This is a genomic window from Phocaeicola dorei, from assembly GCF_013009555.1.
GTDB lineage: Bacteria > Bacteroidota > Bacteroidia > Bacteroidales > Bacteroidaceae > Phocaeicola > Phocaeicola dorei.
The window spans coordinates 403,699-461,369 of record NZ_CP046176.1 but is presented as its reverse complement, the minus strand read 5'-3'; the positions used below and the strand labels follow the sequence as shown (position 1 = coordinate 461,369).

Sequence of the window (57,671 nt, the reverse complement as noted above, 5' to 3'; positions counted from 1 at the left end):
GTGGCAAAACCGTGACATTAATCAACGGGTTCATCGGAACAGAAAATGACCTGAAAGAGTTGGGTAGATTATTGAAAAGCAAATGTGGGGTAGGCGGTTCAGCAAAAGACGGGGAGATCCTTATTCAAGGAGAGTTCAAGCAACGGGTCATCGAGTTGTTGAAAGCTGAAGGATATACCCAGACCAAATAGCCGGAAAAAAGAAAGGGACTGTTGTCACACAGTCCCCCTTCTATAATTGCGGAAATCTTATTCAGCACGTAAAGTGAAACGTTTGAAAGCAACGATCTGCAATTCAGGATCAGCTTCCTTCAACACTTCTCTTACAGTCTTCTTACCATCCATGATATCCTCTTGGTTCAGCAAGCAAACTTCCTTCAAGAACTTGCCCAGACGACCTTTAGCAATGTTTTCAATCATCTGTTGTGGCAAGTTAGCAGCTTTTTCAGCAGAAACAGTAGCAATGATTTCTTTAGCTTTGGCAATATCTTCGTCAGTGATCCAGCCCTTAGCCTTGTTACTTTCCATATGTTCTTCGCTGTCTACGTGTGCAGGGTTGATACCAGCCTTCTTCAAGGCAACTTCAACAGCCTTGTCTACTTGTTCTTTCTTAGTCTTGTCAATAGCTACCTGTATTTCAGCTTCTTTTACAGATTCAGGAACACCGGCTTCATCAATTGCAATAGGATTCATAGCAGCAATCTGCATAGCAACTCCGTGAGCGGCAGCTTCAGCTTCTTTATTCATTGCAACAATAGTACAAAGCTGGTTATTTCCCTGGTGGTTATAAATAGAAGTATAAGCACCTTCAACCACATTGTAACCATCCAATTCCATTTTTTCACCAGTGATACCACTACGGTCTGTTACTGCATCTTGTACAGTACCGTTACCCATAGGCAAAGCCTTTACTTCTTCCAAAGTCTTACACCTGTTGGCAACAGCAGCATCCAGAATAGCTTGAGTCAAAGCTATGAAATCAGCGTTTTTAGCAACGAAGTCGGTTTCGCATTTCAAAGCGATGATAGCAGCAAATTCGCCATCCTTTTTTGCCAGCACACAACCTTCAGATGCTTCACGGTCAGAACGTTTTGCAGCAACAGCCTGTCCTTTTTTACGAATAATTTCCATCGCTTTATCGATATCGCCGTTTGCTTCAGTCAAGGCGTTCTTGCAATCCATCATACCAGCTCCACTAATCTTACGAAGCTTGGTTATTTCAGCCATAGTTACAGCCATAATATTCCTTTATTTTTTAATTGTTAGTAATATCTTTAAAACAGAATTGAGAATTGAAAATTGAGAATTGAGAATTAACAGCATAATCTGCCCCTTTCCCAATTTTCAATTCTCAACTCTCAATTTATACTATTAAGCTTCTTCGTCTTCTTTCAAGAAAGCGGCAGCCTTAGCAGCATTGATAGCTTCTTCTTCGGCTTTATCCATACGAGCCTTGGTATTTTTCTTCTTACCAGCACCCTTAGGAGCATTTTCACCGGCAGCTTCCATATCTACTTTTTCAGCTTTTCTTTCTTCCAAACCTTCAGCGATAGCGCCACAACAAGCATCCAAGATCACTTCTACAGACTTAGTAGCATCATCGTTTGCAGGAATCACGAAGTCTACGTTTGAAGGATCTGAATTTGTATCAACGATAGCAAATACAGGGATACCCAAGCGGTTAGCTTCACGAACTGCAATGTTTTCTTTCAACACATCGACAACGAACAGTGCTGACGGCAAACGAGTCAAATCAGCAATAGAACCTAAGTTCTTTTCCAATTTAGCACGCTGACGAGAAATTTGCAGGACTTCTCTCTTAGAAAGGTTTGAATAAGTACCATCGTTGGTCAACTTATCGATAGTAGCCATTTTCTTCACAGCCTTACGGATAGTCGGGAAGTTAGTCAACATACCACCCGGCCAACGCTCTATTACATAAGGCATATTTACAGAAGCAGCTTTCTCAGCTACTACTTGTTTAGCTTGTTTCTTAGTAGCAACAAACAGGACTTTCTTACCTGATTTTGCGATTTGTTTCAGTGCATCAGCAGCTTCATCTACTTTAGCAACTGTTTTATGGAGGTCAATGATATGGATACCATTGCGTTCCATGAAAATATAAGGAGCCATTGAGGGATTCCACTTTCTCTTAAGGTGTCCGAAGTGGCAACCGGCTTCCAATAATGTATCGAAATTAGTTCTAGACATTTTATTATTCTTTAAATCGTTTACTTTCTTTTTTGTTTATCTCAACCAACCATCGGGTAGTCCGCTACCAAGTAGAGTCCCGCTGGTTTAGATACTAAACGCTTCTTAACCAGTTCCAAGTAAAACCGGATATTAACGTTTACTGAACTGGAATCTACGACGTGCTTTGGGCTGACCCGGTTTCTTACGTTCTACAGAACGAGAGTCACGTGTCATGAAGCCTTCTGAACGAAGAGCCGTTTTATCTTCAGGGTTGATTTTAACCAGCGCACGAGCGATAGCCAGACGCAAAGCCTGTGACTGTCCTGTAAAACCACCACCGTAAAGATTTACTTTGATATCATATTTTTCAGCAGCCTCTAGCTTGTTCAAAGGCTGTTTTACTACATACTGAAGAATAGTTGATGGAAAGTACTGTGCAAGGTCTCTCTTGTTAATAGTAATCTTTCCTGTACCTTCGCTTACGAACACGCGTGCGACGGCGCGTTTACGTCTGCCTAATGCATTTACTACTTCCATTCTTTATTATTTAAGTGAGTTTATATCAATTGATTTCGGAGTCTGAGCCTCATGTTTGTGTTCACTACCAGCGTAAACATACAAATTGCCCAGCAACTGTGCTCCCAGACGATTTTTAGGAAGCATACCCTTTACTACTCTCTTCAACAGTTTTTCTTCACCGTTAGGTTTCTTCATCAACTGAGCAGGAGTCATTTCTCTCTGACCACCGGGATAACCTGTATAGCGCAAGTAAACCTTGTCGTTCCACTTGTTTCCGGTAAATTTCACTTTGTCTGCATTAATGATAATAACATTATCACCGCAGTCAGCATGAGGGGTAAAGTCTGGTTTGTACTTTCCTCTCAACAGTTTCGCAACTTTCGAACCGAGACGGCCTACGACCTGATCGGTTGCGTCGACAACAACCCATTCTTTATGAGCTGTTTCTTTGTTTGCAGAAATGGTCTTGTAACTTAAAGTATCCACTCTTAAATTCTTTTTTAAATGTTAACTACTAAAAAACAATTCTTCTCAGCGTTTCTAACCGTTCCCGGACAAAGAACTATTAACACGCTAAGAATTAATCCTTTATAAACTTTTGATAATAATCGGCTTGCAAAGGTACGGCTTTTCTTTGAACTGACAAATAAATTAAGATATTTTTTCCTCTTGCTATTCGCATACAAAAGGCTGATATAACCACATCTAGGCTTTGAATAACGGACTAAAAAACATAGGGAAGAGATTTTGATTCTTCCCTATACATATACAGTTATTCATTCTATTTTCAACGATTCCAGCCACTCTCCATCTCAGAGCAAGTACACACAGCCACAGATGCCGCATTGTTTCCACTGGACTGACGAAGCTTTAAAAGTTCAGTTGCTGAGATCCGGACTACTTTTCCATCGGGACGACCATAACACAATGTCCCTTCGCGCCGTGCAGTTTCCTCTATCAACCGCTGTTCCGCTAGTTCTAAACCATAACGCAACTTCGCACTTAATTCCTTATATTCTTCTTCAGTTGACATAACTTCTGATTTTAGTAAAAAGTTCTTGATTATAGATATGGGCCTCATCTCCCAAACGGAAGGCGTCCGCCACAATAACACGCGGTGTGCAGCTATTGTCCGCAAGCATCCAATAATCCACGCAAGGCATATAAATACGGAAAAAGTTTTCCAACCCCGAACGATAACGACGACGGATAATGGGAGCAGGCACATCATGCCCTCCATTGGCAACACGCTGTTTCACTCGCTCTATAGCCAATTCAGGCGAATTCAGCCAAAAATAAATAAGGCTGACACTATATCCTTGATTTTGTGCCTGCTGGATAAGATTGATATAAGAACGGGTGGACAATGTGGTTTCAACAGAAAAGCTGACTCCGTCCGACAGTAACTCTCCGATACGTTTCAGCATCAGTCGCCCGGCTTCGATAGCCACACTTGAGGGGTTAAAAGGAGAAAGTCCCTTAGCGATTTCATCGGCATTGACAAATTCGCGGCACTCTAAAATTTCGGGTAATACCGTGTACGAAGCGGTCGTTTTACCGGCTCCGTTACACCCCGCTATTATATAAAGTTTAGACATTAATCTCCTTTTCTATTTCTGTTATTGGCGACAAAGTTAACGATTATTTCCAATCTTTGTTCTTGAAAAGGCATAAAAGTGATGAAGAATAGCACATTTTTTGAAATTCTGTGCAAATTAAGAAGAGATTACAGGAGTTTTACCTTATATTTAAGCAACCTGCAAACAGGTAGCAGTTACTCATTACATCATTTTATTGAAGAAAATTAGTACATAAGCATCTTTCATTTAAGTATCCAAACAAGTAATCATATAAATAGGACACATATCCCACCATAATAGCAAGTACACTTGTTTCGTCAGACAAATATCATGTATAAAATAAATAGGGCCACACTTTCAAAAAATGAAAGCGTAGCCCGAAAAATGACTATTCTTTGTTTATAAACAAAGATTCAAACTTATCTGACCAAATCCTTTGGATAAACAGGAGGCATTTTCACTCGTTTCCAAGTTTCATAATACCAGGAATTGATTTCATTTCCATCCTTATCCGTTTTCACAAAAAACTTCAGCACCATGACATCTCCCCCCTTCATCTCAAATTCCAAAATATTATCCACACCTACCAATTGTGGAAGATGCAAGTTTTTCTCCACATGCTCTGTATAAGCATTAGGAGCAGTCTGCCGATAGGTACCGGAACCAATAATAATAGCTCCATGATTAGGAATCATGGTCATATTGGTAAACTTGCCGTCATCAGACAAAATTTTAAAAGAATTACTTGGTTTCAACTCACCCGGTACCTGAGGAGTCCCTGATACATAAAAGCACATCTGCCAAATTCCTTTCAAGTTGACAGGGGTTACATCCGATTTTTCCTGTCCCACTACACGCGAAGTACCGATAAGCAAGAATGCTATCATCAGTAGGAATAATTTTTTCCGTTTCATAGTTGTATATATTTAGTTAACAAATTGCGTAATGTGGATATACAAAATTAGAATTTTTTTTCAAACTTCCTGCTTTTTAAATAACTTTTTTACAGTTAAATACAAAAAAAATCCTGCCCTATGTTATAGGGCAGGATTTTTTGAATTATTATTTCCAACAATTAGAATTCAGCATTACGCGGAGTACGTGGGAAAGGTATCACATCACGAATATTGGTCATACCGGTAACAAACAGCAACAGCCGCTCAAAACCAAGTCCAAAACCAGAATGAGGACATGAACCAAACTTACGGGTATCCAGATACCACCACATATCCTTCATCGGAATTTCCAATTCCTGGATACGGGTCATCAGTTTGTCATAATCAGCCTCACGTTCAGAACCACCTATTATCTCGCCAATCTTCGGAAATAAGACATCCATTGCACGGACAGTCTTGCCATCCTCATTCTGCTTCATATAGAATGCCTTGATTTCTTTCGGATAATCTGTCAGGATTACAGGACGTTTAAAGTGCTCTTCCACCAAATAACGTTCGTGTTCAGAGGCTAAGTCTACTCCCCAATATACCGGGAATTCAAATTTATGACCTTTTGCTACAGCTTCCTCCAGTATCTTGATACCTTCCGTATAAGGCAGACGGACAAATTCCTCCTTCAGCACGCCCTGCAAACGTTCTATCAATCCCTTATCGAACATGTCGTTCAAAAACTTCACATCATCATAGCAGTTGTCAAGCGCCCACTGTACACAATATTTAATAAAGTCTTCGGCCAAATCCATATTATCAGTAATATCATTGAACGCAACCTCAGGTTCAATCATCCAAAACTCAGCCAAGTGACGCGGCGTATTAGAATTCTCCGCACGGAATGTAGGACCAAATGTATAAATAGCCCCCAAAGCAGTAGCAGCCAATTCACCTTCCAACTGTCCAGATACCGTCAAACTGGCTTGTTTGCCAAAGAAATCATCATCATAAATAATCGCTCCGTTTTCATCCTTCTTCAAATCATAAAGGTTCTTGGTAGTAACTTGGAACATCTGTCCCGCACCTTCACAATCAGACGCTGTGATAATAGGTGTATGAAAATAGAAAAAACCACGTTCATGGAAAAACTTATGGATAGCGATAGCCATGTTGTGGCGGATGCGGAATACAGCTCCAAATGTATTGGTACGGGGACGCAAGTGAGCGATCTCACGAAGAAACTCCATCGTATGACCTTTCTTCTGTAACGGATAAGTGTTATCACAAGTACCTAATACTTCGATTCCACGCGCTTGAACTTCGGCTGCCTGACCAGAGCCAATGGATTCGGTCAACTCACCGTTCACACTGATACATGCACCGGTGGTGATCTGCTTCAACATTTCTTCGTCAAAGTTTGCCAAATCAACAACAATCTGCACATTATTTATTGTAGAACCGTCATTCAGGGCGATAAAATTTACCTGTTTGCTACCGCGGCGGGTACGAACCCAACCTTTTACATTGACCATCGCACCAAAATCACGGCACTTCAGCAGGTCAACAATCTTTGTTCTACTAATTTTTTCCATTGTTTTGTCTCTTTATTGTTTATTATTCAAATGAGCCCATGCGGAGCATGTTCACTTCTTGTTCAGTCAGGTAACGCCAATCACCGCGGCGCAAACCTTTTTTAGTCAGACCAGCAAAATAAACGCGGTCCAGCTTGATCACCTTATATCCCAAGGATTCAAAAATACGACGCACAATACGGTTCTTTCCGGAATGGATTTCAATACCGACTTGTGATTTATCTGTTTCCGATGCATAGCTGATGGCATCTGCATGAATCTCTCCATCATCCAATGTCACACCTGCTGCAATTTGGTCAAGATCTGCCTTGGTTACATTCTTATCACAATATACATGATAAATCTTCTTCTTCAAATACTTAGGATGAGTCAGCTTGGAAGCCAAATCACCATCGTTAGTTAACAATAACACACCGGTAGTATTACGATCTAAACGCCCAACAGGATAAATACGCTCCTTACAAGCACCTTTCACAAAATCCATTACAGTCTTACGTTCCTGAGGATCATCAGAAGTAGTCACACAATCCTTCGGTTTATTCAACAAAATATAAGTTTTGCGTTCAATACTTACCGGTTCGTCATGGAACTTCACTTCGTCAGTACGCTTGATTTTAGTACCTAATTCGGTTACCACTTCACCATTTACACTGACTACACCTGCTGTAATAAACTCATCAGCCTCACGACGGGAACATATACCTGCATTAGCCAAGAATTTGTTCAGACGAATCGGCTCATTTGGATCGGTCAATATATCTTTATATTCAATCTGTTTCTTCAGACTATACTTTGCATTCGGGTTATAATCAGCCGTACGGGGACGATAGGGACGATTGTATCCACCACCTTGATTATAACCACCGGTACGAGGACGATAAGGACGGTCGCCGCCTTGATTATAACCGCCGGTACGAGGACGATAAGGACGGTCACCGCCTTGATTATAACCGCCGGTACGAGGACGCGGAGTGTAAGAACGCTGTTCACCCCCTTCACCGCTGTTAAAACGGGGACGCGGAGTATAAGGACGCTGCTCACCCCCTTCGCGATTATAGTTTGTGCGGGGACGATATTGACGCTCACCACCTTCCTCACTATTATTAAAACGAGGGCGCGGAGTATACGGACGCTGCTCGCCACCTTCACGATTATAATTTGTACGAGGACGGTATGAACGTTGGTCTCCTCCATCCTCACTGTTAGGATTAAAGCGGGGACGTTGCGGACGGTCTCCGTTATTGTTATAGCGATTATAGGAAGGACGGTCACCGTTGTTATAAGAAGAACGGTAGGGACGGTCTCCACCTTCGCGATTATAGCTGTTCGTACGAGGACGATAAGGACGCTGTTCGCCGTCGTTGTTGTATCTGTTGTAATTACTGTCTCTGTTATAAGACTTATAACCACCATCACGGCTTACATTCTGGTTTTCTTCATTTGCAGCACCTTCTTGTCTGCTTTCATTTTCTGTACTCATGGTTTTCCTTTTATTTTTTAATTAATGTATAACGCCCTCTCGGGCTTTTTGGATTAAAATCTAACTAACTATTTTTTAAATACCTGTATAATTATGCGGTGTAATTACCCGCAGTTCCTTTTTAATGTCTTCGCTTACATTTAGTGTTTCTATAAATTCTTTAATAGACTCTTCTGTGATAGCCTGGTTTGTACGGGTCAAAGCTTTCAATGCCTCATACGGATGAGGATAGGCTTCGCGGCGCAGAATTGTCTGGATAGCTTCCGCCACCACACTCCAACAATTATCCAAGTCGGCATAGATTGCTTTCTCATTCAGCAACAGTTTGCGCAGACCTTTCAACGAACTTTGGATAGCAATCACAATGTGACCGAAAGGTACACCGACGTTACGCAACACAGTAGAGTCTGTCAAGTCACGTTGCAAGCGGGAAACAGGCAACTTAGAAGAAAGGTGTTCCAAAATAGCATTTGCCATACCTAGATTACCTTCAGCATTTTCGAAATCAATAGGATTCACCTTATGCGGCATGGCACTGGAACCTACTTCACCCGCTTTAATCTTCTGCTTGAAATATTCCATAGAGATGTACTGCCAGAAGTCGCGGTTCATGTCAATCATAATGGTATTGATGCGTTTCATCGCATCAAAAATGGCTCCCAGATTATCATAATTAGAGATCTGAGTAGTATATTCCTCACGTTCCAATCCCAGCTTTCCTGCTACAAACTTATTACCGAATTCTTTCCAGTCATATTCGGGATAAGCTACATGATGCGCATTGTAGTTACCCGTCGCACCACCGAATTTAGCCGTGACAGGACAAGCTTTCAATACAGCCAGCTGACGATTCAGACGATAAACGAAAACCATGATTTCTTTACCCAAGCGAGTCGGAGAAGCAGGCTGTCCATGTGTTTTTGCCAACATAGGGATATTTGCCCATTCTTCAGCGTATGTAGTCAACTGGGCAATCAGCTCTTCAATTTGCGGATAGTATACTTGTTCCAATGCCTCCTTTATAGACAAAGGTACAGAGGTATTGTTTATGTCCTGTGATGTCAATCCGAAATGAATAAATTCTTTGCATTCCTCCATTCCGCCCAACTTATCGAATTCTTCTTTGATGAAATATTCTACAGCCTTTACATCGTGGTTTGTTACACTTTCTATCTCTTTAATACGCTGTGCGTCAGCCTCTGAAAAGTTCTTATAAATAGCGCGCAATGCATCAAAACGTGCATGATCAAAGTCTTTCAGCTGTGGCAACGGTAGTTCACACAGAGTGATAAAGTATTCAATTTCTACCTGCACACGGTACTTGATGAGTGCAAATTCAGAAAAATAAGAGGCCAAAGCTCCCGCTTTTCCTCTGTATCGACCGTCAATAGGTGATATTGCCGTGAGTAAATCGAGCTCCATATTATATTCTTTGATAATTATCAGACTGCAAAATTAATTCTTTTTCTTGAGTTTAACGGTCTGAAGATGCATAAAGTTTGCGAAAATGAAGATTTATTTCACAAATCCCTTTTTAGTCCATTTCAGACTATTCCAACGCTGTACAAAGATAATACCACGAAGATTTTCATCCAGCACAAATGCACACCACATACCTACCAGTCCCCATCCCCAATGAATACCGAACAAGAAACCACAACCTACGGCAACGCTCCACTGAACAACAAATCCTACATAAAACGGATAATTCACATCACCCGTTGCACGTAAAGCATTCGTCGCATAAATATTAATAGCCCGGCCCACTTCCAAAATCACATCAATAAACAGGATAATAGTACCCAAACGGATAATTTCCGGATTATCCGTCAGCCAGCTAAACAAAGTATGCCCCATCAAAGCCCAGATACAGGATAAAACTAAAGAAACCAAAATAGAAATACGCATCACATATTTGCCCAACAGATAAGCTGCATGAAGTTTCCTCTCACCTACCAAATGACCAATACAGATGGCTCCGCCTTGTGCCATGGCAATAGCAAACAAATAAACGAACATCACTATATTCACCACATAGGTACGAGTAGCCAGCGCTTCATTCCCCAACATATTAATAAAATAGGTCAATACTACCTGAGAGAAACTGTAGGACATATTTTCTCCGGCCGAAGGGACTCCGATTTTCAACAGGTTTTTCAGCTCGACAAACGGGAAGGGGCGAAAATAGGATAACGGAAATCTGGGAATATGTTTACGGAAAAGAATCACAAAAAGTATCACCATAGATACCCCTCGGGCAAATGCAGTAGAAATAGCAGCACCTTCCACTCCCAAAGCCGGCATACCGAACTTACCAAAAATCAGCGAATAGTTACCAATGATATTCAGAATATTTACAACTACCGTTACCATCATGGGATAAACTGCTTTATTGGCACTGCGCAAAGAGGCAGAAATAGTCAGAGATATGGCTTGAAAAAAAGCGAATGCCCCTACTATCTCCATGTAACTCACTCCATATTCCATCAGTTCGGAACGAAGCCCCATCATGGACAACAGGAAAGTGGCTCCATAGTGTAAAATGGCACTAACGAATAAACCGAACGCCAGATTGAGTATCAATGATACTCCCACCACCTGCACCATATTCTTGTGCATTCTTGCTCCCAAATATTGCGAACAGAGTACGGAAGTTCCTATATTGATCACCTCAAATATCAGGAAAGCAAACATAATGAGCTGGTTGACCACCCCTACAGCAGCCACACTATTGTCTGAATACTGACTCAGCATCACGGTATCCACTGCACCCAGCATCATAATCAGTAATGTTTCAATGAAAATAGGAACCGCCAGTCTGGCTAGGTTCTTTCGTATGCTCCTCGGTTCTTGAATTACGTCCACTTATCATCTTTGATTTTCGGGGTGCAAAGGTACGGACTTTTCACGATGCAACGGTTTGATTTATATCAAGAAATATGAACTTAAGATTTTTACCAGAAGATAAACAGGAATCTGATCTTTTCTTTTTATCTTTAGAACCAAATCTTAAATCAATAGAACAACATGAAAAAAGGAATCCTTCTGTTATCTGCAATTCTAGCATTGGGCTCTCTGTCCTCATCCGCCCAAAAAAGAACAGCCACCATGACTGATGAAGAAATGTACCTTGATGCCATGCATCATAACATCACTACCGAAAAGATTTTCGGTTATGTAAAGCAACTTTCAGACCCAGCCTTGGAGGGACGACTCGCAGGTTCGCCCGGAATGGCTAAAGCTGTAGATATCGTAAAAGGATATTTTAAAGAGTGGGAACTGATACCCGGTGGTGAGAATGGTTCCTACATACAGCTATTCCCCCACCCTTGTGTGGAAATACAACCGGGAAGCACTATGGATATCCTATTTCCTGTCACCCAAGGCAAGAAAAAAACTGTATGGATCTCTAAGACATATCCTTGGGCAGATGGTTGGTTTGCCGGAGGAATGACCAGTGACGGGGAAGTGACAGCCGATGTGGTATACGCCGGATTTGGCGTTACAGCACCCGAATTAGCATATGATGATTACAAAGATATAGATGTAAAAGGCAAGATTGTGCTGGTGGAGGGAGAAACACCCAATATAAGCCGTAACCCCGATTCACTGACCATGTGGTACAAACATACTTTGCACCAAACCAAGCTGAACAATGCCGTAACCCATGGTGCGGCAGGCTTGTTATACAAATGGGTTCCCGGTCCAAATGCCCCCTATAATCCAGGATTTGTCTATTGTCATGTTACAGACACTGTGGTTAATGATATTTTCAGGGGAACAGGCAAGACTTATAAAGAGACTATCCGGCAGATTTATAAGACTCAGAAGCCTGCCTCTTTCCATACCGGAAAGAGAGCCCACATCAAAATGAATGCTACCTATAATCCCAATGCTACTGGAAAAAATATTTTGGGTATGATCAAAGGCAGTGACCCTATACTGTGCAATGAATATGTAATCATTTCCGCCCATCTGGACCACTTGGGAATGATTCCTTTCCTTATTGAAGGAGCGAATGACAACAATTCTTCCTCCGCCGCCATGCTGGGAGTAGCCGAAGCACTGGCAAAATCAAAGATAAAACCCAAACGCAGCATCATTTTCATGAGTGTGGACGGCGAGGAAGCCGGACTCACCGGTAGCACTTATTATACTAATCATCCTCTTGTACCAAAGGATAAAGTAATAGCAATCCTGAATCTGGAGCAGGTGGGTGTAGGCCAGATGTTAGGGGCGAACTACCACTATAAATACCCCGAATTGGCCAAACTGTCCCAAAAAGCCAATGCTATGTATGTGCATCGACGTCTGTTCACTAATGAAACTCATTTCCTGACTCGTCCTCGTACAGATGGTGCTGTTTTTATGAAAGCCGGTTATCCATGCATTGATTTATGGGCATTAGGAGGTGGCTATTACCATCATCCTAAAGATAATATCCGATCCATCAACCCCGATATCCTTCGAGCTGCAACCGAATGGTTATACTGGACTACTATTTTTATAGCAAACAAGTGAACAAATACAAGAAATCCCGACGAGCGCCACTCTGCCGGGATTTCTTTATTCAACCGATGCCATGTCTGCATTGTTCCATATATGTGTTGTGTTATTGTTGGGTCAGATATTCCTTGTACATCTTCTCTATTTCCTTTATGGGAATATCCAATGCACTCACTTGTCTGAAAAACTCCGGCAATTCTTCATGCAGAAATATATCTTTACGCAAAGTGATAATCCGGTCTTTAGCCCCTGCCGATACAAAATAACCGATACCGCGTTTATTATAAATAATCTCTTGTCCTTGAAGGTAATCATACGTACGGACCACTGTATTTGCATTCACCTCCACCGTGGCGGCGTATTCTCTGACAGACGGAATACGCCCTTCCTCGGCATATTGTCCTTGCAGGATTTCATCATTTATCCGGTCGGCTATCTGCAAGTAAATGGATTTACTTTCTTTAAATTTCATAGCAAACGGAATTTAGGTTTAACAACTTGCGAACGGGTAAAAAGCTGGTAACTCAGCCACCAGTTAAACATAGTGAATGCACTGAAAAACGCTACTCCTAACGAAAGTAACTTGTTTAATGTCATCCACTGGAAATTAGTTTCCAGCCACTCAGAAAAACTGCGCATATTGTCATCTCCTATCCATGAAAGAATGTGCACCGATAAAACAGAAAACAGAATAGAAATAAGCATCAAAGCACCCAATGTCTTGAAAAAAGGTTTCTTATACCAATAATTTCCCCCTAGAATATACAATGAATGTGACCATAACAGGAAAGCCCATCCGCACAATTCACCCAACCAATTCTGGTACGGCATATTCATAGCATAGCCTGATCCCCTATATATCTGCTCACCATCTACCGAAGCCATAGAAAGAAGGTTATACAAAACAGATTGATGGAATGTTTCAGGCACATTAAATAAAGGAAGTAACAGATAACGGGTAATTTCCGCCAATGACGCCGCAACAAAGACAGCCGCAGCCAATCCTACCGTAACAATCAAGAATCGTGCTACAAATTTCTCTATCATAGTTGCCGGAAGCATCAAAAAAGCGATACGTTTTTCTTTTGTAATCATATTTTCCATAATGTTAGCAGCATAGACAATGCCAAAAATACCGATGATAAAAGCAAAGGTTCCCATTATATTAGAACAATAATGCTGAAAAGCCATTTGAGAATCACTATACGTCACCTGTTTCGACATTGTGAGCACCATTACCAATGCAAATGCAGCATAAATTCCGATCAGACGATAAAGATTTGTTTTCCAATTTTCCATAATCTCGCGTTTCATTACCATTGCAATACGCGAAAAGCTAAAGAATTTATTCGTATCCATAGTGTGTTTGTATTACTTGTTAAACAGAAATTGCATTTTTTCTCTCTCTGTCAGCATAGCGTTAAATAATACTTCCAGGTTCAGATTCGTTTCCTCATTATACGTATTCGGAAAAATTACGCTGTTTCCCTGGACGGACGGCTGAACATACAATGCTGTATCCGTCGATTCATTCATTCCTTGCTCTACAAAATAAAGTTTCTCACAGATCGTCTTTACCGATTCATTCAATAATACGCGGGTTCCATCAATAATAACCACATGATCCAGCAGGCTGTCAATATCTCTCACCTGGTGCGTAGAGATGATGACTGCTTTTTCATCGGTCATGCCCGAAGCGATTACTTTACGAAACTGACTTTTAGAAGGAATATCCAATCCATTGCTAGGTTCGTCCATAACCAATAAAGAGGTATTGGTAGCTAATGCAAAGCACATAAATACTTTCTTCTTCTGCCCCATCGAAAGTTCACCCAAATGAATATCTTCATTCATATCAAAATCATGAAGGCAGGCATTCAAAAGCTCATTGCTAAAATTCGGATAGAACGGTGTGTTCAGTTTTAAGTATCGTTTCAAACTGACTGATGGCAAAGCAAACTCTTCAGGCACTAGAAACATATCCTGCAAAGTCAGGGGATAGCGCATGGAAACATCTACCCCTTTGTAAAGTACCTGTCCGGCCTGAGGACGAAGCAGACCTGTCATTAAATAGAGCAAAGTAGATTTACCTGTACCGTTCTTTCCTAAAAGACCGTAAACTGAACCTTTATCCAGCGTCAACGAGAAGTCATTAAAGACACTCTGTTTTTTCTTTCCATAACTGAAAGATAAGTTCTTTATTTCAATCATCATTGTGTTTATGTTTTTATTAGTTATTTAGTGTACTAGTTCATTAGTATACTACAAATATATATAGTTTATTTGAATAAACAAGAAGTATAGCCAATGTTTAACTTTCGTTAATCTCTAAACAAATTAAGCGGGCAGCAACTAAGTACTGTCCGCTCAACCCAAATGATAAATGAAAAAAAGAAGGACTATTTAATTCCTCCTAGTGCCTTAGTAGCAGTTTCGTTCTCAGGATCAATTTCCAATATTTTATTCCAATACTGTTTTGACTGGTTATAATCCTCTTTTACAAAATAATAATACCCCAAATAGCTGTTACATTCTACCAATACTGATTTAGTAGCATCAGGCTTCTGTTCCAGAATACTCAGTGCAGCCTCATAATACGGCTTTGCCAGTCCCTGAGTGGTTTCAGGATCACGCAAAGAATTAACACGGGCACGCCAAAAATTTCCCAAATAGTTATCAGGAACTTTAACAGCCACCTGTGCAAAAATAGTATCGGCTTCAGCCAAATATGTCGGTTGTTTATCCTGATAAGCCGAATCGGTAGCAGCATAATAGTTCAAACGACCATATAAAAAGAGATCACTAATATCCGGGGAGCTTTTCATTTCATCCAGATAATTCTTATAAGCTTCTATCGCTTTCGGAAAATCACGTTTCTTCTCGTACACATCAGAGATATCTTTATAAATTTCCGTATGGGACTTATCCATAGACAATGCTTTGTTAAATTGTACCACTGCTTCTTCGTATTGCTTGTCCGCTTCCAGTAAACGAGCGAAATAAACATAGTCCAAGTATACATAATCCGGATTACCGGGATTAGCGAAGAATGTAGCAGCAGCTTCCAATCCTGTCTTATAGTCTTTTAATTCTAAATAATCATACATTGCCAGACGTTTCAGCACATGATTTTCTGGTGCAAGTTCCAAACCTTTCTTCACCATATCCAAAGACTGTGCATAATCTTTATTCAGATATAACAGCATGGCATAGCGGGTATAGTCCTGCTCAGTGGGAGTACCTACTTTCAGATAATTTTCGTATGCTTCTTTTGCCTTACCATATTGCCCCATAGTATAATATACATCCGCCAGTTCCTTACTGATGCGATTATCCTCCGGAGTTTTGGACTGTAAGCGCATCAACATATCCAATGACAGTTGAGGGTCTACGCCTTTATATACCTGTGCATATTTAAAATAAGCTTCACTACAGTCCTCATCCAAATAAATAGCCTGATTGTAATCGCTGCTAGCTTTATTCACATCATTCAAATTCAATGCTATATCACCACTCAGTAGATAAGCCACAGCACATTTACTGTTTATATCTTTAGCGCGTTGCGCATATTCGGCAGCTTCTGCCGTTTTCCCTTGATCTAGATAAGCCCGGCCTATCTCTACCAACAAAAAGGCATTCTTCTTATTCTTACCTTTCAATAATTCATCAAAAGCCTCAGAAGCTTTTGCTGGATCCTCCTTTATCATCGTGGCAGCCTGCTTCACCTGTAGCGACCATTCACTACCCGGCGATTTCTGTCCCCACATGGTTACAGCCAGGCACAAGCTCATCACGATTAATACTAATTTCTTCATGGTTCTTCTTTTTTGTTCATTTATATTCCTCTTTTACATCTACAATCCGCACAGGAGCTGTTGCAGGCACCAATCCTGACTTCAGAATGATACGTTGCCCCCGGAAGTCTGTCAGAAATGAAGTCAGACCACTAGGCAAGCCACTTTTAGGATCATTAAGTAAAATGTACACACTGCGGGTTAATGGATACTGATTTAAAGCCAGATAAGCTTGATAAGGCCTGAAACTATTTTCCACTGTAGCCGAATCCGCACGACTGACAGCCATTATCCGAATGGCGTCATTAAAAGAGAGTCGCGTACTATCCGCAGGATTACCTATCCAGTTGACACCGATAACCCCTAAAGCTGCGGGGGTTTTAGCCACATACGAAATCACCTCCGGATTTGTTTTTTGTGCCTTCAAATCTTCCGATAGAGGCTTACCACCGCAGATCGAGTCGAGTACATAATGTACAGTACTCGAATTGGGATTATCAAATACCAGTTGAAGCGCACCTAGACGGGAATCAGGATTCAACTGTTTCCAGTCAGTAATTTTCCCCGTCAGTATCTCCTTAAATTGTTCAACTGTAATTAATGAATCTGCATTTTGCTTGTTTACTATCAAAGCTAAACCATCCGTTGCCATCTTTACAGATACAGGAAAGAATTTCTTGTCATTGAAAAATGCCATTTCCTGTCGAGTCAGTTGCCTCGTGGTTATAGCCAAACGTACACTGTCCGCCAACAAAAGTTTCATGGCTTTCACTTCACTGCAATAAACTGGATGCACGGTAGCATCCGGCGTTAATGCATGGAATACCTGCAATTCTTCTTCCGCAATGGGACGGAATGTCTCGTCCACAGCTATCGTAATTGTGCCCGAAGTCAACGTATCGTCTTCCCCTGGTTTGGGTTTGTTGCCACAGCCCGAAAACAACAGCAGCAAAACAACCGACAATGCAATATACAGCTTCATCATATATAGATATTATTGTAGCTTAAAAGTTATAGGAACGGTATAGTACACGGGAACATTACGTCCGTTCTGTTTTCCCGGAATCCACTTCGGCAATGACTGGATTACACGGATTGCTTCCTTGTCACAGTACGGGTCCAATGAACGCATCACCTTTACATCCTTCACATCTCCTGTAGCCGAAACTACAAAACGGACAAACACTTTACCCTGTATTCCATTTTCTTGCGCAATGGTAGGATAACGCAGATTCTTTGCTATAAAAGACAGCAATTCTCTATCACCACCTGGAAACTGAGGCATCTGTTCTACCATAGTATATGGTTTTTCTTCTGCTTCGGGAGCTTTAGTTATCACTTCTTTCAGTTCAGCAATATCCTTACCGTTCAATTCGTCATTACCTTTCACATCGGCAATGGAGATAGCTACCTTAGTCTGAGTCAATTCTTCCTGACTCTTTATCTCTTCATCATCACGCACTTCCTCATCTTTTTTGATAACAGGAGCCGTAAATTTGATAGAGCTTTTCAGAGCGGGAGGGGGAGCCACCGGTTCCACTTTCTTGAACTCTTCCTGTTTTACTTCAGGTTCTTCCAGTTGTGACAATGTAGTCACTTCCGTCATTACCTCTTTCTGCTTCGGAGTAGCCAGTTTTACCAATGTCGGTATGCTGAATCCTACGGCAGCAATTATCACTACAATCACCATCGCCCACGTGTGACGTTTCGGTGAATTGGCCCGCATCTTATAGGCACCGTATGCCTTATTCTTACCTTGGAATACCAGTTCACACCATTCGGGTGAGGTCAAATCTATTTTTGCCATTTTCTTTTCCTCCTTTTAAAAGTGTGTTACTATTCCACGATATCTCTACTCAGATCACCTTTCGTATCATAATTCTTGATCAAGAACTGATCCGCATCAACGATATCTGTTATCACATACTTACCTATATTGCATATTTGCATTTCATCCAGAGCATCAATCAGATTTTTATATGAAGAATCATCCGTCGCCTTTATGATGACAGTCGGCGTATCCTTTCCGCTTTTTATTTCAGAAAGTTTCTTCGTGTAATCTTCCTCTGATATCTTTAAATCAGCTTTCTGTTTTTTCAGTTCGTTTACCTCACGAACTGCCACCGAGTTCTTTTTAAGAAGAATGGAACGCAGACCATCCGCATTATACGAAGTTTCCTTCAGCGAAGTATAGTCTTTATAGTTAGGTTCTCCTTCATAGTAATACAATTTATCTCCTCCTGCCAGCAGCAAAGTTATTGCCTGTGAAGCCTTCACCTTACTCTGTTGTTCTTCAGTGATATTCTTGTCATTGCTCGGCATACTTATTTCCATCGTCTGAGGTTTGCTCAACGTGGTACACAGCATAAAAAAAGTAATCAGCAACATATTCATATCCACCATAGGTGTAAAATCTACGCGGACAGTCATTTTCTTTTGCTTGGATCCTTTTCCTTTTTTGCCGCTTTCTTGTACTTCAGCACTCATAATTATTCAGTTTTATTTATCAGAAGTAGTCTTCAGAGAAGTAATCAGATTGTACCGATTCTCTCTGAGATCCTGAAGTGAGCTCATTACATTTTTAATCACAGCGTAGGGAGTTGACGCATCAGCTTTGATAGCAATGCGTAAATCAGGATTCACCTGACGAGCATTACGTACCCACGATTTAAACTGATTATCTGTGCTGTCACAGGGAATACCTTCATTTTTCAACAGTTTATCCTGCTGTTCAGTAGGTAAATCCAAAAATTTCTGCATGCTTCTCATCGGAACACCAAACGTAGAAGCTGTCACAAATTTCTTTTCCTGCTCAGGAGTAAAGTCAACTCCGTACTCCTCACCCATCTTCTCCAATACAGCCTTCATATCGGGCTGTTTGTCGAGGCTCATAAATATTTTCCCTTGCGGATCCACCAAAATCTGAAGGATATTCGTTTCCGGAATCTTGATTTCTGAAACGGAGGCCGGAGTAAACACCTGCACCGGTTCCTTCTTCACAAATGTTGAAGTCAACATAAAGAAGGTAAGCAACAATACAGTAACGTCACTCATAGCTGTCATATCTATGAACGTACTTTTCTTTTTAATCTTTGCTCTACCCATAGTAGTTCATTTTAAAGGGGTGGCACGATTATTTATGAGAAGCCGCAAAGGTCTGTACAATAGAGAAACCTACTTCATCGAGGCTGTAAGTCAATTTATCAATCTTATTAGTGTAGTAGTTATAAGCAATAACCGCCAATGCACCTGTCAAGATACCAAATGCTGTATTGATCAACGCTTCGGAAATACCTTGCGATAATGCCATTGAGTCTGTACCACCACCAGCAGACAAAGCTGCAAATGAACGAATCATACCGATTACCGTACCAAGCAATCCCATCAGGGTACCCAGTGTAGTAATAGTACCGATAATTGGTAAATTCTGCTCCATCATAGGAAGTTCCAGTGCAGTAGCTTCTTCCAATTCTTTTTGAATGGCCAAGACTTTCTGGTCTTTGGATAGAGTCTCATCGTTTTCAACTTCAGCATACTTTTTCAAAGTAGAGGTAACAACATTAGCGACAGAGCCACCTTGTTTATCGCAAAGTTCCTGTGCTTTCTTCATATCTCCGGTAGCCAAAGCCGATTTGATATTAGCGACAAATTTCACCAGCGAGCCTTTACCAAAAGCCGAACGGATAGCAAAATAACGTTCAATACTCAATGCTATGACAGTGAGCAACAAGGTTTGAATAATAGGAACCACAATACCCCCTTTATAAATAGTTCCCAGGAAATTACCCGGCAACGGATGATTATTAGGGTCATTGTTCATAAAATTAGCTGGATTTCCCAGTAAAAAGTTATATATACAAATTGCAATGATAAAGCAGCATATAATTACCCAACCTGCATTTTTAATACCTACAATCTTATTAGTAGTTTTATTTTGAATAGCTTCCATGATATGTTTTAATTAATCGTTATAGTTTAAAAAAAGATAATTCGAGACCAACCCCGACACTCTGCAGGGCGTCGGAGGAGGTTAAACAACTAAATTTATAACGATTAATTAAATCAAGATGCGTCTCAGCGTGAACACAAAATAATGACATGCCGGAGACACACAATGAATGGGATTAGACGGAAAGATTTTGGCGCGGTCAATAGCCAATAATTCCTCCCGTAGTGAAAAACGTCCTATGAGAATTTTTAAGAAGTTCTGTTGAAGTTCCTCTGCTCTACGGATACGAAGATCGTCAGGCACTAATTTAGTTAATACCTGCTGTTGTCCTGTCAGCAAAGAAGTAGTGAAAGACATGGTTTCCAATGTACCATGGTCAGACGGCGTATTCTCTTGAGATTCCGTAGTAGTAGCATACCTGTCAATGGCGGAAGATACAACATCCGCATCGACTCCCTGATAGTTCAGCATTACAAGCAGGGCGATTAATCCTATTTTGACAATAAGCTTCATTGACTACTGATTTCGCAAGATTCTCGGTTTATATTATTGAAACAATTCTATTGTTTTATTTGTTCACACAGACCTAAAAATTACTCAAGTGTTTTTATACTGAAGTTTTATTTTATAAGTTTTCTCTCATGAATTATTCAAAATTCACGTAGCAAATATAGTAAATATATTCGATAATCATAAAAAGATTACGAAATAAATTTCCTTTTTTAACTCCTTTTCTAATTCCAAATTATAATGCTCATTCTTTAGTTAAATATGCTCAATGATAGAATCATTGCAAAGCCTATTAATAGGGTATTTATGCTCCAAAATTTCACCTGTTTTATTATCATAAGTATATATTATATATACACGTATAATCCTCTTTCGATACAGAAGAAGAAGATGTAGACAAACTGATAGCTTGCATAAAGGCGCTATAATCATCTTCCGTTTCTCTGTTAGGCAGGCCTTCAGACCTGCCTGTTCTATTTCCCGCCTTTTTCCAAGGCATGAGTGTCCGGAGCCACACGTGGATGCAAAAAAAAGCCTCCGGAACTTCTTCAAGTCCGGAGGCTTCAATCAAAAACGGCAGCTACCTACTCTCCCACTGTGACGCAGTACCATCGGCGTGACAAGGCTTAACTTCTCTGTTCGGAATGGGAAGAGGTGGAACCCTTGTGCTATAGCCACCTGAATAAGGGCGACATATCGACAAGCCATCAGCGTTATCTTATCCTGTAGTAATAACCGAACGTATACACCATCCTAAATATAAGGAAAGTGGACGGGCAATTAGTAATGCTCGGCTTTGGTATCTCTACCTTTACACCTGCATCCTATCAACGTCGTAGTCTACAACGACCCTCAGAAATCTAATCTTGTGGCCGGCTTCGTACTTAGATGCTTTCAGCACTTATCCGATCCAGACTTAGATACCCGGCAATGCACCTGGCGGCACAACCGGTAAACCAGAGGTCTGTCCAACACGGTCCTCTCGTACTAGTGTCAGAGCCACGCAAATTTCATACGCCCACGATAGATAGAGACCGAACTGTCTCACGACGTTCTGAACCCAGCTCGCGTGCCACTTTAATGGGCGAACAGCCCAACCCTTGGGACCTTCTCCAGCCCCAGGATGTGACGAGCCGACATCGAGGTGCCAAACCACTCCGTCGATATGAGCTCTTGGGAGGGATCAGCCTGTTATCCCCGGAGTACCTTTTATCCTTTGAGCGATGTCCCTTCCATACGGAAACACCGGATCACTATGCTCTAGTTTCCTACCTGATCGACTTGTCAGTCTCCCAGTCAAGCGCCCTTATGCCATTACACTCTAACGGCGGTTACCAATCGCCGTGAGGGCACCTTTAGAAGCCTCCGTTACGCTTTTGGAGGCGACCACCCCAGTCAAACTACCCACCAATCAGTGTCCCCATATACACGGGTTAGAATCCAAACAAATGAAGGGTCGTATTTCAACAGCGGCTCCAAGGATACTGGCGTACCCCCTTCAAAGCCTCCGACCTATCCTACACATCACGTGCCCAGATTCAATGATAAGCTATAGTAAAGGTTCACGGGGTCTTTTCGTCCCATCGCGGGTAATCGGCATCTTCACCGATACTACAATTTCACTGAGCTCACGGTTGAGACAGCGTCCAGATCATTACACCATTCGTGCAGGTCGGAACTTACCCGACAAGGAATTTCGCTACCTTAGGACCGTTATAGTTACGGCCGCCGTTTACTGGGGCTTCAATTCAACGCTTCTCTCAACGATGACGTCTCCTCTTAACCTTCCAGCACCGGGCAGGTGTCAGGCTGTATACAGGATCTTTCGATTTAGCACAGCCCTGTGTTTTTGTTAAACAGTTGCCTGGACCTATTCTCTGCGCCCTCCCGTCACCGGGTAGGGACCCTTTATCCCGAAGTTACAGGGTCAGTTTGCCTAGTTCCTTAACCGTGAATCACTCAAGCGCCTTAGAATATTCATCCCGACTACGTGTGTCCGTTTACGGTACGGGTACCTACAGGATTTAGTTTAGCGGATTTTCTTGGCAGCATGATTACATGCACTATTGCCTTGTCCCGAGGGACGCGGCATACTATCAGGTTCGATTCTCATGGTGGATTTGCCTGCCAAGATCAACATCTACACCCTTCAACCATCTATTCCGTCAGATGGCGGCATTGTCACTACTGCGTCTCCACATCACTCCTGGAGGTAGTAACGGAATATTAACCGTTTCTGCCATCGGCATCGCCCTTCGGCTGAGCCTTAGGACCCGACTTACCCTGATCCGATTAGCGTTGATCAGGAAACCTTAGTCTTTCGGCGAGGGGGTTTCCCGCCCCCTTTATCGTTACTTATACCTACATTTGCTTTTCCAGACGCTCCAGAATACCTCGCGGTACGCCTTCGACGCTGACTGGAATGCTCCCCTACCGATCATTTCAATGATCCCACTGCTTCGGTAGACAACTTAATACCCGATTATTATCCACGCCAGACTCCTCGACTAGTGAGCTGTTACGCACTCTTTAAATGAATGGCTGCTTCCAAGCCAACATCCTAGCTGTCTTAGCAGTCAGACTTCGTTAGTTTAACTTAGCTGTCATTTCGGGACCTTAGCAGGTGGTCCGGATTCTTCTCCTCTCGGGCACGGACCTTAGCACCCATGCCCTCACTCCTGAGGTAAAACTGATGCGCATTCGGAGTTTGTCAAGACTTGATAGGCGGTGAAGCCCTCGCATCTTATCAGTCGCTCTACCTCACATCAGTAACCCACAAGGCTGCACCTAAATGCATTTCGGGGAGTACGAGCTATCTCCAAGTTTGATTAGCCTTTCACCCCTACCCTCAGCTCATCCAGAAGCTTTTCAACGCTTATTGGTGCGGTCCTCCAGCTGGTGTTACCCAGCCTTCAACCTGGCCAAGGGTAGATCACTTGGTTTCGCGTCTGCCACTGCCGACTATACGCCCTCTTCAGACTCGCTTTCGCTTCGGATACGTGTGTCGTCACACTTAACCTTGCCGGCAAAGGCAACTCGTAGGTTCATTATGCAAAAGGCACGCCGTCACTGCTTTAAGCAGCTCCGACCGCTTGTAGGCGCACGGTTTCAGGAACTATTTCACTCTTCTGTTCGAAGTGCTTTTCACCTTTCCCTCACGGTACTGGTTCGCTATCGGTCTCTCGGGAGTATTTAGCCTTACCGGATGGTCCCGGCAGATTCACGCAGAATTCCTCGTGCTCCGCGCTACTCAGGATACTACTATGCTTCGACAACATACGAATACGCAACTGTCATGCTCTATGGTCTTTCTTTCCAGAAAGTTCTTCTCCGATGTCTTCATGCAACGACGTAGTCCTACAACCCCGATCATGCCGTAACATGAACGGTTTGGGCTATTCCCCGTTCGCTCGCCACTACTGGGGGAATCATTGTTATTTTCTTTTCCTGCAGGTACTAAGATGTTTCAGTTCCCTGCGTTAGCTCCTGAAATGATCAGGTGGCGTGTCTTCAACACGCCGGGTTGTCCCATTCGGAAATCCCCGGATCAAAGGTTATTTGCACCTCCCCGGAGCTTATCGCAGCTTATCACGTCCTTCATCGCCTCCGAGAGCCAAGGCATCCGCCATGCGCCCTTCTTTACTTTCCTTATTCATTCGCCCACACTTGCGTGCCAGCGGGATGATATATACTTTCAGCTCTTTACTACTAAAATTACTGTTTGCTTGTACAATATGTCATAGATCGGTCATCTTCGTATCTTACGTCTCTGATGGAGTGGAGAATAACGGATTCGAACCGTTGACCCTCTGCGTGCAAGGCAGATGCTCTAGCCAGCTGAGCTAATCCCCCGAATCTCAAGATTCGTAGTCCCAGGCAGAGTTGAACTGCCGACCTCTACATTATCAGTGTAGCGCTCTAACCAACTGAGCTATAGGACTAAGTTCAACCTAGTCTGTTTCATTAGACCCGGCTTCTTACTTTCTCTCTTCCGTCTTAATACGGAATCATATCTTGAATAAACAACAACAGCAGTACAAAAACAAAAACCTTTACTTTGGATCCTCTCCAGAAAGGAGGTGTTCCAGCCGCACCTTCCGGTACGGCTACCTTGTTACGACTTAGCCCCAGTCACCAGTTTTACCCTAGGGCGATCCTCGCGGTTACGCACTTCAGGTACCCCCGGCTCCCATGGCTTGACGGGCGGTGTGTACAAGGCCCGGGAACGTATTCACCGCGCCGTGGCTGATGCGCGATTACTAGCGAATCCAGCTTCGTGGAGTCGGGTTGCAGACTCCAGTCCGAACTGAGAGGGGTTTTAGGGATTGGCATCCACTCGCGTGGTAGCGGCCCTCTGTACCCCCCATTGTAACACGTGTGTAGCCCCGGACGTAAGGGCCGTGCTGATTTGACGTCATCCCCACCTTCCTCACATCTTACGATGGCAGTCTTGTCAGAGTCCTCAGCATCACCTGTTAGTAACTGACAACAAGGGTTGCGCTCGTTATGGCACTTAAGCCGACACCTCACGGCACGAGCTGACGACAACCATGCAGCACCTTCACACTCGCTATTGCTAGCTGAACCGTTTCCGGATCATTCGAGTGCAATTTAAGCCCGGGTAAGGTTCCTCGCGTATCATCGAATTAAACCACATGTTCCTCCGCTTGTGCGGGCCCCCGTCAATTCCTTTGAGTTTCACCGTTGCCGGCGTACTCCCCAGGTGGAATACTTAACGCTTTCGCTTGGCCGCTTGCCGTATATCGCAAACAGCGAGTATTCATCGTTTACCGTGTGGACTACCAGGGTATCTAATCCTGTTTGATACCCACACTTTCGAGCCTCAATGTCAGTTGCAGCTTAGCAGGCTGCCTTCGCAATCGGAGTTCTTCGTGATATCTAAGCATTTCACCGCTACACCACGAATTCCGCCTGCCTCAACTGCACTCAAGACATCCAGTATCAACTGCAATTTTACGGTTGAGCCGCAAACTTTCACAACTGACTTAAACATCCATCTACGCTCCCTTTAAACCCAATAAATCCGGATAACGCTCGGATCCTCCGTATTACCGCGGCTGCTGGCACGGAGTTAGCCGATCCTTATTCATAAAGTACATGCAAACGGGTATGCATACCCGACTTTATTCCTTTATAAAAGAAGTTTACAACCCATAGGGCAGTCATCCTTCACGCTACTTGGCTGGTTCAGGCCATCGCCCATTGACCAATATTCCTCACTGCTGCCTCCCGTAGGAGTTTGGACCGTGTCTCAGTTCCAATGTGGGGGACCTTCCTCTCAGAACCCCTATCCATCGTTGACTAGGTGGGCCGTTACCCCGCCTACTATCTAATGGAACGCATCCCCATCGTCTACCGGAAAATACCTTTAATCATGCGGACATGTGAACTCATGATCCCATCCTGGATTAATCTTCCTTTCAGAAGGCTGGCCAAGAGTAGACGGCAGGTTGGATACGTGTTACTCACCCGTGCGCCGGTCGCCATCAGCCTTAGCAAGCTAAGACCATGCTGCCCCTCGACTTGCATGTGTTAAGCCTGTAGCTAGCGTTCATCCTGAGCCAGGATCAAACTCTTCATTGTAAAAATATTCTTTCAACACTTAAGTTGACTTTACGCTCAAGGACTCCAAATCTATCAATACAATAAAAATATTGACGGTTCTTGTTTTTCCGTACACCATATTATATATATGGTGCACCGGCTTGTACTACTTGTTTGTTTATCTTAAATCTTTCAAAGAACTCTTATTCCTGTTTGCCATCGTTTCCGAAAGCGGATGCAAAGGTAAGAGATTTTATCGTAACCACCAAATGTTTTCGAAAGTTTTTTTTGAAAAAGTTTTTTTTCGAAACTTCCATAAAAGGCGGACCATCCATCCTCCCGAGGTCTTATCCGTTCTCGCTCCCTTAGCCCCGCTAAGGTAAGATACCAGGTGCAGATCACTATCAAGGAAATCTCCCACGTTTGTTTCACCAAGTCAGTAACACTGTCTGAAGTGCCGCATCTCTCTCGATTGCGGGTGCAAAAGTAGACCTTTTAACGCTAACAGGCAAACTTTCACAAGACAAATTATCCGGATTCCCTGAAACTTTTTTGTAATACGCTGAATCACAGATGTGTTACAAAGAAGGTTTTTATAACGGAGGACACGAGAGGAAAAAGACAGACACATTATAATATTCGCACGCGCGTAAACAAAAACGGAAGAGCTGGAACTAAAGAAGGGGAAGGCGCGAGTCCGGAGGGGCAACCAAACACCGTAAGCCAGGACAGGGAAGGGAAGACAGCTACGGAAAACACAGGACGAGGTACGCAGCACACACAACTGAGTTAGCAAAAACAGATGCCAATGCTACCACTCTTGAAAAACTTTAGGAAGGAAAAAGCAGCATAGACACATCCGGTATTCACCCCGCACTAAAAGAAACACACTTCGTGGTAGCATGTGATGTAACCAACCCTTTTTACGGTCCTGACGGAGCGGCATATATCTTTCACAACAAAAAGGAACCGATCCTAAAATGGTGCAAAGGCTGGATGAAGGCATGCAATCATTAGCCGAAGTTATAAAGAAAACGACAGGAAAAGATATCACGAACTACCCCGGTGCAGGTGCAGCCAGAGGCATGGGTGGCGGACTGCTGGCTTTTTTTAACGCAGAGCTAAAACCGGGAACAGAATTATTATTGAAAGCCATCGACTTCTCCGAGAAAATAAAAGGAGCAGACCTCATTATTACGGGCGAGGGAAAAGCAGACCGACAGACAGCTATGGGAAAAGTTCCATACAGGATACTAAAGGAAGCACAAAAAGAACATATCCCCGTTATTGTACTGGCAGGCAGTATAGAAAACCTGCCGGAATTAAACAAAGCGGGATTCAAAGGTATATTCTCTATAGCCCCCGGCCCCATCACCCTGGAGAAGGCAATGGAACCGGAGTTTGCTAAAGAAAATATCACCCGGCTGGTTTCCCAACTCTATTCAGTTATAACTAGCTTCGGCTAATTTGCAAGCCTTTGTCGGACAAAGCCATATCAACGAAACGGGCACAACTGTTGGGTGGGTTCTGAGCAAGAATACTTCGAATACGTATAGCAGCCTCAGGATCTTTAGCCACCATATAAAGATAGCCTCCTCCCCCCGCACCTGGCAATTTATATCCCAGGCAATAATCATCAATCCGGCGAATGATAGCCTCAACTGCCTCGGGATTAGTGCCGGGATCCAACGCTTGGTTCAGCTTCCAGCTTTTACCAACCAAACGCCCCATTTCATCGAAATTCCCACGCTGAATGGCTTCGTACAAGTCAAGAGCATGCCCCTTCATACCGCCAAGTATAGACAAATGCTCTGTGGAGTTGAGGAACATGCTACGCACGATTTCAGCTAAAATTCCTTTGGCTGTACGGGTAATTCCCGTGTAATAAAGCAAATGGCACTTCTGATATTCGCCACCTGTAAACAAATAATCGGGCAACCAGCGCACTAATGGACTCTGATCCATACCTGCATGGGTCTGCAATAATTTCACACCACGAAGCACACCTCCGTATTGATCTTGCCACCCCCCGCCGGTAGTCAGCAACTGTTCCAGAATAAGCGTACGGTTACATATCTCGTTCTTATCCCAGTTCAGCCCGCAAAAATCAGAGATTGCCCCCAGCACAGTCGATGCAAGAATAGAACTTGTACCCAGACCGGAGCCCGCAGGAATCGCAGAAAGCAGAGTAATTTCCATTCCGGAACCAAACGCCTTCAACTGCTCTTCCAGTGAAACATACGATTCGGTGGAAAAGCCCGGCTGGAAACCTGCCAGCACCAATGCCGCTTTAGGTATAGAGAATGGGGAGCCCACTTGCATGAAACCTCTTACCTCCCCATAAGTTGTAACCACTTCCATAGCGCCTAAGTCTATAGAACGAAGGATTATTTTATATTCCCGACAAGGTTTCACGTAAACTTGTAAAGGAGGCTGCCCGTTCAACTCAATAGCAATATTCACCACATTCCCCCCTTCATTCAAGCAATAAGGTGGAGTATCCGTCCACCCGCCGGCCAGATCAATACGGACCGGACTGCGCCCCCAGACAATCTGATCAGAGTACACTGACAAATGCGGTTGCTGCCTCTTGGCTAAAGCCGAAGCAGTAAGTCCGTCGCGCATCAAACGAAAAGCCTCATTTTCATATTCCCGATAAGCCAGCCCCTTAAGCTGCTGCACCCGGGCACGGAACATATTGTCACTGATACGTGTCATCAACGGAGCCGATTCTGATAAAGGCTCAGGCAACGACAGGTCATACCGGGCAAATTCTCCGGCAGCATTCTCCAAATTGAGCTGATAAAAGACACTTCGTTCATAATTATGCGCCAATGCCGGCCAATTCTTTATCCGGAAAGCTTCACGCTGTTCTGCCAGACGGTAAAGATTAGAATAAGCGGATATATCATCAGCAGACAATTTACGACAGCGTTGCCATATTTCTTTTCCTTGCTGTAATACCGGTTCAGAAACCATCCAGCGCATAACTGCTCCCAATTCCTCTACAGATGAGCAAACCGGAAACAAACGCGCGGCCTGCAAGTCGTGACCGTTTTCTATTTCTTCCACCGAAATGCCGCGCACAGCACACCACTCACCTACAGACATTCCTTGATAATATGTTTCTTCCTTGGCCAAAGATCCCTTGAAAGTATCATTGAAGCCGTATGGACGCGCTACATAGCCCGATTCTCCAAAAGGAACCACATCAATACACACACCAGACGGAACCTCCAAGTTCCAATTATTAACGGGAACACCTGTTATGATAGTCTGGTGATGGATATTCCATCCTGCTCCTACACAACTGTTCTCTATCCATATTTCCGAATTTTGTGAGGTAAGTTGATAACCTACCTCAGCATTCTGAACAAACATGGCCGGATGCGGTTTTACCTTCTTGTGCATAATCTCCCGCTGGTCGTTTACCAGATTTTGTACAGCCAATGTAGAAGAAATAAGTTCACGACTGGTTCCGTAATGATAAAACTCCCCTCCAGGCAACGGCAGAATAGCCACACTCAGCTTGTTAAGCTCATCGTCCATCATACGCGGATGCTCTCCCAATGTAAGTCCGAAATCAGAATACATGTCATAATAAGAGAGTTTTCCTTCCTTATAAGATCGTTTTACCAACAGACTAACCGCACGGTCACTTAACAGCCAAATTCCGATATCCATCAGAAAAAGATGGGTTTGCATTAATTTCCCCAATTCCTCCACCGAAGGTTTTTGAAGCATGAAATCAAGCTTATCGGGAGTGACTCGTGAAGAAACAAAAACACCATGGTTCTTTGCCAGATTAGGATCTACCCATAAACCGTAACACACCACATCCGCATCAGGAATAGTCTGAAGCGGTTGGCCCGCACGGATATAAACATCCCCACTTGCAATCAATGTATGAAGAGAAGACGGAGCTTTCTCCATGATTTGTTCATATAAAGGGAGCTGGAGGGAAAGCAGATTTTGTGACAGCCGTTGTCCTCTGGCCCACCGGAATACAGGAATGGGGGTAAGAATTTTGCCGGATGGCGCATATCCGGGCAAACGACGACTCTGCCCGCCTGCATGAAGTAAAATACGTTTTTCTTTTCCCAACCAAGTAAGAAAATCGCTGTCAGGAGTCACTTTCTGATGACAAGCCTCCAACAGCCATGCAGTCCCCCCACCTGATCCCAGCTTACTGCCTATAGGATCGGAAGTACAAAACCACTCTGTCCGGTCTGCTTTCTCTATATCATGAAAACATTCCACCAGATTAGGGGGAAGGGATAATAATTTTTTCATAGCACATCTTTATTTTATTGCACACAAAGATGATTATTTTCCCCTAATAAGCCAAAAGATGAGACATGAATTTTAATCAGTAAATTCAAAAACACGCTCATCCAATGACATCACTTCCTTAGAGCCCGGTTGTGCAACAGGCACACCGAATGGCATCTGCGCTACCAATTTCCAATCACCAGGCAAATTCCAAGCTTTACGTACTTCATCATCAATCAGCGGATTATAATGTTGCAAAGACGCCCCCATTCCTGCATCTTCCAGCATGGTCCAGACTGCCAACTGATGCATAGCATCGGTCTGCTCTGCCCAGATAGGGAAATTATCTTTATAAGTGGGGAAACTTTCCTGCAAAGAGCGAACGATAGCCATATCTTCAAAATATAGAATAGTACCATATCCACAAGCAAAACAGCCATCAATCTTTTCTTCGGTCTTGCCAAATACCTCAGCCGGAACCCGCTCACGCAAGACATTTTTTACAATGTTCCACAACTTTTCATGCGCCTTACCTGTTAATAACGCAACACGGGTGGTTTGAGAATTGAAAGCTGAGGGGACAAATTCTACAGCAAAACGAATTAAATCTCTTATTTCTTTATCAGACAATGTCGATTTGTTTTCGATCTGATAAAATGTACGACGGGCTTTCAGAGCCTCTTTAAAACTTTTTGTCATATAATACAACGTATTTATAGGTTATTATAAATGAAGAACAAACAGGCAGCAAAAGATGTTCACTTTTTTTGCTTTTTTCAATGCAATAACCTATTTTTGTTAGCTAATTATTAACATTAAAAACAACACATTCAATGAAAGATTTTCTAAAATTTACGTTTGCCAGCGTTATCGGCGTCATTCTGGCAGGCGTAGTGTTCACTATACTAGGGATTATCACTCTGGTTGGCATAGTCGCATCATCGGATACTGAAACGGTGGTGAAAGACAACTCTATCTTCGTACTCGACTTTAAAGGCAGTCTATCCGAACGCGTACAGGAAAACCCACTCCAACAACTTTTGGGGGAAGAATTTGAGGCATACGGTTTGGATGACATTCTAGCTTCTATCAAGAAAGCAAAAGACAATGACAAAATCAAGGGTATTTATATCCAACCTTCTTATCTGGAAGCATCATACGCTTCCTTAGAGGAAATACGCAATGCATTACTGGATTTCAAAGAAAGCGGTAAATTCATCGTTGCTTATGCAGACCAATATGCACAGAAGATGTATTATCTTTCCAGCGTGGCCGATAAAATAATTATCAATCCGCAAGGAAGTATCGGATGGCACGGAGCAGGCATGCAACCTGTTTTCTTCAAAAATCTGGTTTCCAAACTAGGACTGGAAATACAAGTATTCAGAGTGGGTACTTACAAATCAGCCGTGGAACCGTTTATCGCTACAGAAATGAGTCCGGCCAACCGCGAACAGATGACCGAATGTCTGGAATCTGTCTGGAATCGTATTCAGGCAGATGTATCCGATTCACGACACATCCCGACAGATACTCTGAATGCTTATGCAGACCGATATATGGATTTTTGTCAGGCAGAAGAATATGTTCAATGCGGACTAGCAGACACCTTGATGTATAAAGATGAAGTTATTTCCTATCTGAAACAATTAAGCGGTCGTGACGAAGACGACAAGCTGAACAGTCTTTTCATAGAAGATATGATAAACGTCAAGAAAAATGTGCCCAAAGACAAAAGTGGAAATGTAATAGCCGTATATTATGCATACGGTGAGATTCTGGATGCTCCCGGCAGTTCCACAGAAGATTGTATTGATGTACAAAAGATGTGTAAAGGCCTGCGCAAATTACGTGATAACGATGATGTAAAAGCTGTTGTATTACGCGTCAACTCACCGGGTGGCAGCGCATACGGTTCAGATCAAATATGGCGTGAAGTAGTAAGACTGAAAGAGAAAAAACCGGTAATCGTTTCTATGGGAGATTATGCTGCATCAGGAGGCTATTACATTTCCTGCGCTGCAGACCGCATTTTCGCTGACCCGACTACGCTGACTGGTTCTATCGGCATATTCGGCATGATGTATTCAGGTGAGAAACTGTTTACTGAAACTTTAGGATTGAATTTTGATGTAGTGAAAACTAATAAAATGGCAGATCTGGGTGCCAGCCTAGGTCCTATTCTTACCCGTCCATTAAACGCATCAGAACAAGAATTGATGCAGAATTATGTCAACCGAGGATACAAGCTATTCGTAAGCCGTTGCGCCGAAGGTAGAAAAATGTCTACAGAGGCTATTGAAAAAGTAGCTGAAGGCCGTGTATGGACCGGTGCTATGGCCAAAGATCTCGGTTTGGTAGATGAACTGGGAGGTATAGACAAGGCATTAAATGCCGCCGCCACCCAAGCCGGCATAGAAAATTACAGTATTATCGGCTATCCCGAAAAAGAAAATATTTTCGCAAGTTTGCTGGGCAATCAGAAAAAACATTATGTAAACAGCGAAATCAAAGAATATTTGGGAAGCTATTATAACAGCTTCAAGGCGCTGGAGAACATAAAAAACGCCAACTGCATACAGGCACGTATGCCGTTTGACCCTAATATCCAATAATTTGCGCATGGAAGGTAATCTTATCAAGATAAACAAGTGGCTATATCCGGTTTCATGGCTTTATGGGACCGGCGTATGGCTGCGTAATAAATTGTTTGACTGGGGAATATACAAAGAACGTAAGTTTGATGTCCCAATCATCTCGGTAGGCAACATCACCGTGGGCGGAACCGGAAAGACCCCCCATACAGAATACTTGATAAGATTATTGCAGAAAGATTACAAAGTGGCCGTACTGAGCCACGGCTACAAACGCAAATCCAAAGGTTTTGTACTTGCTGGGCCGGATACGTCCATACAGATGATAGGTGACGAACCTTTCCAAATGAAACAGAAGTTTCCGGACATCTATATGGCAGTAGACCGAAACCGTTGTCATGGCATAGAGCAGTTATGCAATAGTCACATTGCCCCCGGAACAGAAGTGATTATTTTGGATGATGCTTTCCAGCACCGATATGTAAAACCCGGAATGAACATCTTATTAGTAGATTACCATCGACTGATTTGCGAAGACGCCTTGCTGCCTGCCGGACGAATGCGCGAACCTGAAAATGGAAAAAGCCGGGCACATATTGTCATTGTCACTAAATGCCCTAAGGACATCACCCCGATGGATTTGAGAGTCTTGAGCAAGCAAATGGAACTTTACCCCTATCAGCAGCTCTACTTCACGACATTAGCATACGGCAAGCTGCATCCGTTGTTTACAGTAGGGAATGCAGTTCCATTAAAAGAGATAGAAAAAGATAAGCATATCCTATTGGTGACAGGCATAGCCTCACCAGCAAAACTCATTCAAGATTTATCACCATACAATGAGCACATTGAGTCACTGGCTTTCAGTGACCACCATAACTTTACAGCAAGAGATATGGAACTGATAAAGAAACGTTTCATGAAACTTCCGGAAGGTAAACGCATGATTATCACCACTGAAAAAGACTCAGTACGATTAGCAGCCCATCCACTGATGGACAAGACACTAAAACCTTATATATATATGCTGCCCATTGAGGTAATCTTCTTACAAGACCAACAAGAACTGTTTAATTCAAATATAACCAACTATGTTAGAAAAAATTCAAGAAACAGCAGATTTTCTTAGAGAAAAGATGCATACCAGTCCCGAAACTGCTATCATATTAGGTACCGGCTTAGGAAGCCTAGTACACGAAATTACCGATAAATACGAGATCAATTACAAAGATATCCCTAATTTCCCTGTTTCAACCGTAGAGGGACATAGCGGTAAATTGATTTTCGGCAAATTGGGTAATAAAGACATCATGGCCATGCAAGGACGTTTCCACTTCTATGAAGGATACTCCATGAAAGAAGTTACCTTCCCTGTACGAGTGATGCGTGAATTAGGTATCAAAACATTGTTCGTATCCAATGCAGCTGGAGGTACGAATGCAGACTTTGAAATTGGTGACCTGATGATTATCAGAGATCATATCAACTTTTTTCCCGAACATCCGTTGCACGGCAAGAACATTGAATACGGCCCCCGTTTCCCGGATATGAGTGAAGCCTACTCCAAAGAACTGATAGACAAAGCACTGGAGATCGCTAAAGAAAAAGGTATCAAAGTACAACAAGGAGTATATATCGGTACACAGGGACCTACCTTCGAAACTCCGGCAGAATACAAGATGTTCCACATTCTTGGAGCTGACGCCGTAGGTATGTCTACCGTTCCTGAAGTTATTGTAGCAAACCATTGTGGCATCAAAGTGTTTGGAGTATCGGTTATCACCGACCTAGGCGTGGAGGGAAAAATTGTGGAAGTTTCACACGAAGAGGTTCAGAAAGCGGCAGATGAAGCGCAACCGCGCATGACTACCATTATGCGTGAAATGATTAATCGAATTTAAGGATATGCAGGAAATAAACAGAACAGAAATAGCGACCTTAGGTGAGTTCGGCCTCATTAAACATCTGACGAAGGATATTGAGTTAAAAAATCCGGAAACCCAATATGGTGTGGGAGACGATGCAGCCGTATTGGAGTTTAAAGATAAAGAGGTATTGGTGACCACAGACTTACTGATGGAAGGGGTACATTTTGATTTGGTTTATACCCCATTGAAACATTTGGGATATAAATCGGCCATCGTAAACTTCTCGGACATTTATGCTATGAATGGTGCTCCAAAACAAATCACAGTTTCTATCGCACTGTCCAAACGCTTTTGTATTGAAGATTTAGAACAATTCTATGATGGGCTAAAACTGGCTTGTGAACTACACCATGTAGATATTGTGGGTGGAGATACAACTTCATCCGTAACCGGGCTCGCCATCAGTATTACTTGCATAGGTGAAGCGGACAAGGACAAAGTGGTTTATCGCAACGGCGCACAAGATACAGACTTGATTTGTGTCAGCGGTGACTTGGGAGGAGCTTATATGGGACTTCAACTTCTAGAGCGTGAAAAGGCTGTTTTCCAAGGAGAAAAAGAAGCAAATCCGGATTTTTCCGGAAAAGAATATATTTTGGAACGTCAGTTAAAGCCTGAAGCACGTAAGGATATCATTGAGAAACTGGCAAAAGCGGGAATCAAGCCCACCGCTATGATGGATATTTCCGACGGCCTTTCTTCGGAACTGCTGCATATATGCTCACAAAGCGATACCGGCTGTCGCGTTTACGAGGAAAGAATTCCCATTGATTACCAAACGGCTGTAATGGCGGAAGAGCTGAATATGAATGTGACAACATGTGCTTTAAATGGTGGTGAGGACTATGAGCTATTATTTACTGTACCTTTAACAGAGCATGAACGAGTTTCGGCTATAGAGGGTATAAAAGTGATTGGTCACATCACCAAACCGGAGCTGGGATGTGCCCTGATTACCCGTGACGGACAAGAATTTGAGCTGAAAGCGCAAGGTTGGAATCCACTAAAAGAAAAATAATTTTAATTAAACAACACTGATAATAAACACCTTATGTTTTTATCAGTGTTTTTTTTTAGAAATAGTTTGCAGTTTAAAAAAGTTTCACTACCTTTGCAACCGCAAACAAGAAATAATGGTGCCATAGCTCAGTTGGTAGAGCAAAGGACTGAAAATCCTTGTGTCCCCGGTTCGATTCCTGGTGGCACCACCTTGAAGAAAAAAAGACAGTAAAATCCTGATTTCGGAAATCAGGATTTTTTATTTTCTCACAAAACACAAAATACGGCAATATAGACTGGATGACGAGGTATACGAGCTTTCAGCTCGATTATAACTTTCTCCACTTCTGACCTGCCTCCATATTTGATTAAGTCTTGGAGCAAAACTACTCCTTCCCGATATAAATCCCAATTTGATGCATATTAAAAAAACACCTTATACTTGAAGCATAAAGCTGGATGAATTCATCTTTGTAGAGTTCCCGAACATCTTCGGGAGCATCATCAAGAGTATAAGCAGAAAGATTCTTACGCAAAGATTCCATATACCTGCCCCACATCTTTTCCTGCGTATAGCTGGCAGGATTTAGTTTGAATACAGTTTCTCCGCCAAATGCAAGAAAACGGTTCTGAGATTGTTTATCATTCACACATTCTTTTTTTATAAACTCGTCAAATCACCTCTGAGCTTCTACTACAACAAGTCTATTTTAGACTGCGATATCTCAAACTTATATAATATGCATATAAATCTTAATCATCGACGAACTGCAAAAAGTTCAGCTTCAGTTTCCCAAGTATCATCCGGACACTTTACCATACGTTGCCAACGGAATGAGGTCGCTGTAATTTCCGAAAACACCCACTGTATATTCTTCTCATTAATTTCCGTCTGAACAATCCTGTTTCCTTCTCTTTTTCCTTCCAGTTGTGTAGCCCCTCCTAATTCCGTATATAAAATATCCCATGCTTCTGTATTAGGATTATACATACGTACCGTAGTCGCATAAGCTGCATCCGGTTGATAATCTTTAATCCGCGCCTTACGCGAAGGACAAATAAACACATCTTGAATTGCAGTCCCTTCCAGTACCCAAGCGAATATCCACTCTCCCTGAACATGTCTTTCGCCTGTTGTACCTTGGTTATCAACCCATTCAAAATCCCATTCACCGACAAACTGTCCATACAGGTTGTCTTTTTCCGGTATCAAATTGCTTTTCCCTTTTGACACTAATACGTTTATAAATTCTCCCATACTTTACCTTACTGACTCTAGATTAGACAAATATAAGATTTATAATTAATAATCACTAATATTAAAGCAATTATCTGTATGCAATATTCATGTCGAAAGCAAACAGATACATAGTACAAAAAACGGATTTCCCTACTCCCAAACAGATTTTTTATATTACACCTCAAGAACATTTCATTTACAAACTTATTGCAAAAAAAGTATTTGGTCATTAAATCTCAATTATTCAAAAAAGAAATACCGATAAAAAGTCTTTTTTCCCTATATTTGCTAGACTAAAAAAAGAAAAATGTCATTAACTCAATTAATATGAAAAAACTATCATTTATTACCGTATTTGTATTCCTGTCCATTCTTTTTGTACAGGCACAGCAAGCAAAGTATGTATTTTATTTCATCGGAGATGGAATGGGTGTTAACCAAGTTTTAGGAACAGAGATGTATCGTGGAGAGTTGGAAGGCAAAATTGGTGTGACTCCGTTATTATTCACCCAATTTCCTTATGCAACCATAGCCACTACTTTCTCGGCAACCAACGGAGTGACAGATTCAGCCGCTGCAGGAACAGCACTTGCTACGGGAAACAAAACAAAAAATGGCGCATTAGGTGTGAAAAAGGATCTGGAAACCAAAGTTAACAGTATTGCTTCTTGGGCAAAAAATAAAGGTTGCCGTGTAGGTATCAGTACCAGTGTCAGCGTAGACCATGCCACACCGGCTGCTTTTTACGCACACCAAGGACAAAGAAGCAGCTATTACAACGTGGGTCTGGATTTGATTGATGCCAACTTCGATTTCTATGCAGGATCAGACTTTTTAGATCCCACCAACAAAAAAGCCGCCGGTTCAAATTCAGAAAGTTTGTATACACTAGTGGACAAAGCCGGATATACCATAGCCCGTGGCTACAAAGACTATCAGAAAAAAGCAAAAAAATCGGATAAACTGATTCTCTTACAACCTGCGACAGCAACAGACAATAGTGCTATCCCCTATGCTATCGATCGAAAAAAAGGCGATATGACTTTAACTGAAATCACCCGTGCCGGAATCAATTTCCTATCTAAAGATCTATCAAAAGGGTTTTTCCTTATGGTTGAAGGAGGTAAAATAGACTGGGCTTGCCACAGCAACGACGCCGCTACTGCATTCCACGAAGTGATGGATATGGATAATGCCATAAAAGTTGCTTACGAATTCTACGAACAACATCCTGATGAAACCCTGATTGTAGTAACAGCCGACCACGAAACCGGAGGAATCGTTTTAGGAAAAGGTCCGTATACTTTGAACCTGCAAGCTTTAAAATCACAAAAAGTAAGTGAAAGCGGATATACTAAAATTGTAAACGAATTAAGAAAAAAATACAAGAATCAAGTACCTTGGGAAGTTATCAAGCAATCATTGAAGGATAATTTCGGATTTTGGGATAGTATTCAACTGAATGAAAAGCAAGAAGCATCCCTGAAGAAAGTATATGATGAATCATTTAGCGGTAAAGAGATAGATTTAACCAAAAGTGAATATCAACAAGACGAACCTTTGGCAGCTGAGGCCAAGAGAATTCTGGATGACATCGCTCTGGTAGGTTGGACCAGTGGTGGGCACTCTGGAGGTTATGTACCCGTATTCGCTATCGGAGCCGGCGCCCAACTATTCCAAGGTCGCATTGACAATACCGAAATTCCGGTAAAAATAGCAGAAGCTGCTGGTTATCCCAACAATTAATCGAAAGCAAGATAGTGCGACAAACGTTCCAAGTCTTTCTCAGTGAATTCCTCATACAAGGATAACTGGGAAAGACTTTTTAATTTTCCCTTTTTCCTCCTATATTCTATAATCACCTTTGCCTGATAAAAATTCATATAAGGATGAGAGCGAAGTTTGTCAAGCCCAGCCTTATTGGCATTTATCCGATGAATTGGTGTATTTCCGAGTTTAAACCACTTCAACATATCCTCATCTACATAGTTCACTTCCTTTAACTGAACCGTGTCATAAAAACCTCCCAAACGTTTCCGGTAAGCCACAATCATGCGTGCAATGCCACTGCCTATTCCCGGAATCTTTTTCAACTCGGTAGTGTCCGCTTCACTCAAATCGACTAAAGTTCCTTCCGGATATTTATAAGCTGCCAACGTATCTTTCTCCACCTTTTTGATAAAGTGCAATGTATCCTGTTTCCGCCGAAAAGCCTCTGAAATCTGGATATAGGGTTTTAAGATATTAAATTTCTCGGACGACAAGCCATAAACACGAGAGAAATCATCCGCTGTCCTGAATTTACCGCCGGCTCTCCGGTATTGCAAAATAGTATGTGCAATAAAAGGAGGCAATCCACATTGCAAAAATTCGATGGAATCAGCTGAATTTGGATCAAAGGCAGCCAATACCACCTCTATTCTCTTAGGCTTATCATAGGAATATTGCAGAGATTCCTTCTCCTCCATTTCATGTACTCCGGCCAGAAAGTTTTTTATTTCTTCTATTCCCTCTTGATCCTGTTCCAAAGACTCTTCCTTTACTGGAAAAAGAACCCATATACACATAAATATGAAAAGCAAAGTCAACAAAAAAAGTATAGCTCTGCGTTCGCTTTTCGAGAAATAGAAAAAGTCTTTCCACATTACAATTCTAAATTAGCCCTAATTCATTGATAAAAATCAAAATGATAGCCACAGGTGCCACGTATCTCAACAAAAAGATATACAGATTGAAAAGACCTGCTTTCAGCTTTCCTCCATTGGTCAATTCCTCATAAGAAACGGAACGTTTCAAATACCATCCTACAAAAATACATACCAGCAAACCACCCAAAGGAAGCATTATTTTTGCAGTGACAAAATCAAGCAAGTCAAAGAATCCCTTATCAAACAGCGTATATTTCTGCATAACCCCCAATGACAAGGAAGAAATGACCCCAATTATAATACACCCGAAGGTGACCAATCTAGCAGCACGGCCACGAGTTAAATTGAATTCCTCGTGCAGAAAAGCCGTCACCACTTCATGTAAAGAAATAGTAGAAGTCAATGCAGCCAAAGCCAGCAAGACATAGAACATCACCGAGAAAATATAAGCTAATATCGGCACACCGCTAAAAGCTTGTTGAAAAACATTAGGCAATGTAATAAAAATTAATGATGGTCCCGCATCCGGCTGGATACCTACAGAAAAGGCTGCCGGAAAAATAATCAATCCGGCTAAGACAGCCACAAAAGTATCAATCACACCGACACTCAGAGCCGTATTTCCCAGTTTGGTTTCTTTCCCAAAATAAGAAGCATAGGTTGAAAGACATCCCATTCCCAAACTTAAGGAAAAGAACGCCTGCCCCATAGCCCCTAAGAAAACATCTCCGTTCACTTTACTAAAATCAGGCTTCAGCAGAAACTCCAAACCTTTTTCCGCATTGGGAAGCGACAATGAACACCCTACCAAAACTACTATCAGTATAAACAAAACAGGCATCAGCACCTTCGAAGATTTTTCTATTCCATCTTTCACTCCCTTTACTATAACAAAATGGGTAACCAATAAAAAGATGACCAGCCAAATAAGTGGACGAACAGGATCCTTCGAAAAACTCTGGAAAGCAACCACAAAATCTTCCGGCTTCTTATCTGCAAAACCATTAACTCCCGCTTCCAATATATACTCCAAAGTCCATCCTGCCACTACCGAATAATATCCTAGAATAAGAAAACCGGCCAAAACTCCCAAATATCCCAACCACTTCCAATGAGTTCCGGGAGCCAAAACCTTATAAGCACGTCCCGTACTTGCTTTTGAATGACGACCTACTGTGAATTCGGCAATCATAATAGGCATTCCCAACATAAGAACACACGCCAAGTATACCAAAATAAATGCCGCACCTCCATGATTTCCCGTCTCATAGGGAAACCTCCATATATTACCAAGTCCTACAGCCGAACCTGCCGCCGCCAGAACAGCCCCAATCTTACTTCCGAAATTTACTCTTTCGCTTTTTTGCATAAAAAACTATCAAATTATTATAAATCAACACTAATTAGCCTGCAAAAGTATAAAATTAATCGTACTTTTGCGATGAATCACAAAAAAATTAAAGTATGCTATATTATTTTAGAAAATATCCGGTATCCTTGATCATTGTAGCTATCATCTTTTATCTTTCCTTTTTCACTCCTCCCAAAACAGATATGGAAGAAATCCCCTACATAGACAAAGTAGTGCATATATGCATGTATGGGGGACTCTGTCTCATTTTATGGATAGAATATCTGAGGAATCATAAGACTGTCAATTGGAATCATGTAATATGGGGAGGCATCATAGCTCCTGTAGCTATGAGCGGGTGTATCGAACTGATGCAAGCTTATTGCACAGATACCCGCAGCGGTGACTGGCTGGATTTTCTGGCAAACAGCATTGGAGTTGGACTAGCTGCCTTAATAGGATATTACTTACTTCGCCCCCTTATATGGCGTAAATCCTAAAAAGAAACGCCGACGATTCTTCGCGAACAGTCGGCGTGATGATAAAAGTCAAAGTTATATAATAAAGATAGAGAGTCAACTTAACGGAAATCTTTCAGATCATTCTGCAACCTCTGACGAGTGAAAAAGATACGGCTTTTCACTGTTCCCAACGGAAGTCCCAGTTTCTCGGCAATTTCCCTATATTTAAATCCTGATACATACATAGCAAACGGCACGCGGTAATCTTTAGGCAACGCATTCACGATACGATGTATCTCTTTCAAATCATAAGCACCTTCTGTAGAATCGAATCCTGATTCCTGTGGAAGATTCAAATGAAACAAGTTATCCGTCTGATCGACGAAAGTCTGATCACGCACTGTTTTACGATAATTATTTATAAATATATTACGCATGATGGTGTACATCCATCCTTTAAAATTCGTATCTGGAGTAAACTTCTCTTCGTTGTCCAAAGCTTTAAGTGAAGTTTCCTGCAACAAATCATTAGCCTCTTCTCTGTCAGCTGTCAATTTAAATGCAAAGCGAAATAATTCGGTTTGTATACTTAGTAAATGCTGTGTAAAGTCGACTGTCTTCATATTAATCTATTTTTAAGTTGTTATTTTCTGTTTTTGTTTTCTGTTGCAATATTAGAAACTGTTTTGAATTGATTTAAGAATAATGTTATAGGGCTACATACAATTCAGAATCAGCCGGTCAATTGGAAAAATGTTATATCTTTAAAGGTACCAAACAATAAAGTTATGACACAGTATCCAACCGACCTGACTGAAAAACAGTGGCAAGTTATAAAAAATATTTTAGAGCCGCAAGCGAGGAACCGAAAACATTCGCTTAAAGAGATAATGAATGCCATCCTTTATATCAACAAGACCGGCTGCCAGTGGCGTATGCTTCCTTCTGACTTCGCCCCTTGGCAAACCGTCTATTACTACTTCCGTAAATGGAAGCTTGAAGGCGTGTTTGAAGAAGTGATGGATACCTTGCACGCTTTCATCCGTAAACAGGCAGGACGGCAGGAAAGTCCCAGTCTTGGCATCATGGATTCCAGAAGCGTAAAGACTTCCCATCATGTTGATTCAGACCGTGGTATAGACGGGAACAAGAAAATCAAAGGACGGAAAGAGCACATCATTGTCGATACGCTTGGCCTTCCGTTAGCCGTCGCAATCCATGAGGCCAACCTGCATGACAGCAAGGGCGCCCCACAAGCCATAGAAAAACTCGCTTATAAATTTCCGCGTTTGGTGAAAATCCTGGCGGACGGAGGCTACAGGGGAGATTTGGCTGATTGGGTCAAGAAGAAATTCGGATGGATATTGGAGGTCGTACTCAGACCGGACGAATGTCCATCCAAATTTCAGGTACTGCCCAAACGCTGGATTGTGGAACGCTCTTTCTCATGGCTGGAAAACTTCAGAAGGCTGACCATCGATTACGAATTCCTTGCTGAAACCGCAGAAGCTATGGTACAGATTGCATTCATCCAAATCATGCTTAACAGATTTATCGAATGAAATCAAAACAGCTTCTTAACGACTTCTTATAAAAGTCATGACAGAAAAACTAACAACAAAGGGGGTATAAACTATCAAATAACAGTTTTTACCCCCTAAATTAACAGTTAACAGGTGGTTTCGTTTTAACTTTTAATTAGCCGGTATCCCTCCACCGGTCCCAGCATTACCTCCTCCACTTTTCAAATCATCATTATTAATGCTTCGCGCTGCTTTTTTTACCTGAGCCTTCAACTCCCCAAAGCGCCAACTAATATTAAATCCATAATAACGCATCGGAATTCTGGTAGAAGTAGAAGAGCAGAAAGTAGAAGTATTGATATTATTCTTAAAAGTAATATATTTATTAAATAAATTGGACGAGTTAAGAGAAATAGTCAGCCTCTTTTCCTTCAAGAAAGAACGACTGAACCCTATCGCATAATAATAGAAAGAGGAACTTTTACCTTGCAAAGAGATATGCGGAGTACCACCCCCTCCATTCAGACTCAGACGCAGGTCCCAAGGCAGAGTCTGCTGAAAGCTTCCGAAGAGATTTCCTTCCCAGCCATGATTCTTTAAATCAAGCCCTGAACTTCTATAATCCACATAAGCTCCCCGTCCATTGATATTAAAGCGGGTTTTAGGAGACATATTCCAGTTCAGGAACAAAGACAAATTAATATTCTTACTTTTTCCTATATTATCATAGGTAGAATTCATCACACCATCTTTTATAAAAGAGTATTGCTCTATACCATTATTGACAAAAGAATAATTAGCACTGACATTTACATTAAATTTCTGCGAGAAACTACCGAAAGTAACACTAAGCGAATGGGCCTTTTCACTTTCCAAATCAGGATTACCGTAACTGATCGCAGTGGGGTTGCTGGTGTCAGTAAACGGATTCAAAAACCAAATACCCGGCCGACTGATACGCATATTATAAGATGCCCTCAAACTTTGAGTAGGAGCCAATTGGTAAGAGAACATCAAGGATGGAACCAAATCATCAAACTGAGCATCAAACTTCTCATCCTTATTTTTATAATCCGCATCCATAAATGTATGCTCATAGCGAATTCCCGCCTTTCCACCGAGTTTTTTGTACTTCATCTGATAGCCCAAATAAGCAGCCAGAATATCCTGCTTATGATCATATTGCGTGCTCATATCCTGATCATACTTATATTCTCCGGTTTTATCGGCCAGATAATATTTACCATCACTTTTACTTCTACGAAAAATATACTTTATACCAGTTTCAATGCTGTGTATCGAATTTATCGGATTGGTATAGTCCAATTGAGCCGTATGCTCTTGTGTGCTGGCATCATTTTTAAAATATTGGTTTTGCAAAAGATAAGGAACATTCAACGTATCCTCATAATCCGTATTCGCCTCACTGTTATTGGGTGAATGGCTAAAACGATAAGAAAAAGTAAGAAGTTCCCCTTTCTTTTTGAACGAATGCTGATAATCCATATTGCCCCCCACTTCGCCAAAGCCCGATTCATTATTTCCTAAAGAACCGTAACCGTAAACCGGATTACCGGCATAATTAGTCATATGTGTATTTCCAATCCTCTTATTCGTAAAATTGCCAGTCATCAGATTCATAGAAAAACTGATCAGATTCAAAGTGTCAATCTCATAACTTCCTTCCAGACTGCCAAATTGAAAATTGCCATAGCTCTTGCTTCTTCGATGCGACTCCAAAAATTTATTTTCCTGAGATGTGAAATCCTCACGATATGAATCTTCAAATCCCTTTTGAGATCCCTGGTAGTTATAAGAATAATTACCGGTAACAGTGAACTTGCCCGACTGAACCGTACCATAACCGCCACCATACACACGCGTATTGCTTGCACCACCATTCAATGTCACCGTATATCCTTCCATTCCAGCTCCTATAGTGATAATATTCAAGATGCCCGCCACCCCTTCCGCGTCATATTTAGCCCCAGGCTCGGTGATAACCTCTATAGATTTAATGGAATTGGCCGGCATACTCCGCAATACCTCGGTAGGATTATTGCTCATCATGTTATTCGGCTTGCCATTAACATGCACTTTAAACTTACTGCTACCGTTTACTTGAATTTTATCCTCTCCATCTACAGTCACCAGCGGAACTTTACGGAGCATTTCAAGAGTCGTATTGGTTTTAGAATCCGGATCATCCTCTATACTATACGTCACTTTGTCTATTTCTGCCTTTACCAAAGGTTTCTGCGCTACCACCTCCACTCCTTTCAACATTTCAGTCGCTTCTGCTATCAAAATCTTACCCAAATCAACATTCTTACGATTGGTCGATATCGAGAATTCCTTCTGTACAGGAGACTTTCCTACAGAAGTAAAATGAATGAGATAAGTCCCCGGCACGGCAAGCCGTTCGTCAAACCTGCCGTCCGCTCCTGTCACAGCCAATTTCACCGGCTTTGCAGGATTATTCTTCAATGAAATACGGATTGTAGAATACGGTTCCCCTTCATTAGACAAAGAATCTAATAAGATTCCCTTGACTGAGAACTGGCCTTGGACAACCTTTTGCGCCTTCGCCGTAAATGACAAACTTGCTACAAGCAAGATAATGCCCCATAAAATGTTGTGTTTCATATATCAATAATGAGTTTGTGTTTGTTACAAAGGTAGGTAAACGATAGCAAGTAGTTTATTTTCAGACGTTAAAGAAGCCTATATATTATCTACCAGCGAGTATAAGGATTCTTCATCAAAAAAGAATTATAATAACGAATATCTCCCGTTACCTCTTTTTCGATGAAATGGGGCTTTTTGAACAATTCGTCCTCGCTATTCAATTCCACTTCCGCTACAGTCAAGCCCTCATTCTCACCATAAAACTCATCCACTTCAAAGATATGCTCTCCACTTTTCACCAAATACCGGATTTTATCAATCACCCCAGGCTCACACAGTTTCATCAACTCTTCGGCCTCTTGCAAACTGATCTCCTTCTCCCACTCATAACGACTTGTACCGGAGTCATTGGAAGCCCCTTTGATAGTAAGATACCCTTTATTATCCCGAATACGCACCCGGACAGTTCTTCCACGAGCACTACAGATATAACCTTGCACAATATGACTATGCGCATAAGCCTCTAGTTTATAACTGTCATCCTTTACTAAAAATTTTCGTTCTATTTCTTGTCCCATAGCGTTTTAATATATAAAAAAGCCCCGCAAAGAATAACCTCAGCAGGACTTCACTATTTCTTCTTCTTCTGTTTTTATCCATACATGGCATAGCCTACCATAATAACAAGGGCTAATACGATTAATCCGATGAACAGACCTTTTACAATCCTATTTGCTTTCTCTTCTTCCCGCTTACTATAAGCAGCTTTCTTATTCTTTCCCATAAGTATTTCATTTTTAAGATTAAACCATCTCCTTTGAATATCCCAAAAGTACAAAGTTTCTAGAAGAAAACAAATAAATTACGAAGAAATTACTAATTCTCCGAACCGGAAAACTCCATCAAGTATGCCTTGATAAAGCCATCAATCTTTCCATCCATCACTCCGTTCACATCCGAAGTTTGAAAATTAGTACGATGATCCTTCACACGACGGTCATCAAAGACATAACTGCGTATTTGTGATCCCCATTCAATCTTCTTCTTGCCTGCCTCCACCTTGGCCTGTTCTTCCATGCGGTGCTGCAATTCCTTATCATATAAAATTGAGCGCAACTGGCGCATCGCATTTTCCTTATTCTTCGGCTGGTCACGGGTTTCAGTATTCTCAATCAAGATTTCCTCTTCCTCACCGGTATATGGATCTTTATATTGATAACGCAGACGTACTCCTGACTCCACCTTGTTCACATTCTGTCCGCCAGCCCCCCCCGAACGGAAAGTATCCCAAGACATACGGGCAGGTTCAATTGTCACTTCAATACTATCATCCACCAACGGCGTTACAAACACAGAAGCAAAAGAAGTCATCCGTTTCCCCTGAGCATTATAAGGAGACACGCGCACCAAGCGGTGAACTCCATTCTCACCTTTCAGATAACCATACGAAAAACTGCCCTCAATATTCATTGTCACCGTCTTGATTCCGGCCTCATCCCCATCCTGAAGATTAGCCACGCTCACTTTATAGCCATTGGTCTCCGCCCAACGCATATACATACGCATCAGCATGGAAGCCCAATCCTGACTTTCAGTACCACCAGCACCACAATTAATTTTCAATACACAATCCATTTGGTCAGCCTCCTGGCGAAGCATATTCTTCAGTTCCAATGCCTCCACCGCAGTGACAGCCTTTTGATATGCTGCATCCACTTCTTCTTCGGTAACCAAATCGTCTTTACAAAAGTCAAAAGCCAATTCCAGTTCATCTGCCATCGTCTTTACCTCACGGTAACCGTCGATCCATTTTTGCAGATCTTTGACCTTCCTCATTTGTGCTTCTGCTTTCTTGGCATCATCCCAAAAACCGGGCGCCTGCGTACGCAGTTGTTCTTCTTCCACCTGAACCAGTTTATTTTCTATGTCCAGATATCTTTCAAGTGCCGCAGTACGTTCTTTTACGTCTTTCAGTTGCTCTATTGTTATCATCTTGAGAATTTTTGCATTTCAGGATGCAAAGATAGTGGAAATCTATTCATTTTCCCATTATTCTTCATACATCTTTTCTATTTCGGCAGCATAGTTCTTGTTCAGCACATTACGTTTTATTTTCAACGTATTGGTCAGCTCACCACGCTCCATACTGAAAGGATGGGGCAACAAAGTAAACCTCTTGATCTGTTCATAATGTGCAAACTGCTGCTGCAGTGTATCAATTCGCTCTTTAAACAAATCGATAATTTCCGGTTTCTGCAACAGTTCCTCCATACTTTCATAGCGAATACCTTTTTTTGCGGCATACTCTTTCACCAGTTTATATTCAGGAATAATCAAAGCAGAAACAAATTTACGTTCATCGGCAATAATAGAAATCTGATCGATATAACGGTCTACCACCAATTTGGCTTCAATGGCTTGAGGAGCGATATACTTTCCGTTTGAAGTTTTAAACAAGTCCTTGATACGCTCTGTAAGGAACAAATGCTCATCTTTTATATAACCCGCATCACCGGTATGGAACCATCCGTCTTCAGTAAACGCCGCCTTCGTAGCAGCTTCCTTTTTATAATAGCCATGAGTGATTCCTTCACCACGTAACATTATTTCGTTATTCTCCCCTATTCTGACCTGCACATGGGGCATGATACGCCCCACCGAACCAACCACATGGTCATTATCATTCTCACAAGCAACCGTTGCAGTAGATTCCGTCAATCCATAACCGGCTACCATATTAATTCCCACCGACAAAACAAACTCCTGTACAGCCGGTGGAATAGCCGCACCGGCAGTAGGGAAGAAACGCCCGTTTTCAATGCCAATAGTCTTTTTCAACAAGCTATAGATCGTTTTCTCATAAAATTTATATTTCATGTGCAATACAGGCGGAGGAGTCAGCCCTTTGTACACATAATCCAAATTATGTTCACGTCCCACTTTAATAGCATCCAGCATCAACTTCTTTTTCAATCCGGTTGTCTCATTGATTTTTTCTTGCACGCCGGCATACACTTTCTCCCAAAAACGGGGAACACTACACATAGCCGTAGGACGGATTTCCTTTATTGTTTTCTGGATATCAGCAGGACGCAAGTTGATAGACAAAGTACACCCCATCGAAAGGCACCAGCAAGTCCATGCACGCTCAAACACATGAGTAAAAGGAAGGAAATTCATAATCACATCCTGATCACCCAATTGAGGGAAACGTTCATCATGTGCCGGAATGGCCGCCTCATAGCAAGAATGATGCAACATCACCCCCTTGCTGTCTCCGGTTGTTCCACTGGTATAAAGAATATTGGCAAGATCACCATTACCCGACTCTGAAGTACGCTTGTCTACCTCAGCTTGATGCGGATGCGCCTCACCCAATTTCAGAAAGTCATCAAAATAAATGGAAGTCTGGTCCCGCTCATCACGCTTTACCTCCCTGTCGAAAATTATAATCTGTTTCAGTTGGCTTCCCAGTAGCATAACCCGGAACGCCACATCATATTGCAACTGTTCACCTACAAAAATATAACGTATTTCGGCATCACCTACCATATAATGTACCTGCGCCTCGGAACTGGTAGCATAAAATGGTACAGTAACAGCCCGTATCCCAAAAGCTCCAAAGTCCACATACAGGCATTCCGGTTTATTTTGAGAAAAAACTGCTATATTTTCCTGTATGCCTATACCTAATTCTATCAATGCATTCGAAACTGTTTTTACAGTTGCGGCAAACTGGTTCCAAGAAACCGGAATCCATGTTTCTGTTTTATAATCGCGGTAACGCAACGCTACACGATCACCATATTTCCCTGCCTGACGTTGTATCAGGACAGATAAGAAAGAACTACTCATTCCAAAGATTTATTTTTAATTCATCGGCAAAGTTATCGTTTAATTTGGAATTATCCTCTATAAACAGGCATTAATTTTCCCAACCAGTCAAAGAGTTAGAAGAAATCAGCCGAAAGATTTAGTTGCATATCTAACTTAATTACCTACTTTTTTCATCACCGTTTACCACGCAAAAATAGTATCTTTGCAACACATTAAATTATTAAAATCAAGATGATTGATATAGAATATTACACTTCCGAAGCAACCACATTGCTGAATTCGTTAATCGGTATCCCCTCATTGAGCCGGGAAGAAGAAGCTGCCGCTGACTTTCTGCAGAACTATATTGAAGAAACAGGTATCATGACCGGTCGTTCGGGCAACAACATTTGGTGTATCAGTCCGATGTTCGACCTCAACAAACCGACTATTTTACTAAATTCCCACATCGATACCGTAAAACCGGTAAACGGATGGCGGAAACATCCTTTCACTCCGAAAGCCGAAAACGGAAAGATTTACGGTTTGGGAAGTAATGACGCCGGCGCCAGTGTAGTATCCTTATTTCAGGCGTACCGCCATCTCTCTACAACCGAGCAGGCATACAATCTGATCTTTCTTGCCTCATGTGAAGAAGAAGTTTCCGGAAAAAACGGAATAGAAAGCGTATTGCCCCAACTACCTCCCATCACCTTAGGCATAGTGGGTGAACCGACAGAAATGCAGCCTGCTATTGCCGAAAAGGGATTGATGGTGCTGGATGTTACCGCATACGGCAAAGCCGGACATGCCGCACGCAATGAAGGAGTGAATGCTATCTACAAGGTACTGGAAGACATTCAGTGGTTCCGTGATTATAAATTCCCAAAGGAATCTTCCCTGCTGGGGCCTGTCAAAATGAGCGTGACACAAATAAATGCCGGCACGCAGCATAATGTCATCCCCGATACTTGTACTTTCGTTGTGGATATCCGCAGTAATGAATGTTACTCTAACGAAGAACTATTCAAAGAAATAAGTGCCCATTTAAAAAGCGAGGCGAAAGCTCGTTCTTTCCGCTTGAACTCATCTCATATCAGTGCCGAGCATCCCTTTGTGAAACGCGCGGTAAAACTAGGACGTGTACCTTTCGGTTCTCCTACTTTGTCCGATCAGGCGTTGATGAAGTTCCCGTCTGTCAAAATCGGTCCGGGAAAGTCCTCCCGTTCACACACGGCTGATGAATATATCATGGTTTCGGAAATTGAGGAAGCGATAAGGCTTTATATCGAGATGCTGGACGGACTGGTGCTGTAAACGACTTACAAAGACGCTATTTCCCCTATAGACAGACCGGTAACCTGTGCAATTACATCAAATGCAATACCGGCCTGTTTCATTTTTTTGCATTCTTGAAGCATTCTTCCTTACGACCTTGCCCAAGACCTTTTTCAAGGCCCTCTTTAAGACCTTCCTCACGCCCTTTTTTCAACTGGGTGGACATCACGCTGTACCAGTCGCGGAAATTCTTCAAACTTTCCCAATACTCGCCTAATTCCTTAGGATTGAACTTAGCTATCTCGGCAGCCTCGAAAAGTTCCTTGTTCATTGCCGTGCCGAAAAGCAGCTTGAAGCCGAAATCGGTATAAGGGTTGATGTATTTATCCTATATGCCTTCTGTTCCCATATCTATCCGAGGTTTAATAAGTTATGATACAGGATAAAAGTAATCAATATACTGCAATTCCCCGTCTTAAAAGAAAGATTTAACTATTTATCATTCATAGTAGCAACATATCCTCATCATAACAATAATTTATATCTTTCATTCCCCTTTTCTAGATAAGGTTTAATAATTCCTCATTATTCCATCTTTCAGCATATTCACTGCTTAAGTCTGCCGTGATACACTCGTGCTTATTTTCCCCTTTTTGTAAACCGATAACTCTGATGTCAGGAATAGTTTTAGCATACTTTCTTATTGCAAGTTCCAATAAAATTCCTAAGCTTATCGATTTCATATTAGGCGGATAAAACGGTTCCGCACTTTGAGCATCATTTAAACAGGAAAAAATAACATCTATTGCCTGTTCCCACGTAATAAAAAACCGGGTAGCTTCAGGATCTGTCAATATAAGCTCCTTCCTATTTTCTAATGCATACTTCCATTTTACCAAAACAGATCCTGTAGAATGTAATACATTTCCATAACGAACGATCCTATAAGCGCAATTCGATCCGTTTATTTGTTCAAAATCCTCAAAAAGATTCTCCATAAGCAATTTAGTAGCCCCATACGTTCCTGAAACTTGAACAGCTTTATCAGTGCTTGTTGCCAGAATAAATTTTATGTTCTGCTCCTCAACAGTTATTTTAAGAAGATTCAACGTACCAAGAATATTAGTCTGAACAGCTTTCAGAGGATGTTCTTTTGCCAAAATGACATCTTTAAACGCAGCCAAATGAAATATCCCATCACAACCATTCAATGCCTTTTTCAATAAAAGATAATCTTCAATGGGGCATGGAAAGATTTGAACGCCTTTAAATTTCTCCCTCAGAGCAATCAGTTTTCCTTCATTCCTGGCTATCGCATGAATAGTATGTCCTTGGGTAATCAACCGTTCTATCAATTTCTCAGCCAAATAACCGGTAGCCCCCGTTACTGCAATGGTTCCCATACTCAAGCTATTTTTTATCATTCATCAACACATCCCTCGCAACATAAGGCTGTGGAGAAAACTCAACAGTCAACACATTCGACTCTCCTAAAGCTGTTAATGTATGGACGCACCCCGGTAAAGTCCTTACCAAATCCCCCTTTTCCCAAATCTCTTCTATTACAGCCTCACTATCATCATATTTCTGAAAAGTAGCCTGCATACGCCCCTGTAAAATAAGCATATATTCCACCTTTCTAAAATGATAATGATTACCTCTGAGAACCTTTGGGACGAATTGCAAGAATCCTATATATTTAGCGGCTTCCACCGCTGGAATTGAAGCACTCAAAGTAGTATCCTCGCCAATTACAAAACCAGTTCCCGCCTCCAGCAAGCTATAATTTTTCACATTCCCTACGGATTCCACTTTTATCAAATCCCTGACAGTTATTTCATCAAACATTTTTTTCGATTGCTCACGCACGTCAATTTTACATAATCCGGCACGATATTTTAATAAAAACAATTTATGATGAGGAGCAAGATTCTCCAATCTCAAACACTCATCCATATCCAGCAAGACAAAAGATTCACCTTCCAAAATACGGATATCCGCTGCATCGTCCATCAAATAAGTATGATGAATATATTCCCATCTATCATAGTCTGCTCTATACTCAGACCCCAGATAGGTTATAGAACTAAAATGTACCTTTGAGGATTTCTTGTGTTCAAATTCTTCCTTCAGTTCTCTGATAATACCGTCTAGAGGGGTTTCCTCCTCCTCAAGGTAGCCAGAAACAAGAGAATAACATCCGGAGTACTCTATATCCGGATTCTCATCTCTTTTTTGCAACAATACTCTATTATCTGTTGTAGTAATAATCGCAGTAGTCGAATCCATCATCTTTTTCATCTTCATTATTTTTTAAATTTTCATTCTGTTGTATTTTCACCACACCCACGTGATGAATAATATTTTCCTTATTCAGCATATCAGTATAAATAGCATGGTTTAACACTATAATAAGCAACCAAATAAGAGACAATATGGCAAAAAAAGGTTGAGTGTATGATTTCAGCCATAACTCCCAAGATTTTTTCTCTCTTTTCAAATTAGAAGGAATCTTTGTAAAAAGTTTCACATACTCATCCGGAAAAGTCTTTTCCGCTTCACATAACATATTCTTCCAGTGCTCATGATAACTCCATAATCTCTGCATTACGTAAATAGACCATATTGAGAATGACAATCCTCCAAATGCAATAATAAATGTCAGGTATTCAGAAGTCTGGCATACAGAGTTAAACAAGACGGTTTCCAATCCGAATAAAGAAACATTTATTCCGAACATAATATTAAAACGGCTCCAGATACCAGCTCCTTCATATTGTAATTGGCCAAGAAGGTGAGTATAATGTTCCATTAATTTAGTGTTCTGCAAGGAATCCCTATCATTTACCGCCTTCTGATGATCCACATCCGCATAAAAGTTTATACCGCATCGAACTAATTTCGTCATTATATCAAGAATCTATTTTTATAATAAAAAAGGAGAGGATATTCCTCTGTTATCAGATTCATATCCCCTCCTCGCTTGAGGTTATCAAGAAGAAAGCATATCAAATTTAAACTATACTTCCTATCTTAGCCCGAATGTTTACTGTACTTTTCTTGTTACAGTTACCTTGAATGTCTTGGTTACAACACCCCAGTTATGAGTATAAGTAATGTTCAAGTTTACATCATGAGTATATACTGTACCTGTCGGAGTTCCCTTCCAAGTAAGAGTTGCAGTAGCTGCATCATAAGTAAAGTCTTTTTCATTCTCATCCAAAGAAATTTCCAATCCTGTAGCTTCAGCAACAGCATTACCAGCAGCATCTTTTCTATACAATGTTTCAGCTATGGTTTCTTCAGCAGCAATCGTAGCGGCATTGTATTTTACCAATACATTTTTAACAGCATCTTTCAATGTCAGTTCAGTCCATTTCTTCTTGTCTGCTGCACCTAAAGCATTAATCAAATCGATAATCTTAATCTGATCGTTTGTAGCCAATGCCGGATTATTATACTTCAAGTCTACTATTGCAGAGAATTCTAAGATAGGTTGTTCCACCTTCCAGTCTTCAGTTGCAAACAATACACGCTTAGCAGAACCAGCTGTAGCATCATAGATATCAACTTTCAAAGTTCCAACCTTAGCCAAATCTACACGCGGAGTAAAGGCAATCTGATTAGTGCTAGTCCATTCAATGTTATTTTCTTTCATCATTTCCTGAACATAAGCATTCTGCTTCTTATAATCCAATTCAAACTCAACTGTCGCATCTTCAGGAACAACATTGTACATCTTGTCGAATTCTTGAGATTCCATGATGAACTTGCTATAAGCACCGCCAGTTTTTGTCCATGTACCGATAATAGTACGACTCTTGTATTCATCCTTGATAGGACAATCAAAGTTATAGGTTACAGAGAAGTTATCTACAGAAACCTTGAACAGTTTGTTTACGAAGCTGTTGTAAACACCATACGGTGTGTTCACTCCGTTAGTCATTTTCTCGGTAGCTCCCCAACCAGGATAATAAGAAGAAGCTCCAGCCAACAAGGACATATTCTTGAACTGTACAAAGTCAGCACCCGGTGTCAAAATCAAGAACAAAGAGTCTTTGTCAGCATTGTTTCCACCGTTCTTATAATACAAGACAGCTTCATTTTTAACCGTTTCAAGATTTTTAGCCAAGTCTGTAACTTTTGCAGGAATATTAGTCGATAAATTGTTATTTTGATAATATTGATTACAGTTATCAGATATTGATTGATAACTTAACAACTTGCCACCAGCATCATATACAGGCTTGTTCAATGTAATGAATGTGCAATATTCCTGATTTTTATTAGAAATAACATCACGACCTTCAATAGCAGCCTCAAAGTTACGAACATCCAAAGTAATGATCCGAGCTTTTGAGCTATTGTATGCAAATGCAAAGTTTTCCTTAGCATCCAACGGTTTCAAAGCAACGGTTCCGAATACAGGATTAACAGCAGGACGAACAGCCTTGATGAATACTACATTTCTCACCTCGTATTCTTTAACACCTTCTTCCTGTGGTTTAACTGTAGTAGTCACTTCTATTGCAGCATATTCATCAATAGCAGATGCCTGGTTAGTCGATTTTACAGACAAAACATTATCTTTAAAATCAAAGATACCCTGACGAGTTTTAATAGGTTGTCCATTAAATGTATAATCCTCATTCTGATCCAACAATCTGAACACTCTGGTATATGAAATATTGGTTGACTTCAACCATACTTTTGCTGCTCCGGAAATGTAAGCGTCAATAGAATCATTTACATTATAAACACCTTGATAGTCAAAGCATCCATAAGATTTACCATCATAAGAAGCACCATCTGCATTGATTATTGCAGGGTATTCATCTTCTTTCATATTAGTAGAGGTAAAAGCATTTACAATGCTCTTTACAGATGCATGTGTTCTACTTACCGTGAAATAATCGGAAGCTGATGTATATTGACCATACATAGTTACATCCAATGAGGTTGCATAGGTATTATTTCCAATACCTTCATTCGGTAAAATAGCAAGGCTCAAAATACCGTTTTCTAATTTTGCAGAACCTTCCATATAGGTCAAAGCAGGAGCAACACTACGAACCTGATACGTATCAACAAAGGAGAATTTCGCATTATTCAATGAGAAATCACCCGGATATACCTTGAATGAAGCATAAGCAGGAACAGATGCAAACAAAACATCCTTATCCGGGTTAAAACTTCCTTCATTTTCCTGCCAATAGATATCATAAGCCTTACAAACATCACTATAATCATCAACAGCCTGTTTTCTGTAAACCACAGTCTGCAACCCTTTGAATGCAGAACCTTCCTGCAGCAAAGTATAGTTCTGTCCGTCGATAGTCACAATTACAGTCTTGCTTTCAGCATCTACAGCAATGTTAGGAAATTCATTGTTCTGCTTCAAATCAGTAACTTTGTCACCGATCTTGATGTATTCCACACCGTCCACTGTCACCCAAGACACGTTTGAACCAGCGGCTTCACCATCCTGACCTCTGGCCGGAACTTTGTTACCTTCGGTATCTTTCACATCCACCCAAGTAGCACCTTTGTCTGTGCTAACCTGCCAGTAATTGCCTTCCACACGGAATTCAGGGATAACAGTAGTACCATCTGCTCCATTAGTACCATTCTTGATAGTAATTTTGGAACCGTCAGTGAAAACCAGTTCATATCCACCGGTAACCTCATTACATGACTGAACGAATTTACCTGCCTTAATTGCCGAGTCAAGACTTGCAATGGTTTCCTTGACTTCGCTCAATTCCTTGTCGATGCGGTCAATGTCATCATCATAGTCCTTACAAGACACAAATGTTCCTGTTGACGAAACCATTAAGGCTCCGAACAGGATTGCACTTAAAAACTTTTTGTTCATAATAGAAAAACTTTAAATTTATAAATTTAAAAACTAAAATTGGTTATACATATTAACTTCATTATTAATAGCTTAGCTAGTTTATCACCTGTAAATACCGTTTCCTCCTTTCCCTGGACTGATAAGATAAAGGTGATATGCCCACAATACGACTGAAAGCCGAGTAGAAAGCACTTTTAGAGGCGAAACCACAACTACAGGGCAAGTCATTCAATGTGCAACGACCGGAATCAAGAAGTTCTTTGGCATATTCCACGCGATAGCTGTTCACAAGTTCCTTCAAGTTGCAACCAAAATACTTATTCACTACATTACTCAGGTAGGTCTGGTTCGTTTCAAGCAGTTCACTCAGTTTTTTCAGAGAAAGCGAGGTGTCAAGGAATACCTGACGTATCTCAAGCTGGTACAATATACCTTTATATATATTGCAATCCACCTTGCGAATGTCTGTTCCCTTTCCGGCAAACTCCTCTTTCCATTGCCG

The 57,671-nt window shown here is 41.6% G+C and carries 49 protein-coding genes, 3 tRNA genes, 3 rRNA genes and 1 pseudogene (2 of these 56 only partly in view); 12 read left to right on the top strand and 44 right to left on the bottom strand.

The window, feature by feature from the left end; genetic code table 11:
- Positions 1-191: the 3' portion of a translation initiation factor gene (locus tag GKD17_RS01900; protein WP_007831301.1), read on the top strand. 148 nt of this gene lie to the left of the window's left edge; only the last 191 of its 339 coding nucleotides appear in the window; its start codon lies beyond the left edge, outside the window; its stop codon occupies positions 189-191.
- Between the two features lie 57 nt (positions 192-248).
- On the opposite strand, the gene tsf is transcribed toward GKD17_RS01900, so the two are convergent.
- The 11 genes from tsf to GKD17_RS01845 form a co-directional block, all read right to left on the bottom strand.
- The gene (gene tsf, locus GKD17_RS01895) at positions 249-1,238 is read right to left on the bottom strand and encodes a translation elongation factor Ts (RefSeq protein WP_007831300.1); all 990 of its coding nucleotides are present in this window, start codon (positions 1,236-1,238) and stop codon (positions 249-251) included.
- Between the two features lie 132 nt (positions 1,239-1,370).
- Positions 1,371-2,210: a 30S ribosomal protein S2 gene (rpsB, locus tag GKD17_RS01890; RefSeq protein ID WP_007831298.1), complete on the bottom strand. Its 840-nt coding sequence runs from the start codon at positions 2,208-2,210 to the stop codon at positions 1,371-1,373.
- Positions 2,211-2,342: 132 nt separating this feature from the next.
- Complete coding sequence (rpsI, locus tag GKD17_RS01885; RefSeq protein WP_005839197.1) at positions 2,343-2,729, bottom strand: 30S ribosomal protein S9; 387 nt, start codon at positions 2,727-2,729, stop codon at positions 2,343-2,345.
- Positions 2,730-2,735: 6 nt separating this feature from the next.
- Positions 2,736-3,197 carry a 50S ribosomal protein L13 gene (gene rplM, locus GKD17_RS01880; RefSeq protein ID WP_005839194.1) on the bottom strand — a complete coding sequence of 154 codons (462 nt, stop codon included), beginning with the start codon at positions 3,195-3,197 and terminating at the stop codon, positions 2,736-2,738.
- A gap of 301 nt (positions 3,198-3,498) precedes the next feature.
- On the bottom strand, positions 3,499-3,744 hold the full coding sequence (locus tag GKD17_RS01875) for a hypothetical protein (protein WP_007831293.1): 246 nt from the start codon (positions 3,742-3,744) through the stop codon (positions 3,499-3,501).
- The gene (locus GKD17_RS01870) at positions 3,734-4,309 is read right to left on the bottom strand and encodes a zeta toxin family protein (protein ID WP_007831292.1); all 576 of its coding nucleotides are present in this window, start codon (positions 4,307-4,309) and stop codon (positions 3,734-3,736) included. Before GKD17_RS01870 ends, GKD17_RS01875 begins: the two co-directional genes overlap by 11 nt.
- A gap of 401 nt (positions 4,310-4,710) precedes the next feature.
- Entirely contained in the window at positions 4,711-5,205 is a 495-nt protein-coding gene (locus GKD17_RS01865) for a DUF4488 domain-containing protein (RefSeq protein ID WP_007831290.1), read from the bottom strand.
- A 161-nt stretch (positions 5,206-5,366) separates the two neighbouring features.
- Positions 5,367-6,770, bottom strand: a complete 1,404-nt coding sequence (gene asnS, locus GKD17_RS01860) for an asparagine--tRNA ligase (RefSeq protein ID WP_007831288.1) — start codon at positions 6,768-6,770, stop codon at positions 5,367-5,369.
- Between the two features lie 22 nt (positions 6,771-6,792).
- Positions 6,793-8,250 (bottom strand): pseudouridine synthase, encoded by a 1,458-nt coding sequence (locus GKD17_RS01855; protein WP_007851155.1) that lies wholly within the window; start codon positions 8,248-8,250, stop codon positions 6,793-6,795.
- Positions 8,251-8,325: 75 nt separating this feature from the next.
- Positions 8,326-9,672 (bottom strand): adenylosuccinate lyase, encoded by a 1,347-nt coding sequence (gene purB / locus GKD17_RS01850; RefSeq protein ID WP_007831283.1) that lies wholly within the window; start codon positions 9,670-9,672, stop codon positions 8,326-8,328.
- Between the two features lie 93 nt (positions 9,673-9,765).
- The gene (locus GKD17_RS01845; RefSeq protein WP_007831282.1) at positions 9,766-11,115 is read right to left on the bottom strand and encodes an MATE family efflux transporter; all 1,350 of its coding nucleotides are present in this window, start codon (positions 11,113-11,115) and stop codon (positions 9,766-9,768) included.
- Positions 11,116-11,277: 162 nt separating this feature from the next.
- Here GKD17_RS01845 and GKD17_RS01840 point away from each other — a divergent pair, with 162 nt between their 5' ends.
- Positions 11,278-12,771 (top strand): M28 family peptidase, encoded by a 1,494-nt coding sequence (locus tag GKD17_RS01840; protein WP_007831281.1) that lies wholly within the window; start codon positions 11,278-11,280, stop codon positions 12,769-12,771.
- 91 nt (positions 12,772-12,862) lie between these two features.
- Here GKD17_RS01840 and GKD17_RS01835 read toward each other — a convergent pair whose 3' ends face one another.
- From GKD17_RS01835 to GKD17_RS01765, 15 genes are all read right to left on the bottom strand, one after another.
- A complete protein-coding gene (locus tag GKD17_RS01835) occupies positions 12,863-13,228 on the bottom strand; it encodes a GntR family transcriptional regulator (RefSeq protein ID WP_007831279.1) in 366 nt (121 codons plus the stop codon).
- On the bottom strand, positions 13,225-14,115 hold the full coding sequence (locus tag GKD17_RS01830; protein ID WP_007831276.1) for a hypothetical protein: 891 nt from the start codon (positions 14,113-14,115) through the stop codon (positions 13,225-13,227). Before GKD17_RS01830 ends, GKD17_RS01835 begins: the two co-directional genes overlap by 4 nt.
- Positions 14,116-14,127: 12 nt before the next feature.
- Positions 14,128-14,970, bottom strand: a complete 843-nt coding sequence (locus GKD17_RS01825) for an ABC transporter ATP-binding protein (RefSeq protein ID WP_007831274.1) — start codon at positions 14,968-14,970, stop codon at positions 14,128-14,130.
- A 185-nt stretch (positions 14,971-15,155) separates the two neighbouring features.
- Positions 15,156-16,571: a tetratricopeptide repeat protein gene (locus GKD17_RS01820; protein WP_007831271.1), complete on the bottom strand. Its 1,416-nt coding sequence runs from the start codon at positions 16,569-16,571 to the stop codon at positions 15,156-15,158.
- Between the two features lie 16 nt (positions 16,572-16,587).
- Positions 16,588-17,535: a PstS family phosphate ABC transporter substrate-binding protein gene (locus GKD17_RS01815; protein ID WP_007831269.1), complete on the bottom strand. Its 948-nt coding sequence runs from the start codon at positions 17,533-17,535 to the stop codon at positions 16,588-16,590.
- Between the two features lie 9 nt (positions 17,536-17,544).
- Complete coding sequence (locus GKD17_RS01810) at positions 17,545-18,357, bottom strand: energy transducer TonB (protein WP_007831267.1); 813 nt, start codon at positions 18,355-18,357, stop codon at positions 17,545-17,547.
- A gap of 29 nt (positions 18,358-18,386) precedes the next feature.
- On the bottom strand, positions 18,387-19,037 hold the full coding sequence (locus tag GKD17_RS01805) for an ExbD/TolR family protein (RefSeq protein ID WP_007831266.1): 651 nt from the start codon (positions 19,035-19,037) through the stop codon (positions 18,387-18,389).
- 12 nt (positions 19,038-19,049) lie between these two features.
- Positions 19,050-19,655, bottom strand: a complete 606-nt coding sequence (locus GKD17_RS01800; protein ID WP_007831265.1) for an ExbD/TolR family protein — start codon at positions 19,653-19,655, stop codon at positions 19,050-19,052.
- A gap of 28 nt (positions 19,656-19,683) precedes the next feature.
- The gene (locus GKD17_RS01795) at positions 19,684-20,499 is read right to left on the bottom strand and encodes a MotA/TolQ/ExbB proton channel family protein (protein WP_007831264.1); all 816 of its coding nucleotides are present in this window, start codon (positions 20,497-20,499) and stop codon (positions 19,684-19,686) included.
- A 108-nt stretch (positions 20,500-20,607) separates the two neighbouring features.
- Positions 20,608-21,012: a hypothetical protein gene (locus tag GKD17_RS01790; RefSeq protein WP_007831263.1), complete on the bottom strand. Its 405-nt coding sequence runs from the start codon at positions 21,010-21,012 to the stop codon at positions 20,608-20,610.
- A 568-nt stretch (positions 21,013-21,580) separates the two neighbouring features.
- A 5S ribosomal RNA gene (gene rrf / locus GKD17_RS01785) occupies positions 21,581-21,691 on the bottom strand.
- Positions 21,692-21,769: 78 nt separating this feature from the next.
- A 23S ribosomal RNA gene (locus tag GKD17_RS01780) occupies positions 21,770-24,658 on the bottom strand.
- A gap of 129 nt (positions 24,659-24,787) precedes the next feature.
- Positions 24,788-24,861: transfer RNA gene (locus tag GKD17_RS01775), tRNA-Ala, on the bottom strand.
- A gap of 15 nt (positions 24,862-24,876) precedes the next feature.
- A tRNA-Ile gene (locus tag GKD17_RS01770) sits at positions 24,877-24,950 on the bottom strand.
- Positions 24,951-25,081: 131 nt separating this feature from the next.
- A 16S ribosomal RNA gene (locus tag GKD17_RS01765) occupies positions 25,082-26,613 on the bottom strand.
- The 16S, 23S and 5S rRNA genes sit together here with 2 tRNA genes alongside, the layout of an rRNA operon.
- Positions 26,614-27,408: 795 nt before the next feature.
- Between GKD17_RS01765 and GKD17_RS01760 the strand changes: the two are divergent.
- Positions 27,409-28,040, top strand: a pseudogene (locus tag GKD17_RS01760) (glycerate kinase family protein); the annotation flags it as partial.
- Here GKD17_RS01760 and GKD17_RS01755 read toward each other — a convergent pair.
- Entirely contained in the window at positions 28,027-30,867 is a 2,841-nt protein-coding gene (locus tag GKD17_RS01755) for a bifunctional fucokinase/fucose-1-phosphate guanylyltransferase (protein WP_007834974.1), read from the bottom strand. The pseudogene GKD17_RS01760 and the gene GKD17_RS01755 overlap by 14 nt on opposite strands.
- A 72-nt stretch (positions 30,868-30,939) precedes the next feature.
- Positions 30,940-31,545 carry a nitroreductase family protein gene (locus GKD17_RS01750; protein WP_007834972.1) on the bottom strand — a complete coding sequence of 202 codons (606 nt, stop codon included), beginning with the start codon at positions 31,543-31,545 and terminating at the stop codon, positions 30,940-30,942.
- Between the two features lie 134 nt (positions 31,546-31,679).
- On the opposite strand from GKD17_RS01750, the gene sppA reads away from it, so the two are divergent.
- The 5 genes from sppA (at position 31,680) to GKD17_RS01725 (ending at position 36,576) form a co-directional block, all read left to right on the top strand.
- Positions 31,680-33,461 carry a signal peptide peptidase SppA gene (gene sppA / locus GKD17_RS01745; protein ID WP_007834969.1) on the top strand — a complete coding sequence of 594 codons (1,782 nt, stop codon included), beginning with the start codon at positions 31,680-31,682 and terminating at the stop codon, positions 33,459-33,461.
- 7 nt (positions 33,462-33,468) lie between these two features.
- Entirely contained in the window at positions 33,469-34,569 is a 1,101-nt protein-coding gene (lpxK, locus tag GKD17_RS01740) for a tetraacyldisaccharide 4'-kinase (protein ID WP_007834967.1), read from the top strand.
- Entirely contained in the window at positions 34,532-35,341 is an 810-nt protein-coding gene (locus GKD17_RS01735; protein ID WP_007834966.1) for a purine-nucleoside phosphorylase, read from the top strand. Before lpxK ends, GKD17_RS01735 begins: the two co-directional genes overlap by 38 nt.
- Before the next feature lie 4 nt (positions 35,342-35,345).
- Positions 35,346-36,386: a thiamine-phosphate kinase gene (gene thiL, locus GKD17_RS01730; protein WP_007834965.1), complete on the top strand. Its 1,041-nt coding sequence runs from the start codon at positions 35,346-35,348 to the stop codon at positions 36,384-36,386.
- Between the two features lie 117 nt (positions 36,387-36,503).
- Positions 36,504-36,576, top strand: a tRNA-Phe gene (locus GKD17_RS01725).
- Between the two features lie 177 nt (positions 36,577-36,753).
- Here GKD17_RS01725 and GKD17_RS01720 read toward each other — a convergent pair.
- Entirely contained in the window at positions 36,754-37,017 is a 264-nt protein-coding gene (locus GKD17_RS01720; RefSeq protein ID WP_007834964.1) for a hypothetical protein, read from the bottom strand.
- 107 nt (positions 37,018-37,124) lie between these two features.
- Complete coding sequence (locus tag GKD17_RS01715; protein WP_007834963.1) at positions 37,125-37,625, bottom strand: hypothetical protein; 501 nt, start codon at positions 37,623-37,625, stop codon at positions 37,125-37,127.
- 309 nt (positions 37,626-37,934) lie between these two features.
- On the opposite strand from GKD17_RS01715, the gene GKD17_RS01710 reads away from it, so the two are divergent.
- Positions 37,935-39,353 carry an alkaline phosphatase gene (locus GKD17_RS01710; RefSeq protein WP_007834961.1) on the top strand — a complete coding sequence of 473 codons (1,419 nt, stop codon included), beginning with the start codon at positions 37,935-37,937 and terminating at the stop codon, positions 39,351-39,353.
- On the opposite strand, the gene GKD17_RS01705 is transcribed toward GKD17_RS01710, so the two are convergent.
- Together GKD17_RS01705 and GKD17_RS01700 are read right to left on the bottom strand one after the other, a co-directional pair.
- Positions 39,350-40,252, bottom strand: coding sequence for a ComEA family DNA-binding protein (locus GKD17_RS01705; RefSeq protein ID WP_007834959.1), 903 nt, complete (start codon positions 40,250-40,252; stop codon positions 39,350-39,352). The two genes, GKD17_RS01710 and GKD17_RS01705, sit on opposite strands and share 4 nt — an antisense overlap.
- A gap of 7 nt (positions 40,253-40,259) precedes the next feature.
- Positions 40,260-41,624, bottom strand: coding sequence for a sodium-dependent transporter (locus tag GKD17_RS01700; RefSeq protein WP_007834957.1), 1,365 nt, complete (start codon positions 41,622-41,624; stop codon positions 40,260-40,262).
- Between the two features lie 95 nt (positions 41,625-41,719).
- Between GKD17_RS01700 and GKD17_RS01695 the strand changes: the two genes are divergently transcribed.
- Complete coding sequence (locus tag GKD17_RS01695; protein WP_007834955.1) at positions 41,720-42,106, top strand: VanZ family protein; 387 nt, start codon at positions 41,720-41,722, stop codon at positions 42,104-42,106.
- Between the two features lie 80 nt (positions 42,107-42,186).
- On the opposite strand, the gene GKD17_RS01690 is transcribed toward GKD17_RS01695, so the two are convergent.
- Positions 42,187-42,690 carry an RNA polymerase sigma factor gene (locus GKD17_RS01690; protein WP_007834952.1) on the bottom strand — a complete coding sequence of 168 codons (504 nt, stop codon included), beginning with the start codon at positions 42,688-42,690 and terminating at the stop codon, positions 42,187-42,189.
- 165 nt (positions 42,691-42,855) lie between these two features.
- Between GKD17_RS01690 and GKD17_RS01685 the strand changes: the two genes are divergently transcribed.
- On the top strand, positions 42,856-43,629 hold the full coding sequence (locus GKD17_RS01685) for an IS5 family transposase (protein ID WP_007839296.1): 774 nt from the start codon (positions 42,856-42,858) through the stop codon (positions 43,627-43,629).
- A 132-nt stretch (positions 43,630-43,761) separates the two neighbouring features.
- On the opposite strand, the gene GKD17_RS01680 is transcribed toward GKD17_RS01685, so the two are convergent.
- From GKD17_RS01680 to GKD17_RS01665, 5 genes are all read right to left on the bottom strand, one after another.
- Positions 43,762-46,236, bottom strand: coding sequence for an outer membrane beta-barrel family protein (locus tag GKD17_RS01680; RefSeq protein ID WP_007834950.1), 2,475 nt, complete (start codon positions 46,234-46,236; stop codon positions 43,762-43,764).
- Between the two features lie 89 nt (positions 46,237-46,325).
- A complete protein-coding gene (locus tag GKD17_RS01675) occupies positions 46,326-46,796 on the bottom strand; it encodes a CYTH domain-containing protein (RefSeq protein WP_005845492.1) in 471 nt (156 codons plus the stop codon).
- A gap of 74 nt (positions 46,797-46,870) precedes the next feature.
- Complete coding sequence (locus GKD17_RS23130; RefSeq protein ID WP_005845490.1) at positions 46,871-47,002, bottom strand: hypothetical protein; 132 nt, start codon at positions 47,000-47,002, stop codon at positions 46,871-46,873.
- Between the two features lie 92 nt (positions 47,003-47,094).
- The gene (prfB, locus tag GKD17_RS01670; protein WP_007834946.1) at positions 47,095-48,210 is read right to left on the bottom strand and encodes a peptide chain release factor 2; all 1,116 of its coding nucleotides are present in this window, start codon (positions 48,208-48,210) and stop codon (positions 47,095-47,097) included.
- A 57-nt stretch (positions 48,211-48,267) separates the two neighbouring features.
- The gene (locus GKD17_RS01665; RefSeq protein ID WP_007834944.1) at positions 48,268-50,073 is read right to left on the bottom strand and encodes an AMP-dependent synthetase/ligase; all 1,806 of its coding nucleotides are present in this window, start codon (positions 50,071-50,073) and stop codon (positions 48,268-48,270) included.
- Positions 50,074-50,286: 213 nt separating this feature from the next.
- Here GKD17_RS01665 and GKD17_RS01660 point away from each other — a divergent pair, with 213 nt between their 5' ends.
- Positions 50,287-51,351 (top strand): M20 family metallo-hydrolase, encoded by a 1,065-nt coding sequence (locus GKD17_RS01660; protein ID WP_007834942.1) that lies wholly within the window; start codon positions 50,287-50,289, stop codon positions 51,349-51,351.
- Between the two features lie 79 nt (positions 51,352-51,430).
- Here the strand turns inward: GKD17_RS01660 and GKD17_RS23125 are convergent, their stop codons facing one another.
- The 6 genes from GKD17_RS23125 to GKD17_RS01630 all read right to left on the bottom strand — a co-directional run.
- The gene (locus tag GKD17_RS23125) at positions 51,431-51,643 is read right to left on the bottom strand and encodes a hypothetical protein (RefSeq protein WP_007834941.1); all 213 of its coding nucleotides are present in this window, start codon (positions 51,641-51,643) and stop codon (positions 51,431-51,433) included.
- A 229-nt stretch (positions 51,644-51,872) separates the two neighbouring features.
- Positions 51,873-52,715 carry a polysaccharide biosynthesis protein gene (locus GKD17_RS01650; protein ID WP_007842122.1) on the bottom strand — a complete coding sequence of 281 codons (843 nt, stop codon included), beginning with the start codon at positions 52,713-52,715 and terminating at the stop codon, positions 51,873-51,875.
- Positions 52,716-52,722: 7 nt separating this feature from the next.
- The gene (locus tag GKD17_RS01645) at positions 52,723-53,613 is read right to left on the bottom strand and encodes a polysaccharide biosynthesis C-terminal domain-containing protein (protein WP_007842121.1); all 891 of its coding nucleotides are present in this window, start codon (positions 53,611-53,613) and stop codon (positions 52,723-52,725) included.
- The gene (locus GKD17_RS01640) at positions 53,564-54,220 is read right to left on the bottom strand and encodes a hypothetical protein (protein WP_007834937.1); all 657 of its coding nucleotides are present in this window, start codon (positions 54,218-54,220) and stop codon (positions 53,564-53,566) included. The genes GKD17_RS01645 and GKD17_RS01640 overlap by 50 nt, the downstream gene beginning before the upstream one ends.
- Before the next feature lie 138 nt (positions 54,221-54,358).
- A complete protein-coding gene (locus GKD17_RS01635) occupies positions 54,359-57,187 on the bottom strand; it encodes a PL29 family lyase N-terminal domain-containing protein (RefSeq protein WP_007834936.1) in 2,829 nt (942 codons plus the stop codon).
- A 76-nt stretch (positions 57,188-57,263) separates the two neighbouring features.
- Positions 57,264-57,671, bottom strand: partial view of a helix-turn-helix domain-containing protein gene (locus tag GKD17_RS01630; RefSeq protein ID WP_007834935.1) — the 3' portion only. 81 nt of this gene lie beyond the right edge of the window; 408 of the gene's 489 nt are visible here — the last part of the coding sequence; the start codon falls outside the window, past its right edge — the gene reads right to left on this strand; the stop codon is at positions 57,264-57,266.

Bases quoted from the DNA above. Each gene is read 5' to 3' on its own strand.
- tsf (WP_007831300.1), bottom strand. From the start codon at position 1,238: ATGGCTGTAACTATGGCTGAAATAACCAAGCTTCGTAAGATTAGTGGA.
- rpsB (WP_007831298.1), bottom strand. From the start codon at position 2,210: ATGTCTAGAACTAATTTCGATACATTATTGGAAGCCGGTTGCCACTTC.
- rpsI (WP_005839197.1), bottom strand. From the start codon at position 2,729: ATGGAAGTAGTAAATGCATTAGGCAGACGTAAACGCGCCGTCGCACGC.
- GKD17_RS01875 (WP_007831293.1), bottom strand. From the start codon at position 3,744: ATGTCAACTGAAGAAGAATATAAGGAATTAAGTGCGAAGTTGCGTTAT.
- GKD17_RS01870 (WP_007831292.1), bottom strand. From the start codon at position 4,309: ATGTCTAAACTTTATATAATAGCGGGGTGTAACGGAGCCGGTAAAACG.
- GKD17_RS01865 (WP_007831290.1), bottom strand. From the start codon at position 5,205: ATGAAACGGAAAAAATTATTCCTACTGATGATAGCATTCTTGCTTATC.
- asnS (WP_007831288.1), bottom strand. From the start codon at position 6,770: ATGGAAAAAATTAGTAGAACAAAGATTGTTGACCTGCTGAAGTGCCGT.
- GKD17_RS01855 (WP_007851155.1), bottom strand. From the start codon at position 8,250: ATGAGTACAGAAAATGAAAGCAGACAAGAAGGTGCTGCAAATGAAGAA.
- purB (WP_007831283.1), bottom strand. From the start codon at position 9,672: ATGGAGCTCGATTTACTCACGGCAATATCACCTATTGACGGTCGATAC.
- GKD17_RS01840 (WP_007831281.1), top strand. From the start codon at position 11,278: ATGAAAAAAGGAATCCTTCTGTTATCTGCAATTCTAGCATTGGGCTCT.
- GKD17_RS01835 (WP_007831279.1), bottom strand. From the start codon at position 13,228: ATGAAATTTAAAGAAAGTAAATCCATTTACTTGCAGATAGCCGACCGG.
- GKD17_RS01830 (WP_007831276.1), bottom strand. From the start codon at position 14,115: ATGGATACGAATAAATTCTTTAGCTTTTCGCGTATTGCAATGGTAATG.
- GKD17_RS01825 (WP_007831274.1), bottom strand. From the start codon at position 14,970: ATGATGATTGAAATAAAGAACTTATCTTTCAGTTATGGAAAGAAAAAA.
- GKD17_RS01820 (WP_007831271.1), bottom strand. From the start codon at position 16,571: ATGAAGAAATTAGTATTAATCGTGATGAGCTTGTGCCTGGCTGTAACC.
- GKD17_RS01815 (WP_007831269.1), bottom strand. From the start codon at position 17,535: ATGATGAAGCTGTATATTGCATTGTCGGTTGTTTTGCTGCTGTTGTTT.
- GKD17_RS01810 (WP_007831267.1), bottom strand. From the start codon at position 18,357: ATGGCAAAAATAGATTTGACCTCACCCGAATGGTGTGAACTGGTATTC.
- GKD17_RS01805 (WP_007831266.1), bottom strand. From the start codon at position 19,037: ATGAGTGCTGAAGTACAAGAAAGCGGCAAAAAAGGAAAAGGATCCAAG.
- GKD17_RS01800 (WP_007831265.1), bottom strand. From the start codon at position 19,655: ATGGGTAGAGCAAAGATTAAAAAGAAAAGTACGTTCATAGATATGACA.
- GKD17_RS01795 (WP_007831264.1), bottom strand. From the start codon at position 20,499: ATGGAAGCTATTCAAAATAAAACTACTAATAAGATTGTAGGTATTAAA.
- GKD17_RS01790 (WP_007831263.1), bottom strand. From the start codon at position 21,012: ATGAAGCTTATTGTCAAAATAGGATTAATCGCCCTGCTTGTAATGCTG.
- GKD17_RS01755 (WP_007834974.1), bottom strand. From the start codon at position 30,867: ATGAAAAAATTATTATCCCTTCCCCCTAATCTGGTGGAATGTTTTCAT.
- GKD17_RS01750 (WP_007834972.1), bottom strand. From the start codon at position 31,545: ATGACAAAAAGTTTTAAAGAGGCTCTGAAAGCCCGTCGTACATTTTAT.
- sppA (WP_007834969.1), top strand. From the start codon at position 31,680: ATGAAAGATTTTCTAAAATTTACGTTTGCCAGCGTTATCGGCGTCATT.
- lpxK (WP_007834967.1), top strand. From the start codon at position 33,469: ATGGAAGGTAATCTTATCAAGATAAACAAGTGGCTATATCCGGTTTCA.
- GKD17_RS01735 (WP_007834966.1), top strand. From the start codon at position 34,532: ATGTTAGAAAAAATTCAAGAAACAGCAGATTTTCTTAGAGAAAAGATG.
- thiL (WP_007834965.1), top strand. From the start codon at position 35,346: ATGCAGGAAATAAACAGAACAGAAATAGCGACCTTAGGTGAGTTCGGC.
- GKD17_RS01715 (WP_007834963.1), bottom strand. From the start codon at position 37,625: ATGGGAGAATTTATAAACGTATTAGTGTCAAAAGGGAAAAGCAATTTG.
- GKD17_RS01710 (WP_007834961.1), top strand. From the start codon at position 37,935: ATGAAAAAACTATCATTTATTACCGTATTTGTATTCCTGTCCATTCTT.
- GKD17_RS01705 (WP_007834959.1), bottom strand. From the start codon at position 40,252: ATGTGGAAAGACTTTTTCTATTTCTCGAAAAGCGAACGCAGAGCTATA.
- GKD17_RS01700 (WP_007834957.1), bottom strand. From the start codon at position 41,624: ATGCAAAAAAGCGAAAGAGTAAATTTCGGAAGTAAGATTGGGGCTGTT.
- GKD17_RS01695 (WP_007834955.1), top strand. From the start codon at position 41,720: ATGCTATATTATTTTAGAAAATATCCGGTATCCTTGATCATTGTAGCT.
- GKD17_RS01690 (WP_007834952.1), bottom strand. From the start codon at position 42,690: ATGAAGACAGTCGACTTTACACAGCATTTACTAAGTATACAAACCGAA.
- GKD17_RS01685 (WP_007839296.1), top strand. From the start codon at position 42,856: ATGACACAGTATCCAACCGACCTGACTGAAAAACAGTGGCAAGTTATA.
- GKD17_RS01680 (WP_007834950.1), bottom strand. From the start codon at position 46,236: ATGAAACACAACATTTTATGGGGCATTATCTTGCTTGTAGCAAGTTTG.
- GKD17_RS01675 (WP_005845492.1), bottom strand. From the start codon at position 46,796: ATGGGACAAGAAATAGAACGAAAATTTTTAGTAAAGGATGACAGTTAT.
- GKD17_RS23130 (WP_005845490.1), bottom strand. From the start codon at position 47,002: ATGGGAAAGAATAAGAAAGCTGCTTATAGTAAGCGGGAAGAAGAGAAA.
- prfB (WP_007834946.1), bottom strand. From the start codon at position 48,210: ATGATAACAATAGAGCAACTGAAAGACGTAAAAGAACGTACTGCGGCA.
- GKD17_RS01665 (WP_007834944.1), bottom strand. From the start codon at position 50,073: ATGAGTAGTTCTTTCTTATCTGTCCTGATACAACGTCAGGCAGGGAAA.
- GKD17_RS01660 (WP_007834942.1), top strand. From the start codon at position 50,287: ATGATTGATATAGAATATTACACTTCCGAAGCAACCACATTGCTGAAT.
- GKD17_RS23125 (WP_007834941.1), bottom strand. From the start codon at position 51,643: ATGAACAAGGAACTTTTCGAGGCTGCCGAGATAGCTAAGTTCAATCCT.
- GKD17_RS01650 (WP_007842122.1), bottom strand. From the start codon at position 52,715: ATGGGAACCATTGCAGTAACGGGGGCTACCGGTTATTTGGCTGAGAAA.
- GKD17_RS01645 (WP_007842121.1), bottom strand. From the start codon at position 53,613: ATGAAAAAGATGATGGATTCGACTACTGCGATTATTACTACAACAGAT.
- GKD17_RS01640 (WP_007834937.1), bottom strand. From the start codon at position 54,220: ATGACGAAATTAGTTCGATGCGGTATAAACTTTTATGCGGATGTGGAT.
- GKD17_RS01635 (WP_007834936.1), bottom strand. From the start codon at position 57,187: ATGAACAAAAAGTTTTTAAGTGCAATCCTGTTCGGAGCCTTAATGGTT.